This window comes from Clostridium sp. (assembly GCF_050717515.1).
GTDB lineage: Bacteria > Bacillota > Clostridia > Clostridiales > Clostridiaceae > Clostridium_AD.
Window position 1 is genome coordinate 1 of the sequence record NZ_JBOITL010000019.1, and the last position, 57,671, is coordinate 57,671.

Sequence of the window (57,671 nt, forward strand, 5' to 3'; positions counted from 1 at the left end):
GTAAGTTGGTGGCTATGGATATTTGGAATATAGTTGAAGAACATTTTAGATTAAATGAAATTATTGGAGATACTGTCCAAGCTAAGATTACATTATTTGAAACTTTAATTAAGCAAAAGGTACCTGGGATCACAGATTTACAAATAGAAAATTTTAGACAGGCCATTGCTGGGGAAGTTAATAAAGATAAATCTTTAATTATAAAAGCCATAGAGCAACCAATAGAAGTTGTTGCACCTATTATAAAATACTTTGCACAGGATGGAGTTACAGAGCTTACACCAGTAACAAACATAGTAGCACAATAATTTTAAACCTCAGGGAGAAATCCTTGGGGTTATTTGCAGAAAATAAAAGGAAAATGAGGGTTTTTGTGGAACTTATACTTAAACTACTAAATTTTGAAACAGTAGTTTAAGTATAAGTTCAATTTAGGAGGATAATTAATGGAAACTAAAAGAATAAAAATCGCTAATTTTAACTGTACGTTTATTGCAAATAACCATATTAACCCAATGCTTATTTATTTTACAAAGATCATACTGCCAGCACTTACTGACCCGGAATTATTTAGACATGATATTAGAAGTAATACCAAATACTATATAGCGGATTTAAAACTAGTAGTCGATGAAGATGGTGAATTAATTTTAATAGGTAAACATTTTAAAAGGGTAATCCTTGAAATTAAACAAGATTACAATAATGCAGACGGTATCATACCAAAGGGAAATCTTGTTCCATCTGCGCCATTCTCAATGTTCGTAATAAAATTAAGTAATCATAGAATACTACATTTTACTGATCAAAAAGGTAGTCCGGATTTAAGAAGTTTAAGTACTACGATTAGGGTTCTCACAAGTGATTATTTAGGTAAAAAATTGAATCAATATTTAAAAATACTCAATGAAAGTGAATATGCTTATGAAGGTGTAAAGTACAACGATCTTGCAGAATTTAAAGAAAAATATTTTAAAAAAGAATTTCCTGAACCTAATTTAGATGTTGTTCCTATCCCATCGAAAGTTTTAATTGATGAACAGTTTAAGTCTGTATCTAAAATATCTTCTGTTACTTTCAAAATATTTAATTTGAACTCTGAGATTGACTATGAGCCCCATTACGATTCGCTACGAGAATTTATGGAGATTACACAGGGTAAATCAATTGTATCAGTATTGAACTCACCTAAAGATAAAGAAGAAATAAAAAAGGCTTTACATGATTCTAAAGGGAAGACTTATTATAAGGTGAAGGCAAAAGGAATAGAAAATGAGGATATAACCTTTGATTCAGAAACCATTGCTGAACAAATACCAATAAAAGTAAATGAAACTTTAGGAGTTGTAGATAAGGCTATGTACATATATAATAGTATTAAAAATAGAAGTGAAATAAAAGATATATCACCTGAAAATAAAAAAAATATATGATTTAAAATACAAAGAAATAGTCGAATTTGCAAAAGAGATTAAAATATTGAGGAAGTAGATATAATATGGCATTAAGTAATGATGCGTTTGATAAACTCAACAAAGAATTAGAAATAGAATCTAATTTTAACAAGGCTTTCATGAATTCATTTAAATACGATAATGTAAAAGGAAAACAAATAATTATATCTTTAGTAATGTTTTTTACTTTTACTATTATATCGTATCCTATTGCTAAGAGTGAAAATACAAGCCAATTTGTATTAGGAATTATAGATTTGGCGATAAATTTTTCAGTAGGCATTATAGGTTTTTCAATTACAGGGTTTGCATTATATGCAGCTTTGTTAGAAAATAAGAGTAAATATATACTTATACTAACTCAGGCCAAAGGAAAAAAAATTAATATGTATAAAAGTAACTTGTTAATATTTTTCAAATCATTTGGAATATTTATCATGATGCTTACATATGGCATATTTATGAAATATGGTATTATGCTATATAATACATCGCTAATTAATAAATTTTTATATAACTTTGCGTACCAAGATGTTCTAACTTCTATAGTGATCTCAGTAACTATAAATATTGTTTTAATGGGAGTATATACATTAAAAATATTTATATTTAATATATACAGTTCAATGTTAAGCATGGGAAAAGATGAATTGAATTATAAACGCATAGATGTCGATAAATATATTGAATTTTTAGAAAATAAGAAGAAATCAGATAAGGTTTAGCGACGTTGTTTTTTCGGTAATAATAAATATTTAGATGTAGTGTTACAACATAAGAACTAAAGGAAAATGTATTTATAAAATTAAGAATAGCTAGAAGCTCTGAGGAATGTCTTGGAGCTTTATTTTTTACATATTTTCCTACTTTACATTAGAACGTATGTTCTATATAATAACCTTAGAGGTGGTACCATGAAAGTTATAGCAAAGCCTATTGAAATGGTTGCTTGGACTGATACAAAGGGTAATATAAGTCCTGTAAGATTTAAAATTACTAATAAGGATGAAAGTAATTCTGTTGTTAAAATAGATAAAGTTATTTGTGTAGAGAAAGAAAAACTGGCGGGTAATAATATGCTAGTGTATAAGTGCCAGAGTGTAATTAACGGAGCTGATAAGCTATATGAGATAAAATATGAGTTGAATACCTGCAGATGGATGTTATTCAAGATTTAGAAGAAACAATAAAAAAAATTACAAATGGATCAAAATAAAAATACTGCACTCGGGTGAAGGCCCTTTGCAGTATCATAATAAGAGGATGGTATTTAAATTATAGACTATTTTGAAAATTTTATTCACTGTTTTAAGGGAGAAATTTTAACCTTCGGTTAGAGAAATCTAGCTTTAGGTCTTTTTTATTTATGTTAAGTTTTAGAGGAATATGAAAAGTTATGTTGAATTGTATATAATGACTAAAAATAGGGGGGCTTTTACATGAAAAAAGTAATAGGAATTTTAAGTATTGTTTTATTTACAATTATAACATTCCAATCTTGTGCGGTGGGGGTAGGAAACGCAATGCAAAGTAAAACAGAAGCAAGCGGGTCAGCGGGCTTTATGTTGGCTTTAGCATGGCTCATAGCAGGCATAATTTTGTTGTGTTCAAAGAAAAGCAAGGGTATGGTTATCACATCAATAGTGCTTTATGCACTTGCTGGGATTATAGGAATAGCCAATGTAGGTTCATTTAGTGATTTACAAATATGGGCAATAATTTCTTTTATATTTACAGGGTTATTAATATTCCACCTAATCAAAAACAAGCAATTATACGTTAGGCAACCTAAAAACGTTGCAGGATAACAATTAAAATAGATATACTAAAAAGGCACTGGTCAATGGAGTTCATCCACGATCTAGTGCCTTTTACTTATACTTTATTAATTTACTAGGGGCCACTTTCAAGTTCTTACTTATTTTTATCAATAAGCTTATTCTGATATCCCATTTGTTATTTTCTATTTCGCTTAAAAAGCTTCTACTTATTCCTACTTTTTCAGCTAATTCCTTTTGACTTAGATTTCTACAGTTTCTATATGCTTTAATCTTTAGTTTGTAATTATCCATAATTTTATTATATGAGTACGGTCATATCAATGTATACAGGTAAGTTATGGCAGGTGTAGTTACGTAACGAGTCTTGTTTGCACATTATGTTCTTTATATAATTTACTTGAGGTGATACTATGCTAATACATAGAGTTAGGTTTGGCAGCTCTTTAGTTAAGGAATTGGATGAAAAATTAAGAGAGCTATCAAAAGAAACAAGGATACCAATATCACGGTTAGTAGATGAAGCCATTGAAGACCTTTTGATAAAACATTCTGCCGAAAAGTAGGGTGTTTTATTCTTTTTTGTAATAATTTAGTGTGATATTGTCGAAAGTGTCGGGGCGCTCGACACTTTTTGGGGTTAAAATAAATGTATTAGCTAATTAAAAATTGTCTAATAGGCAACGGGGCTGTAACGCGTGGACTATGGTGTGCTTTCCATTTGTGCTTTTAGGATTTATAATAATAAGTGAAACAATTAACAATCATACATATGCGAACGTGTGTTTGCATTTTGTGAAATAACGTGATATTATATACCCATATAAGGCTAGATTTAACAAAGTTAGGCAGATAGACATGGAGGGGGATAAGACATGGAAAACAGGGGGAACAAGACAAGTGATAAAAAAACAAGGGTTATATTGAAAATAAAAATTAAAAATAGGAAACAGGTAGAGCTTCCTATTTTTAAAAGTGCTCAGCATCAATATTAAATGATTCACATATTTTTTTGAAATTTTCGTTGTTAGGCTTAAATCCTATCTCATATTTACATAGACTTGAATATCCTATAGAACATACATTAGCAAATTCACGTTGAGTATACCCATTGAGCATCCTTAGTTTATAAATCTTCTGAGCAGTAGTTTTTTCAGGAAGGCTAGAATAAGCCAATGAACTATCACTTTTAAGCGGTTCAAATATTTTTTTGAATGTTGCATTTTTGTTCACCTTGCACATGCAAAGCTTATGAGTTCGTATTATCCATTAGAAAAGCTAAGAAAAATTAAAGGACTTGAAAACGCAAAATATATAGATCCATATGCAGGGGGAAAGGGAAACTCCATAAGATACCTATCCGTAGCTCCAAGAACGGACAGTATGAAGGTTATAGGACTAGATAATCTGTTTTGCGCAGGTGAGAAGGCTGGATTATTTGTAGGTCATACAGAAGCTATTATAACGGGTGCTTTAGCAGGGCACAATTCAATAAGAAACTATTTAGGCATGCCTCTTTTGATGTTACCAAGGTCACTAGCCGTTGGAGATATAATAGCTTATGCAAATGAAAAAATAAATTCTAAAGAAGGAAGAACAAACAGATATACCTTTGCAGGAGCAGAGTATTTTAATAGAATGCAGGAACTTGGGCTTTATACTTTGGATATAGATAAGATAAAGGGAAAAGTAGAAAAATTAAATTTATCTAATATATTTAGTGAAAAACTTATATAGAGAAAGATTTGGAAAGGTCAGCTTAAAGTGGAGCGGACCTTTTCGCTTTTCTAAACCTTTATAATTGCTAGGTATTTTAAAATAAATAAGTTATGATGCTATGGATCTATTTTTATGTAAAAAGCAATATTTGAGAATAACTCCGCAATACATGGCGAGTAATAAATTTTTTTGTACTGTAAAATATGAAATGTAAACGTTAAATAAAAATTACATAGAGGAACTAGTTTTCTGTAACAGTTAGCTGCAGAAAAGCAGATTCTCAATTATTATATTTTGAAAGGAAGTGAAAACCTGATTTTCCTGTTATAACTATGGTGTAACTTGAAAGTCAGTATATTATGGAGAATACATGTAATGAGAAGAAGTTGAAAGTTGGAATAATAGGTTGCGGTGGTATTGCAAATAACAAACATATGCCGAGCCTCGCTAAAATATCACAGGTGGACATGGTAGCATTTTGTGATATTTCAAGAGAAAAAGCTGAAGATGCTGCAAAAAAATTTGGAAGGTCGGATGCAGTGGTTTATGAAGATTACAAGGAACTTTTGAAAGATAAAAGTATTGATGTTGTTCATGTATGTACACCCAATAGATCACATAGCGCGATTACTGTGGACGTACTAGAAGCTGGAAAGCATGTAATGTGCGAAAAGCCGATGGCTAAAACCGCTGCTGAGGCAAGAAAAATGCTAGAGGCCTGCGTGCGTACAGGGAAAAAGCTTACCATAGGATATCAAAATCGATTTAGAGGTGATTCGAGATATCTTCATGAAATTTGTAAAAATGGTGATTTGGGAGAAATATATTTTGCTAAAGCCCATGCTATAAGAAGACGTGCAGTTCCTACCTGGGGAGTATTTCTTAATGAATTTGAGCAAGGTGGAGGACCACTAATAGATATCGGAACCCATGCTCTTGACTTAACTTTGTGGATGTTAAATAATTATAAACCTAAATATGTAGTTGGGAATGTATATCATAAGCTTAGCAGTAAAGAAAATGCAGCTAATGCTTGGGGACCTTGGGACCCTAAAAAATTCACTGTAGAGGATTCAGCCTTTGGATTTATTACAATGGAAAATGGAGCAACTATAATTTTAGAATCAAGTTGGGCATTAAATAGTCTTGATGTAGGCGAAGCACAAACTACCCTTTGTGGAACAGAAGGCGGAGCAGATATGAAAGATGGTCTTCGGATAAACGGAGAAAATTTAAGTAGATTGTATGAAACCAAAGTAGATTTTAACGCAGGTGGGGTTGATTTTTATGAAGGAAGCTCAGAGGACCCAGCAGATATGGAAGCAAGAGCGTGGATTGATTGTATATTGAATGATAGTGAGCCTGTAGTGAAACCAGAACAAGCCTTAGTGGTTACTGAAATACTTGAAGCAATATATGAGTCTTCTAAAACAGGAAAGCCTGTTTATTTAAATAATTAAGAATATAAGGAGGTTGTTAATATGTATATAGGACTTTTAACAGGATGTCTTGGTGGTATTCCACTTAAAGAAAAAGCAAAGTGGGCAAGCGAGCATGGGTTTAAATCTTTAGAACTTGCTTGTTGGCCAAGAACTAATAGTCGCGATTATTCAGGAAGTGAAATAGATGTAGCTAATTTTACAAAAAAGGAAGCTGAGGAAATCAAAACATATTTTAATGAGTATGGACTTACTATATCTTCAATTGCTTATTATGATAATAATTTAGATAGAGACCTTACTACGAGAGTAAATATAAACAATCATTTTAAAAAATGTGTTGATGCTGCAGTACTTCTAGGGGTCACCGCAGTAGGAACTTTTGTAGGAAGAAATATAGATAAGTCCATTGAGGAGAACTTTGATGAATTTGAAGTAGTCTTCACGGATTTAGTAGGTTATGCAGAAAGTAAAGGTATAAAGGTTATAATTGAAAATTGTCCAATGATTGGTTGGCAGGAAAAAGGAGTCCCTGGAACTATTTCCTTTACTCCGGAGCTTTGGAGAGAGATGTTTAAAAGAGTTCCTAATAAAAACTTTGGATTAAATTATGACCCCTCTCATATGCATGCACTACTTATGGATTATATTACTCCTGTGAAGGAATTTAAGGACAGAATATTCCATGTACATGCAAAGGATACTGAAGTATTTAAGGAAAATTTAAAAATATATGGTGTGTTTAATAAGCAACTAAACATAAATCAGGAGGACTTTGGATATTGGAGATATAGAATGCCAGGACTTGGACAAGTGGACTGGAAAAGTCTTTTAGTGGAGTTAACTAAGGTAGGGTACGAAGGAGTAGTTAGTATTGAACATGAAGACCCCATTTATGAAGGCAGCTCAGAAAAGGTAAAGGAAGGTCTACAAATTGGAATAGATTATCTTCAAAAATTAATATAAAACTATTTAGGAGATGTTGAAATGAAGATATTTAAAGTAGGGATTATTGGATGTGGGAACATATTTCCCATGCATGCTCAATCTATAAATACATTGGATAATGCAAGGGTGGTTTGTGTATGTGACATAAAGGAAGATAGAGCAAAAGTAAAGGCAGAGCAATATGATTGTGCTTACTATACGGATTATAAAGAGATGCTTTTAAAGGCAGAGATAGATGTAGTGCATATATGTCTTCCTCACTATCTTCATGCAGAGGTTGCTATATACGCTGCAAAACATGGAAAACATGTGCTTACTGAAAAGCCTATGTCTATAAATCTCATAGACGCAGAAAATATGATTTTAGCTGCAAAGGATAATAAGGTTTCCCTGGGAGTTATATTTCAAAATAGATATAATCCTGGGTCGCAACTTATAAAAAATACTCTTGATTCTGGCGGACTTGGTAAAATACTATCGGGCAAGCTTGAGGTTACTTGGAACCGTTCAGATGAATATTACAGTCACAGTGATTGGAAAGGTACCTGGGAAAAAGAAGGTGGAGGAGTTATTATAGATCAAGCCATTCATACTATGGATCTAATGAGCTGGTTTGTAAACTGTGACATAGATTATATAGATGCCAGCATTAGTAATAGGGCCCATGAAATAATACAAGTAGAAGACTGCGCTGAAGGAATTATAAAGTATAAGAATGGAGTAGTTACAGCTTTTCACGCCATTAATTATTATACTTATGATGCTCCGGTAGAAATAGAACTTCACTGTGAAAATGGTATTGCAACTATGGTAGGGGATAGAGCTCATATTGTCTTTACGGATGGTAGGGAATTAATCGCAGATAGCAATCCACATGAAACTTTCGACTATGGTAATGGAGCAAAGGGATATTGGGGAATAAGTCATTCAAAACAAATAAAGAATTATTACCATGCTTTAAGGTTAGGTATCGAACCTGATATTAATGGGGAACAAGCAATAAAAACACAAAGAATCATATGTAGCATCTATGAATCTGGTAAAAAAAGAGTTAAAATAAAGCTGTAACAGGCAGAATAATAAATAGGCATACAAGGTTTTAAATTTGTATGTCTATTTTAATATACAAGTGTTGTCTGAATTAATGAAACTTCTGGAGGGTATTATGCAAGTTAGTTTAGAAAAAACAGTATTGGAACAAGATTTTCCGTTTAGATTGTTTTTCAATGATGGTAATACTAGTACACATCATCATTTTCATGAAGATATTGAAATTATATATCTTGTAGAAGGAAATCTTAAAGTAATGGTAAATAAGGATACCTATAACTTGGTATTTGGGGACATACTTATTATAGGTTCAGGAGAGATTCATTGTTTTTTTAAGGAAAAGGAAGCAAGTAGTAGAGCGGTGATACAATTTAGAATGTCAATATACGATAACTTTCTTTCGGGAACAAAGGATAATAGAACTATTAAACCAATGTTTATTCACTCTAAACTATTGTCTCATGGAAGTGAAGTTCATGCTTTAATGGAAAAGCAGATACAAGAGATTATTGAAGAGTACGGAAATAATAAAGAAGGCTATAAACTTATTTTAAAAGCAAGACTATATGACTTGGCAGTTATACTACTTAGGTATATGCCCAAAACAGTGTATTCACCAGAGGATGAGAGTAGACAAATGGAGAGGCTTAAGAAGCTTGATATGGTATTTGCACATGTAGAGAAAAATTATCAAAATCATATAGGTTTAGATGAGATTTCAAAGGTTGCAGGCTTTAGTAAATTTCATTTTACTAGGTTCTTTAAGGAAAATACTGGGATGACATTCTTGGAGTATTTAAACAATTTTAAAATAACTAAATCTGAGTGGTACCTTATGTATGATAGCAATTCTATTATAGAGGTTGCATATAAATCTGGGTTTAATAGCGTTAAAACTTTTAATAGGGTATTTAAAAATTTAAAGGGCTCGGCGCCTATGGAATACAGAAAAACTATAAAATAGCGTTGATATGTTAATATAAACGCTATTTATAAAAATTACTGTCTTAAATTTATGATAATCCTAAACAAACCAAGATAATATATGCTTGTACGAAAAATCCTCACCATAGGTTAGCTTGTTAAGTTTTATTATGGAATCTTTAACTTTAGTTAGGTAAGGTGAATAGTACTGATCAGTTTTATTTAAAGGGTTTTCGCAAAGGACTGACTCGTTAAAAACTAAATATTTTCTGCAGATAAAAGGTCTTACGGAATAAATACTGCAATTGTTATCGCCATCTAAAAAGGCACAAGGAATATTAGCATTTGCATATAATTTATAGTTTTCATTCATAAATCTACCTTTAACATGTACAAGTTGTGATAGCACATCTTTGTTTTGATTGATTTTACCCTTAAACTCAGCCAGTTTATCTGGAGAATAATGCTCATTCATATAATCTTTTATTAATTCATTTTCAAGTTGACTTGATAAAATTGGTAAAAAGCAGCAATGGTTACAGCCCTGTTTGCAAGAAGTAACTTTCGCTATAGGTTTTAAAGCATTATCAAGCTTTTCGTAAAGTCGCCCCAGCTTACGTATAGACTCCTTTGGAGATAATTCAGTATTTATTGGATCGATTCTAGCTTCAATAAATCCATTTAATTTTTGTATCGCCATGATAATTTCAGTTTGATCGTAAATAACTTGTCTTCCAGTATCAGGTAACAATAGCGATTCATAAATATGATTTTTTTTCATACAACAATTAGAAAAATTCACTCCGCTTCCGCATATACATAATTGATCTTTGGGAATTATTACTGCACTAGAATTAATTTGCATTTTAATCCTCTCCCTTTTTATTTACATTTAAATAAATACCTGCATATAATTTGTTCTTTTTTATATATTATTTATATTATATTACAATTTGTGTGGAAAGCCCACTGTTTTTAGGGGTGGGATGGATAACAATATCTTTTATTATAAATCTAATGATATATTTTTATTTTTATACTAATTAATAATTTAGCAGTATATTTTACAAGGTAATACGAACAATACATTTATGTGGAAAAGATTTATTATATATGGACTTTTAGGCCTCTTGGCAGAGGTTTTGTGGAATGGTTTTGGCGCAATGCTTATGGGTGATGTTTTACTCAGGGGCACTACCTGTATTTGGATGTTCCCTATATATGGGCTTGCTGTATTTCTTGAACCTGTGCATTATAGGATAAAACATCTTCCGCTTATAGCTCGGGGAGGTATATACATGGTTCTTATATTTGCAGTAGAATTAGTCTGCGGACTGCTGCTTAGGTCGGTTTTAGGTGTGTGCCCTTGGAACTATGCAAACAAAACATTATCAATAGGCGGAATAATTACATTGGATTATGCACCAGTATGGATTGTGGTTGGGATTATCTTTGAAAAGACCCATGATACTATAATACGCATTGAGAAGAGTATCAATTATGATGCTAAATGAGCAGATATTTAGAAATATAAAAAAATATACAGTGTGTTCGATGTAATAAATACATTAAACATACTGTATATTTTTTATTTGCTATTATAGCTAGGCGTTAAACTGAGCAATAGGGAAGTTATATTTTCCTTCAAAAGTTCTGCACTTTGAAGGGTAAGTCCTGTAGAGCAAAGAATTTTATTTGGGACTTCAATAGCAATTTTTTTGAGTTCAATACCCCTTTCAGTTAATTTAACATATACTTTTCTTTCATCTACAGTATCTCGAGTTCTATTTACTAGATTCATGCACTCTAATTTTTTTAATAGTGGCGTCAAGGTGCCAGAATCAAGATGCAATTTTTCTCCCATCTCTTTTACTGTTATATTATCTTTCTCCCATAATACTAAAAGAGAAATATATTGAGTATAGGTTATACCAAGTTTATCTAATAGGGGTTTATACAATTTTGTTATTTCACGGGAACAAGCATATAGAGCAAAGCATAATTGGTTATCTAATTTAAGTGCTTCATAGTTCACTTGGATCACTTCCTTTATGGTTTTAATTTTACATCGTTAAAATTAAAAAAATATGAACATAAAACATATATTATAACTTGAAAAATATGTTTTACGTCCATACTAGTAAAATTAATTAATGAATTTTATAATAAGTTTTGAATGTTTTCTTCAATATCCATTGGATCAATAGGAGACTCAAATCTTCCTACAACGTTACCTTGTCTATTTACCAAAAACTTAGTGAAATTCCATTTAACTGAATCACCTAACAAATATTCAGGAAATTTTTCTTGTAAAAATGCATGCAACATTTTACCACTTGGGTTATTCATATCAAAGCCCTTAAAGGGAGATTGCTCAGTTAAATATTTAAATAGTGGGTCTGCTTCTTTACCTCTAACTTCTACTTTTTCAGATAGTGGAAAAGTTACTCCAAAATTGATTTCACAAAAATTTTTAACCTCATCATTATTTGCAGGTTCTTGGTCTGCAAACTGATTAGATGGGAAACCTAATATTTCAAAGCCTTTAGCATTATATTTCTCATATAATTTTTGTAAATCTTTATATTGAGGGGTAAATCCGCATTTACTTGCAGTATTTACAATTAATAATACTTTGTCTTTGAATCCATCTAATGCTGCGTCCTCTCCATCGATAGTTTTAAATTTAAAGTCATAAATGTTCATAATTTAATAATCCTCCTTTATATGTTGTTTTCTTATATAAAAATATATATTTGGCTTAATTTAAATATGCAAAATTAAATTGAATGCAATCTTTCTATAAATTGACTATATCATGTTAATCATAAACTGTCAAGGATTTATTTTATGAAATGATAGATTTAAATTTTATATAAAAAAAATACACGGATTATTATAATAATCCGTATATTATTAAAAATCAATAAATAGTTACCATGTACTTAAAATGAGGGCTTTTGAACATTGATTTTATTTATCATAAAGCCTGATACATAATCAAATTCACGCCACTTTTGAACTAGAGCTTTTTCACCTAGGAAGGTTGATTCAATTGGTGAGCTTCTATCCACAAGAAGGCTAGAACTTGAATTGAATAAAAATATTCCATCAGCACCAGCTTTATATACTTCATAAGCTCGTAGCAAGTACTGTTGGACATTTAAATATACTTTATTATGTATATATAAACCTTGCTTTGCTAACTCTTCTTCTGCTTTTGTTATATCATGCCCACTAACATCTGCAGAAATAGCAATATACAATTTTACATTTGTATTTTTAACCATATCCACATAAGGTTTAATGTTGAAATACTCCTCGCTACGAACGCTTGAAGGTATTAATTTATCAATCAAACCTTCTTTAATCCAAGTATTAAGATCATAGCCATATTTAATAGGTTCATTGCAAGGTATTCTTATGGAAATGGTTTTATTCTTTGGTAGTTCGCGCCTTATATCTCGTAAAAATTCATTCATAATGCGTATCTTTTCCTCATTTGAACATTGTTCTCCGAAGATTGTAGGATACCTACAAAAATCTAATGTTATGCCGCCTACATTATTGAAAGAAGCTACTTCCATAAGTATATTTTTTATGTAAGATCTGACCTCTGGGTGGGAATAGTCTAAGTAATAATTCCCAGGTTGAGTATACTTATGATATTCATTATACATAGCACCATTTAAAAACCCGTTTGTTAATGGACTATAAAATGTATCCATTCTTAATGAAGCATTGACCTTCATTCCCTTCTCCTGGCCTCTATCAGCCACGATTTCTAAAGGTGATTTACCAGAACTTAAGATGTTTAATATTTGGGATTTTGCTAATTTATCACCATCTCTAAGTTGATCATCATATATTTCTAGACCTTCAAAAGCGTTGCCTGCATATTTACTATTATAAGTTAACATACCTGTAGTTCCTAAACACCAATTTAATTCTCCTACATTTTTATTAGTAAGGGTATCTACAGTTCTACTTTTAAGAGCTTCAATGTCAGGATATGCTCCATCAAAAAAACCAGAATATCCATCAATATCATATAGAAGTGTCTTTTTATTCTCCGGTTGTTTTTCATATATGGATACCTGTTCCTTAGTTAGACCTACTAGTTTGATATAAGCAATCCTTGCTTTTTGGGATGAGTTTGGGAAAATTTTAATTGAATTACTATTAAAGTTTGATATTATTGTAGATTTTTCATTAATAAACTGATCACCATACAACTCCTTAGATTCAAGAGAAATATCACCGTTTATTTGGAGCATGGAAGATCCATCTGTTTGACCTATTCTAAAGCTTTCAGTACCTGTAACATATCCTACATAAACCCTAAACCAGCCATTTAGTTTTACGGGCATATTTAGGGGAAGAGCATTTTCTACATTTTCAAGTATTGTTCCACTCTTATTGGAGTCATAATCTGTGTAAGTATCAAAGCCCCATCCTGAGTGTTGCGCATCATTTTGGTCGTTTGCCAGCATCTTATCCATTTTATCATATAAATATACTTTTCCTGGCTGGGAACTTATAGTTTGACCTGGCTCTAAATTAACGGTCTTAAGATTCATAGAAATACCTTTTGATATTTCCTCGATTTTCTTATCTCCCGCAATAACTGTAAGTACAAGCTTCATTTCTCCAGATTGGGTTATATTATTAAGTGTAAAACTGATATTTTTATTGTCTAGTGTCTTTGTGTCTTCTGCTACAATTTTATCGTTTTTGTATAAGCAACATTTGATTACATAATCCTTTTCCTTTATAAGCTTTTCATCCTCAATAGTCATAGATATGGAAGCTTTTACAGTTTGATTGTTTTCATCGGCTATTACAGCACAATCTTTTATTGATAAGGATTTAGTTATAGCAAAATTTTCAATATAGATTTTATTTATACCAGTAAGTGCATCAGTCATATCATTATATAAAACAACCATATCATTAAGACCATTACTTGCTAGTTGTGGATCTTTGAAGTTAGCTATATTAGTACCATCTAGTAATACGGAAATAGTGTTATTTCCGTTATTCTTAATAGACCATCTATGAATATTATTATCCTTTGGCAAATAAGCATCAACAGTTTGAAAAGAACCATCTCCTGATGCTTTATTCATCAAGTTTATTTTTATTTTGTTATCTGAGTCTTTGCTATTGAAACTTAAGCGGTATCTTTTATTATTAGCAATTATATCAATTGCTAAGCCTCGCCAGTTTGCATTTTTACTTGGAGTTTGTAAATCGGTCATTTTAGCATCAAATTCTATGTTAAAAGGACCAGCGCCTATTTCTACGTTTTTGCTTAGTTGTAAGATTGAGTTTGGTGAGCTATTATAAAATAAATATTGTTCATATGGAACATGACTATAATATTTATTACTCTCACTAGTATCTGCTATAAATGAGGTCTGTGTATTTTCAAGACTTTTACTCCAACCATTATCCAATAGGTTACTACAGTTATCATTAAAAATAACTTTAAGGTTTTCATTGTTTTCTACAAGTAGGTTTTTATTGGTTTTAAATTTCAGCTGCACCGGCTCCGAAAGTTTCATATTGTCTTTTGAATAAATATCTGCAGCAATTTTCAAGGTATATGTTTCTCCTAGTGTATATCCTTTTACTGGCGGCTTAATTAAAATTGATTTCATATCTTTTCCTAGTTCTAATTTTGTATTTATTAACTTCCCAGCACTATCTATTACAGTAATAGATTTCTGTGTTGCATCATCATATTTAACTTCTTTATTAAACTCAATATTCCAGACTTTATTTGCAGCAACTACTTGATCATTAGTTGATTCAAAGGCATATGAAGTATGTGCAGATAATAATAAAATACAAAATGATAATAAAATAAATGATTTTTTTAATAGTTTTTTCATCTCTTGTAATACCCCCCTAGTTATACTTTCTTTTACGTTCCCAATTATTTTAACACAATTGTTATAATTTTATAACAACATTGGAAAAATTTAATTTTATCTATATTTATTAGTAGGTGCATGATATTTTGTCTACATTAAATTAGTAAAACATAATTGTTGTATTATTTTTGAAAATATGATAAAATAATAAATAAATATTAATTATTAATAAATAACTAATATAAGTTGGCGTTGCAACATCAAAGATGATAATTTAATAGTATATAAAGGAGGAGATATTAGTGAACAATCAAGAGCTAATGATTGTAAAACAAGCAATTATAAACGAGATAGAAGGGTATGAATTTTATAATATGGCAGCGAGCAATACTAATTCTACTGAAGTGAAAAACGCTTTTTTGGAGCTTGCGCAGGAAGAAATGCAACATGTAGTTTGGTTAAAAGATTTGTATAATAAAGTTAAAGATGATAATATGGTGGATTTTCAATTGGCATTAATTCCAGAACCAACATCTCCAGCAATTTTTAAATGGGAGAATATTGATAGAAAGGATGCTAGCATTGCAGTATCTGTTTTTGGTATTGGAATACAAATGGAAAAAGCATCAATAGAGTACTATGTAAAGGCTGCTAAAGAGACGGGGATTAAAGAAGCAAAGGAACTATTTAATATTTTAATTAAATGGGAAAAAATTCATTTAGATAAATTTTCATCGCAGTATCAGGAGCTAAAAGAAGAATGGTGGTCAGAACAAGGTTATGCACCATTTTAACCACATTTAAGCACCACAGGCGATGATTTAATTATGGAAATAAGGTATCTATGTTTAATAATCATAGATACCTTATTTTTTTTATAATAAAATTAAAATTTTTATTTTTTAAATTGTTTTACTAAGCAAGGTTATAGAGTGAAAATCTGCTAAAAATAAATAAATATCATTTCATAACCATAGTAAAGTAATAACATAGCTAAAAAACCAACTAGAACCAAAAGGACTATAAGTTTATAATCGGCTTTTTTAGGCTTTGGAGTGAAAATATTAACAATGTTATTAAGTGGTTCATTAATTTCTTCATGGATTATTTCTTTTAAGTCATCATCCATTTAATACACCTCAATTACTTGTTTATATATATATATATTATCTACAGTCAAATTAATATTCCACAAATAAATAAATATTTTAATATAATGATAAAACCACCAATCTATTTAATAGAGCGGTGGTTTTGTATGGGGGGGATAGAAACAAACAAATAAAGGATTAATGCTATGAAAAGTTTAATTAATATTACTTTAGTATATACTATGGAGAATTTATAAAAAGGTTACTATATTTTATATTATTTACAAAATAAATAAGTGAAATTTTGCCAATACATGTTAAGGCATCACCTGCGCAACTGTTCATCATCTTCGATGCTACAGTATTAACGAAAACTAAATTATAGGTGTGTTTTCTAGGTATAATAATTCTTACAATGAGAGAAAATAATAAAGTGTTTAATAACAAATTTATTAAGGTGAAATATTCAGACTTGGTTTAAAAATAAAACCTAAATTAATTTGAAGGGAGTTTTAAAGATGCCTGATCATCAACATGTTGGAGGGAGCAAAAATAGTAATATTAATGTTAAACGGGACAATATTAGTAAACCTAAAAAAAGTAAAGGAGATAAAAAATCACCACCTTTGTATGAAAATTTCAATGGAAAAACTCTTGAATAGATAGTCAACTGGGAACTACCATAAGGGGATAGTGGTTTTCATCTAAAAATTTATAAGAGTGTAATAGCATTGCAGGGTATTCAAAATTCATTTAAAGGAGGGGAAACAATATGCAAAAGGGCAAAAAAAACGAATTAAATAGTCAAGAAGTTAATATTGGGACTAAAAGAACAGATGCTAGTGATAAGCAGAAAGAGCAGAAGAAGGAAAGAAGAAATTAAAATAAATTTTAACAATTAATATTAAGATGTACATCTGCATATATAAAAGGAGTGTGATTTGATGTCAAACAAAACTGAGCAGTTTATAAATGAAGGTTATAAGATAATGAAGTTTGAACGTGATATCGATAGTGTTAATGGACAAGAGATAGGGAAGATTGAAGTTAAGGCGTTAGATGGTCATAGAGAATATATAACCTTAGATGATAATGGTGCAGATGATATAGAAAGGAATTTATTTGAATATTTAAAAAATAAATAGATAGTATAGTAATACTGACATAATCATTATAATGGCAATGATGTAAATAAGATATGCTTGTAACATCAAGTATATCTTATTTTATTTTATTATCAGATACAAAGTTTTAAAATAAGAGATGTAATTGTTATAAATATATTGTAAAATAGAATATGTTTGTCCGAGAAAAACCCATAAAATATATTATTAATCTTAAGACTAAATATTAGGAGGAATTTTAAATGAAAAAAGTTGCGGTTATATTTAATGGCGGCACAATAGCTATGACGGTTGATCCAAGAATAAAGGCTGCAATTCCGACTCTAAGTGGAGAAGAAATAATGTCTATGGTTACTGGAATTGAAAATTATGCACAAATAGAATCATATACTTTTTCAAGCTTACCAGGCCCTCATGTGACACCCGAACTCATGATGGAACTATCTAAATATATACAAAGTTTTCTGCTTCGAGAGGATATCTGTGGAGTTGTAGTGACCCATGGTACAGATTCACTTGAGGAAACAGCCTATCTATTACACTTAACTATAGATAATCCAAAGCCCGTAATTGTTACAGGTTCAATGAGGAATAGTTCAGAACTTGGGTATGATGGACCAGCAAATTTATCAGCCTCTATTTGTACTGCTATTTCAGAGGAGGCACGCAATAGGGGAGTACTCGTGTGTTTAAATGATGAACTTAATTGTGCGGGTGAAGTCACTAAAGCTCATTCTATGCACCTAAATACTTTTCAGAGTCCAGAATTTGGTCCTATAGGGATTGTCGACAATAATGAAGCAATCTTCTATAGAGATAGTTTGAAAAAAGAACATATATTAACAGAAAAAATAGAAACTAGAGTAGATTTAATAAAAGCTTGTGCTGGAATGGATTCAAAATTAATTGATTTTTGTGTTCAGCAAGGTGCAAGAGGGCTTGTTATTGAAGCTATGGGAAGAGGGAATATTCCACCTAAAATGGCAGAAGGGGTAAAAATAGCTATAAAAAAGGGTGTGGCAGTAGTTATGGTATCTAGATGCTTCAAAGGAAGAGTATTAGATTCTTATGGGTATCCTGGTGGTGGAAAAGAACTTAGAAACGCTGGCGTGATTTTTGGAGATAGCCTTCCAGGGCAAAAGGCTAGAATTAAACTTATGCTTGCACTTGCTAGCACCACAAACTTAGAAGAAATTGAATGTATGTTTGAAAGAGGACGATATAAAAGCCGAATATAACAAGAAGATTAAATTTAAATATTCGTGATGACATTGACGAATATGTCTATTTTTGATATTATGTTTGTGAAAAGAAAATATCCACTACGGTTTTAAAGAAGCCCTAGTGGTTTTATTTTGTATTGCAAAAATAAACTAGATTTTCATACTTAACTAATCCAGCCAAAATTTTAGTGATTTTAAGATTCTTGAATATGGAAAAGTTTTAAGGTATTTATGATAATGTAAGAAAAATGGAGGGATTATTCTATAAACGGAAGATAAAATTGTAATCATTATCCAAGCTATAATGAAATACAGAATAGGGGATAAAAATGAAATCAATAAAAAACAAGGCCAATGATTCTATATTTGAAAAACTTTTCAAACTAAGAGAAAATAATACGTCAGTTAAAACAGAAATACTCGCGGGTATAACTACATTTATTACTATGGCATATATTATATTTGTAAACCCTAACATTCTCAAATTTGCTGGAATGAATCTACCTGGTATAAAGGGGGATGGGGCAGCAGCCTTTAATGCTCTAAATGATCCAGTTGTAGCATCAGTTTTTGCAGCTACATGTCTAGCAGCGGCAGTAGGTACTTTTGTAATGGCATTCTATGCTAATTTGCCATTTGCACAGGCGCCAGGCATGGGACTCAATGCATTTTTTACATATAGCGTATGTTTAACACTGGGATATACATGGCAACAAGCCCTAGCAGCAGTTCTTATATCTGGAATTTTATTTGTAATAATAACGCTTACCTCAATAAGAGAGAAAATAGTGGATGCCTTGCCACAAAATTTAAAACTTGCTATTTCAGGTGGTATTGGTCTGTTTATTGCACTTATAGGTTTTAAAAGTGGTGGTATCATAGTAGGGAGCAAAGAAACCTTAGTAACATTTGGTAACTTTACAACTCCAAGTGCAATAGTAACATTAATAGGTATAACTGTTACGGCAATACTTATGGCTAGAAAAGTAAAGGGTTCTATCCTATTTGGAATCGTCATAAGTGCAATAGTAGGGATTCCTTTTGGAATTACTAAACTCTCAGGAATTCAAGTATTTAGTGCGCCACCATCTCTTGCACCTACATTTATGAAATTTGACTTTGTAGGTCTTTTAGGAGCTGGTTCCGGTAAAGGATTATTTGCAGCGATAATGAGTGTAGTAATGGTTGTAATAACCTTTAGTTTAGTAGATTTGTTTGATACCATAGGAACCCTGGTAGGAACAGCAACAAAAGCTAACATGCTTGACGAAACAGGTAGAGTGAAAAATATGAAAAAGGCATTGATGTCAGATGCAGTAGCTACTACGGCAGGAGCATTCATGGGAACAAGTACTGTGGTAACCTATGTTGAATCCACGGCAGGAGTTGCAGAGGGCGGAAGAACAGGACTTACATCAGCCACAGTGGGAGTATTGTTTTTGTGCTCATTATTCTTTAGTGGACTTGTAGGAATAGTACCAGCTGAGGCTACTGCTCCAGCACTTGTAATAGTTGGGGTGCTTATGATGAGTTCAGTAACTAAAATAGATTTTGAAGATTTTACAGAAGCACTTCCTGCATTCTTTACTATAGCAATAATGCCTTTTAGCTATAGTATAGCAAATGGGATAGCAGCAGGGATTATTTTCTATCCAATAGTAAAAGTAGCAACAGGAAAGCGGAAGGAAGTAAGTCCCATAGTTTATATTTTAGCAGTCTTATTTATTATTAGATTTATCATATTACCTTAAGAGGTAATATATTTATACACTACTTATTGATAGATAAACAATTAAGAAGAGTTTAAAATATACTCTTCTTTTTTTTATAAATAAAAGTACTGTAACAAAGTTAGTGTCACCTGAATAACATAATAAAAAATTGTATAAAGGGTGATATTATGAAAATAAATAATAGACTATCCAATGTTAATGAATATCATTTTAAAAAAATTGAGGAAATGAAAAATGCAGCAATTCTCACCGGGAAAAAAATTATTGACCTCAGTATTGGAGATCCAGATTTAGAAGTTCATTCAAAAATTACCGATGCCCTAATATATGGATTGAAAGATTATAGGTATAATAATTATCCTCCTTATGATGGCATAATTGAACTTAAAAAAGCGGTTATGAAATACTACAAACAGGTTTATGATGTAAGTCTAGATTTGGATGAAGTAATAATTCTTATAGGCTCAAAAGAAGGTATAAGCAATATAATTCCAGCAGTATGTGATGTAGGAGATGGTGTAATAGTGCCAGAACCTGCGTACCCTGTTTATAACATTTGCTCTAAACTATGGGGCTGTATACCTTATACTGTACCTTTAACGCAAAGCAATGGATATATGCTAGATTTTAATACTATCCCTGAAGAGATAATTACTAATTGTAAACTTATTTTTATAAATTATCCCAATAATCCAACTGGTGCCGTAGCCAGTAGTGAGTTCTATAAGCGTATTATAAAGTTTTCTTATGATAATAATATTGTTTTATGCAATGATTCGGCATATAATGAGATAATTAAGGCGGATAAGAAAGCCATTAGTCTTATGCAGTATGATATAAAAAGGCAATGTGTGGAGTTTGGAACACTATCTAAAACATACAATATGACAGGATATAGAATAGGATATGCTGTTGGTAATGCTAAAGTAATAAATGCTCTTTTAAAGGTGAAAAGTAATTGTGATTCTGGGCAATTTATTCCGGTGCAAAAGGCTGCAATTGCTGCTCTTAATTTAGAACGAGATTATGTTTACAATATGAGAAAAGTATATGATGAAAGGCGAGAAGCTGCTAAAAGTGTTTTACTACAAAAAAACATTAATTTTTTCGATGCAGAGGGGACTTTTTATTTGTGGTGCAAAACACCTAAAAATTATACAACTAATGAGTTTTGTGAACAACTACTTACTAATAATGGAATTGTGGTTACGCCAGGGAATGCTTTTGGAAAACTTGGATATGATTATTTCCGTATAGCACTTACAAAAGATAAGTTTATTATAGAAGAAGCTTTAAAATCTCTAAATAAATGTGGTGATTAGTATTATTATTGGTATAATATAAGTTATATAGGAAATATTTTATTATAAGTGTATACTATTTTTAAAATACAATAAATTACAAAATTACAGTATTTTTTTAATAAAAATCCTGATAAAAGTGACAACTTATAATTTTAACTTGATATTGTAGTGATAGTTTATGTATAATTATAAGGGTTCACAATGAACATTGGAAGGATGCGTTGTTATGATTAGGAGTATGACTGGGTTTGGGAGAGGGAACTGCGAAAAAGATGGTAAAGACTTTACCATTGAGATTAAAAGTGTTAATCATAGATATTTCGAAACCAATATAAGAATGCCTAGAGTATTAATATCTTTTGAGGATAAAATCCGAAAAATAATTGGTGAAAAAGTAAAAAGAGGAAAACTTGATGTATTTGTAACTCAAGGCAATTATGATAAGGACGATGCTTTTGCTAATTTGAATGAAAAATTAGCTGAAAGTTATATGGAATGCTTTCGAGTTTTAAAAGATAAATATAATCTAGAAGGCGATATATCTGTTTCTCAAATAGCTAGATTACCTGAGGTAATAACTCTTAAACAAAAGGAAGAAGATATATCAGAAACCTTTGATGTGATTGAGCAATCATTAAAAGAAGCCCTTGAAGCTCTTCTTTTTATGCGAGAAAGAGAAGGAGAAAAATTACTAGAGGATGTTATAATTAAATGTGATTTAATTAATGTGTTAGTCCAAAAGGTTAAGGAAAGATCGCCTTTTGTTTTTGATGAGTATAAAGCAAAACTAACCCAAAGACTAAATGCTCTAAATAAGGAAGTTGAATTTGATGAGAATAGAGTTGCCATGGAAGTTGCAATTTTTGTGGATAAAGCTGGAATTGATGAAGAAATTGTAAGATTAAATAGTCATATACAGCAAATGAGAGAAACGCTAATTTTAGATGAACCAATTGGAAGAAAACTTGACTTTATTATTCAAGAAATGAACAGAGAAACTAATACAATAGCATCAAAAGCTAATGATTTAGAAATTTTAAATACAGTAATTAATATGAAAAGCGAAATAGAAAAAATCAGAGAACAAATACAAAACATAGAATAACAGGAGGCGCGCAATGAGTATAAAATTGATAAACATAGGTTTTGGGAACATTGTATCAGCAAATAGATTGGTAGCCATAGTTAGCCCTGAATCAGCACCAATTAAAAGAATAATTCAAGAAGCAAGAGATAGAGGCATGCTAATTGATGCTACTTATGGAAGAAGAACCAGAGCAGTTATTATCACTGATAGTGATCATGTTATTTTATCAGCTGTTCAACCTGAAACTGTTGCACACCGGTTATCTGTTAAAGATGAGGAACATATAGATGAGGTCGAGGAATAATGATGAGTAAAGGGCAGCTCATTGTTATTTCAGGACCTTCCGGTGCTGGTAAAGGAACTGTATGCAAGGCAATTCTTGAAAAAAACAATTTCTGGGTTTCTGTGTCTGCTACCACAAGAAGTCCAAGAAATGATGAAATAGAAGGCATAAACTACTATTTCACAACCAAAGAAAAATTTCTGCAAAAAATCGAGAAAGATGATTTTCTTGAATATGCAGAAGTTTATGGGAATTATTATGGAACACCTAAATCTGAAGTTTTAAAAGTATTAGATAGCGGTAGAGATGTAATACTTGAAATAGATATTCAAGGTGCTCTTAAGGTAAAAACAGCTTATCCAAATGGTTTATTTATTTTTATTCTTCCTCCATCCATGGAGGAATTAAAAAATAGAATTACAAATAGGGGCAGTGAAACCCCAGAATCTTTAATTACTAGATTTACATCAGCTCATAAAGAAATTAGTTTTGTATCAAAATATGATTATGCAGTTGTAAATGACACTGTAAATAGTGCCTGCGAGAAAATTCAAAGCATTATAATTGCGGAAAGATGTAGAGTAGATAGAATGAATGGAGATTTTCTAAAGGAGGAAATTATTAATGAATAATTCAATGATTAACCCATCAATAGTAAATTTATTAGAAAGAGTTGACAACAGGTATTCTTTAGTTGTAGCAACATCAAAAAGGGCAAGACAAATAATAGAGGGTCAAAGTCCACTTGTACATGTGGATTCAACGAAACCAGTTACTATAGCTATACATGAGATTTATGAAGGAGCTATTGTAGCTATTACAACACAAGAAGGAATAAAATAGTATGGAAAATGCAAAAACAGTAGTTATTGGTGTAACAGGTGGAATAGCAGTATATAAGGCTTTAGATGTTATTAGTAGATTAAGAAAAGAAAATGTTTGCGTACATGTTATCATGACTAAAGCAGCGTTGGAATTTGTAAATCCTATAAGTTTTCAAACACTAAGTCAAAACATGGTGATTCATGATATGTTTGAAGAGCCTAAAGCCTGGGAGATACAACATATATCTCTTGCTAAAAAAGCTGATTTGCTGGTTGTAGTTCCAGCAACTGCCAATATAATTGGTAAAGTTGCAAATGGAATTGCAGACGATATGCTTACTACTACTATTATGGCAACATTGGCGCCAGTAATTTTTGCACCAGCAATGAATGTGAATATGTATAATAATCCCATATTGCAGGACAACATTAAAAAGCTCGAGGACTATGGGTATGATTTTATAATGCCAACCACAGGAAGACTTGCCTGTGGTGATATAGGACAAGGGAAATTGGCGGGAACCGAAGAAATTGTTGAAATAATAATGAGTAATTTGTATCCAATAAAAGATATGCTGGGAACTAGGGTTTTGGTCACAGCAGGGCCTACAATTGCACCTATTGATCCTGTAAGATTTATAACAAATAGATCCACAGGTAAAATGGGATATGCAATTGCCAGGGAAGCTGTAGATAGAGGAGCAAGTGTAACTTTAATATCTGGGCCATCTTATGAAAAAGTACCTTTTGGCGTAAAGGTCATAAGGATAAATACTAATGAAGAGATGAGGGCAGCTGCAATAAGCCATTATGAAGATAGTGATATAGTTATAAGTGCAGCAGCTGTAGCTGACTATAAACCTAAATTTTACAGTAGCAGTAAAATAAAGAAAAGTGAAGATGGATTAAGCATAGAATTTGTACGTGATAATGATATTTTGGAAGAATTAGGATTAAACAAGAAGGAGCAAATATTGGTAGGTTTTGCAGCTGAAAGTAATGATTTACTCCAAAATGCAAAAGCAAAGCTTTTAAAGAAAAATTTAGATTACATAGTTGCCAATGATATATCAGCATCGGATGTTGGGTTTGGAACTGATGATAATAGAGTAGTTATACTAAGTAAAGATAACAGTCCAATAGCATTAGACAAAATGGCAAAAAAACAAGTCGCTAGGGAATTGTTTAGTTTAATAAATAAAAAGCGCTAATGCGCTTTTTTATATTATAGAAAATTATAAATTAAAAGGGTGATTGTGTGTATCAGTATGCTGGAGTTGTGGTGAATAACGATTCTGTTCAAGTAGATAAGGTTTTCACATATAAGATACCTATTAGTTTAATAGGGAAAGTCCTTTTAGGATTTAGGGTAAAAGTACCATTTGGCAGAGGAAATAAAACATTAGATGCTTTTGTTTTAGAACTCTATGAAGACTGTGATAATGTGAATAAAATTAAGGATATAGCTAGCGTTTGTGATGAAATGCCATTGCTTAGATTAACTGACATTGAACTTGTAAAGATTATGAAAAAAAAGTACCTCTGTACATATTTAGAGTGTATAAAGGTTATTATTCCAAGAGGCATAACAAAAGGTATAAAGAAAAAGACTATGCAAGTGTTGATTGTAAGTAAGGAGCTAGAAGGGAAATTTTTAAAGCAGCCTTATAAAAATATTTATGACTTAATACAATTGAATAATATGAAATATAATAAAAATGAATTCAGTAAAAATTTCAATCAGTCACTGTCCTCAATTAATACCATGATTAAATATGGATTCCTAACCACTCAGGAGATTACAATTAATAGATATAGTGAAAAAAACTATTCTAGATACGAAGAAAAAGTATTAAATGACAAACAGCAGCAATCTGTAGATTTTATTATAAATTCTAAAAAGAAAAAATTTTTGATGCATGGAGTTACAGGTAGTGGAAAGACTGAAATATATATGAATTTGGTTAGTTATATGTTAAAAGAGAATAAACAATCTATAATTTTGATACCAGAAATATCACTAACACCTCAAATGGTAGAGCGGTTTAAAGGCCGATTTGGACGTGATATAGCAGTTTTTCATAGTAGGTTATCAGATGGTGAACGATTTGATGAATGGATGAGAGTAAAGTTTGGTAGTGTTAAAATAGCCATTGGTGCAAGATCGGCTATATTTCTTCCCTTTGAAAACTTAGGATTAATTGTTATAGATGAGGAACACGAACTCAGTTATAAATCGGATAGTGACCCCAAATTCGATGCTCGTGAAATAGCCTATATGAAGTGTGAGCTAGAAAATTGTAAGTTATTACTTGGGTCAGCCACTCCCTCTATTGAAAGCTATTACAGGGCTTCCATAAAGGAATTAGAATTGATTACTATTAATGATAGGGCGGATGGTGCGGCCATGCCCAAAGTAGAAATTGTTGATATGCGAGAAGAGCTCATGAATGGCAACCGTTCAATGTTTAGTAGGTTACTACACGAAGGTATTATCGAGGCTCTAAGTAAAAAAGAGCAGGTGATATTATTTTTAAATAGAAGAGGTTTCTCAACCTTTGTGTCTTGTAGAAAATGTGGATACGTTTTTAAATGTAAAAAATGCGATATCTCATTAACTTACCATAATTCAGGGGAGTACTTAACTTGCCATTACTGCGGTGAGAAAGAAAAAATTAGTAAAACTTGCCCTAGTTGTGGAAGTAGTTATGTGAAATATTTTGGAGTTGGGACGGAAAAAATTGAACAAGAAATTAATAGAATTTTTCCAAGTGCAAAAACTCTAAGAATGGATTTTGATACAACACGGAATAAAAATTCTTATGAATATATATATAATACCTTTAAAAACAGAGAGGCAGATATTTTAATTGGAACTCAAATGGTGGCTAAAGGATTAGATTTTGAAAATGTTACTTTGGTAGGGGTAATAGCTGCAGACTTATCCTTAAATTTACCTGATTTCAGGGCGTTTGAGCGAACATTTCAGCTTCTAACTCAAGTTTCCGGAAGATCTGGTAGAGGTAAAAAAGAAGGCAGCGTGGTTATTCAGACATACAGTGCAGATAATACTACTATACAATATGCAGCAGCTAATGATTATGATAGTTTCTATAAAAATGAAATAATGATGAGAAAAGCTATGGATTATCCACCTTTTACAAGAATTCTAGTCATAACTATGAGTTCTGAGAATGAAAATTTGTTAATAAAAAGTATACAAAATGTTGGCATAAATTTAAAATATAAGCTTGAAAATAATGATAAAATTACATTACTTGGACCATGTCCTTGTGGGATTTCTAAAATTAAAAATTTCTACAGGTGGCAGATTATAATTAAAGGAAATATTGAAGAAAACACAGCGCAAAATATAAAGAATTTAGTTTATGAATTAGTTAAAGATGTTTATACTAGTATAAGGGTTAGTATAGATATTAATCCTAGCAGCATGTTTTAATTACAAGGAGGTTTTGGTTATGGCTATAAGAACAATTAGAAACTATGGCGATGAATTATTAAGAAAAAAAAGCAGAGTGGTAGATGAAATTAACCCAAGAATATTATTATTAATTAAAGATATGAAAGAAACTATGTACAATTCTAAAGGTATAGGTCTTGCAGCACCACAGGTTGGAATTTTAAAGAGAGTAATAGTTATTGATGTTGGAAATGGACCTATGGCACTTATTAATCCGGAAATATTAGAAATGCAGGGTTCAAGCATAGCTAATGAAGGATGCCTAAGCATACCAGGGGTACAAAAAAATGTAGAGAGGCCTGAAAAAGTAGCAGTAAAGGCAATAAACGAAAATGGTGAAGAGATAATAATAAACGGAGAAGGTCTTCTTGCAAGAGCTCTCTGTCATGAGATCGATCATTTAGATGGTGTTTTATTTGTAGATAAAGCGATAGATGAAGAGGAGAAATAATATGAAGATAATTTTTATGGGTACACCAGAATTTTCTGCAACCGCCCTTCAAGAACTTATAAATGAGTTCCAGGTTTCAGCAGTTTTTACTCAACCAGATAGACCTAAAGGTAGAGGAAAAAATCTAGCAATGTCCGCGGTTAAAATATTAGCCAGCTCCTATGATATACCCGTATATCAACCTTTAAAACTTAAGAAAAATGAGGAAATGATAGAGCTAATAAAAAACTTAAAACCAGATTTTATTGTAGTAGTAGCTTTTGGTCAAATCCTCCCAAAAGAAATATTAGATATTCCCAGGTACGGATGTATAAATTTGCATGCATCATTATTACCAAAATATAGAGGCGCTGCTCCTATAAATTGGTGTATAATTGATGGTGAGTCTAAAAGTGGAAATACAACTATGCTTATGGACGTTGGTCTTGACACAGGAGATATACTTTTAACAGAGGAAATAGAACTTACAAATACTATTACTGCCGGTGAATTGCATGATATTCTTAGCAGCAGTGGTGGCCAGCTTTTAATTAAAACAATAAATGGTATAGTAAATAATAAAATAGAGCCAGTTAAACAAGAAAATGAGCTTAGCTCCTATGCATCCATGCTAGGCAAGGAAATGGCTGTGATAAACTGGGAGCAAAGTAGCGCAAGTATTCACAATTTCATAAGAGGATTAAATCCATGGCCCATTGCATATACTCATTATGAGGATAAGGTAATGAAAATATATAAATCAAGAGTGATAAACGAGCAGTCAAATAAAAGTAGTGGAAGTATTATAGAGGTTTCAAAAGAGGGATTAAAGGTATCCACGGGTAGTGGTGTTTTACTTATTGAAGAGATACAATTCCCAGGTAAAAAACCCCTAAAAGTTAAAGACTATATAATAGGAAATAAGATAGAGGAAGGTGCGGTTTTAAAATAAAGAGAGGTGAAGTATATGTTCTTTTTTGATAGTACTATGATTATATTACTACCAGCTATAATTATATCGGCCTTAGCACAGTTTAAAATTAAGTCATCTTTTAGTAAATACTCAAAGGTAAATAGTGCAAATGGTTATACGGGAGCACAGGTAGCTAGAATGTTACTAGATGATGGTGGTCTTTTTGACATACCGGTAGAGCTGGTGCGTGGAAAACTTACTGATCATTATGACCCTTCTAAACGAGTTATGAGGCTCTCCCAGGAGGTATATAATGGTACTTCGGTTGCTGCTATAGGAGTTGCTGCTCATGAAACAGGGCATGCGATTCAAGATAAAGAAAATTATGCACCTTTAAAAATAAGGAACGCAATAGTGCCGGTAGTTAATTTTAGCTCTAATGCATCTTGGGTACTATTTTTATTAGGAATAATTTTAAGTGTTCAGCCTTTAATATTTGTTGGTATTATATTATTTTCGGCCGTGGTAGTATTTCAGTTAATTACGCTGCCCGTTGAATTTAATGCATCTAGTAGGGCACTTACAATTTTAGAATCTAAAAGTATACTCTATGGAGATGAAATAAAAGGAGCTAAATCAGTATTAAGTGCAGCAGCTATGACGTACTTATCTGCAGCACTTATGGCAATTTCTCAGCTTATACGTCTTATTTTATTAAGTCGCGATAGATAAAAATCAAATAGAAAATTGAGGTAATAGCATGAATAATAGTAGGTTAGTAGCAATTGTAGTTATAGAAAAAGTAATAAATGAAAGTGCTTATTCTAATATAGTTTTAGGCATGGAACTTAATAAATCAGATTTAAATGATAAAGATAAAGCACTAGTTACAGAGATAGTTTATGGTACTTTAAAATATAAATATACTATAGATAAAATACTCAGTAGATTTATAAAAAAAGGTTTCGAATCCTTAGATAGTTTTGTTTTAAACATACTTAGAATATCGGTTTATCAAATTAGGTTTTTAGATAAAGTCCCAAGCTTTGCTGTGGTTAGTGAGGCTGTAAACTTAACAAAAAAGATGAGTAATGCTGGAGCCGCACAACTTGTTAATGGAGTACTTAGAAACTATCTAAGGGGCGACAACGCAGCCTACTATAATGAAAAAAATGATATTGAAAGATTATGTTTTGAGTATTCCTTCACTAAGGCTTTAGTTAAACTATTTATAAAGCAATATGGTATTGAAACCGCTGAGGAAATTCTAAGTGGTTTAAATCAAAAACCAGATGTTACAGTTAGAGTTAACACTCTGAAATTAACTTATGAAGAAATATGGGAAAAACTTATAGAAAATGGTTATAATATAGAAAAGGGCTACGCGTGTTCTGACGCAATACGAATTATAAAAGGTAAAAATATAGAGAATAACCTTTTATTTAATGAAGGAAGCATAACGGTTCAGGATGAAAGTGCAATGCTCACAGCTCATTCTATGGAACTTTTGCTAAATCTAGAAGTATTAGATCTTTGTAGTGCTCCGGGTGGTAAAACTACACACATTGCAGAAATTATGAGGAATACAGGACATATTTCTGCATTTGATTTACATGAAAATAAGTTGCCATTAATAAAACAAAATTTAAATAGAATAGGAATTGTAAATACAAGTTGTGAGGTTATGGACGCTAGGATTTATGATCCGAGTCTTTTGGAATCCGCAGATAGGGTGCTTATTGATGTACCTTGTTCTGGGCTTGGAATTATTAGAAAAAAACCTGAGATAAAGTGGAGTAAGCATATAAAAAACATAGAGGATATAGTGACTACGCAAAGAAAAATAATGGAGAATGCTTGTAAATACCTAAAAAAAGGTGGAGTGCTTGTATACTCTACATGCACCCTTAATAAGGAAGAAAATGAAGGCAATATTGATTGGTTTATAGAAAATCATCCAGAGTTTAAAATTCAGCCAGTATTTTATGGAGATCTGAAGAATATAAACTATAGTGATAAGGGGTATGTAACTATATTGCCAAATGAGTACATGGATGGGTTTTTTATAGCCAAAATCCTAAAATTATAAAATGGTGGTAGGTGTATAAAATGACAAATATTTTAGATTTAAATTTAGCAGAGCTAAAGCAATGGATGAAATGTAATTCCGAAAGTGAATTTAGAGCTAAACAAGTTTCAGACTGGATTTATAAGGGGATTTGGCAATTTGAAAATATGAATAATATTCCACAAGGTACAAGAGAAAAACTTAAAAGTGATTTTTATATAGGAATACCGGAGCTTGTAGAAGAATATACTTCAAAAATAAACGATACACGAAAATACCTTTTTGCACTAAATGATGGTAATTTAATTGAGTGCGTTGTTATGAAATATAAACATGGAAATTCTATATGCATATCTACTCAAGTTGGATGCAGGATGGGATGTAAATTTTGTGCTTCTACCATTGGGGGACTTATTAGAAACCTAACAACGGGAGAAATGTTATCTCAAATAATGAAATCACAGCAGCTAATTGGCGAGAGAATTTCTAATGTTGTACTAATGGGAAGTGGGGAGCCCTTTGATAATTTTGAAAATGTAATAAAATTTCTAGATATTGTGAATTCAGAAAATGGACTTAATATTGGTCAAAGACATATAACTATTTCTACTTGTGGTATTGTACCAAAAATAAAAGAGTTTGCAGATATTGATATGCAAACAACACTGGCTATTTCACTTCACGCAGCTACAGATGAAATTAGAATAAGGAGCATGCCTATTGCAAATAAATATTCTATTGCAGAAATTATTGATGCATGCAGGTATTATATAAATAAAACTAATAGAAGAATAACTTTTGAATATGCGCTTGTAGCAGATCTTAATGATAGTTTTCTAGATGCGGAAAAATTAAGTATTTTACTAGAGGGTATGTTATGCCATGTTAATTTGATCCCAGTTAATGAGATAAAAGAGAATGAGTTAAAAAGATCTTCAAATGAGGCAGTTTATAAATTTAAGAGTGTACTTGAAGCTAATAATATTCAGACAACAATAAGGCGCGAAATGGGACTGGATATTAATGCAGCATGTGGACAACTTAGGCGAAGCTATATCAAAGGGAATAATGTAAATGAGGGGGTGTAGAAATGCTGGGGGTTTTATCAGATGTTGGAAATGTTAGAAAAACAAATGAAGACTCTGTAGGTTATTTTGAAGGTAGTGATTTTGAAATTTATGCTGTAGCAGATGGTATGGGGGGACACAATGCAGGAGAGGTTGCAAGTGAACTGGCTATTAAGGTTATAATAGAGTATGTAAAGGCCAATCAACATGGCTCCGATCTAAAAGAAGTTCTTTCAGAAGGAATAAAATCTGCAAATAAGAAAATTTATGATGTGGCAAGTGAGAGTGATGCCCTGAGTGGCATGGGTACAACAATAACAATTTGTTTTAAAAAGCAAGATAAGATGGTTGTTGCAAATGTAGGTGATAGTAGTTGTTATGTTATTGATAATAAAAGAAAGTTATCAAAAATTACAAGAGATCATTCACTTGTACAACAACTTTTAGATAATGGTACTATTACTGAAGAAAAAGCTAGAAATCATCCAAATAAAAATATAATTACAAGGGCGCTTGGAACAAATGAGACGGTAGAAGTAGATTTATTTGATGTGGATTTGACTAATGTAATTAAGTGTATCTTATGTACAGATGGTCTTACTAATGATGTGACTTATGATGAAATGTATGATATTATTATGAAAAATGACAATGACTCTAGCTGCAAAATGTTAGTGGATTTAAGCAAATCTAAGGGTGGACGCGATAACATTTCAGTTATCGTATTTGAAGGAGAGTGCAGAGATGATAGGAACCATGTTAGGGAGTAGATACGAACTCCTTGAAAAAATTGGAGAAGGTGGAATGGCGATAGTTTATAAAGCTAAGTGTCATCTGCTTAATCGTTATGTTGCTGTAAAAATACTAAAAGAAGAATTCTCAAATAATATAGATTTTATGGAAAAGTTTAAGAAAGAGGCTGCTTCTGCAGCTAGTCTTTCATCAAATTATATAGTTAATATTTATGATGTTGGTCAAGAGAATGACATTAACTATATTGTAATGGAATATATAAAAGGTAAAACACTAAAGCAAGTTATACTTCAAAATGGTAGCATGAATAATAGCCAGGTAATAGATTATGGTATTCAAATTGCAAAAGCGCTTCAGTGTGCTCATAAAAATAACATTATACATAGGGACATAAAACCGCATAATATATTAGTGACTGAAGATGGAACAGTGAAAGTTACAGATTTTGGTATAGCCAAAGCTTCTAGTTCTGTAACTATAACTAATACTAGTACAGTAATGGGATCAGCTCATTATTTTTCGCCAGAACAAGCTAAAGCAAGTTTTGTAGATTGCAGAACGGATATTTATTCTTTTGGAATAGTGCTTTATGAGATGGTCACAGGGAGAGTGCCTTATGATGCAGAAAGTCCTGTATCCGTAGCCTTAAAGCATATACAAGAGCCGGTTGTGCCACCTAAGGACATAAATGATAATGTTCCTGAAAATTTAAATAAATTAATACTAAAAGCAATAGAGAAGGAACCTATAAAAAGATATCAAACTGCCAATGAAATGCTTTTAGATTTACAAAGGATACAAAAGAATAGTGAGTATACTATAGCAACAAATACCATGGAAAATGAATATACTAGGGTTATGGCACCTGTAAATGTAGATGATTATGAAAAACCAGAGGTATCTAAAAATGAAAACCCCAAAATTAATAAAAAAAATAAAACAAAGATAATAGTATCTGTTGCAGTAATTTTATTAATTGTACTAATAAGTGTTTTCGGCATAGTATATAAAGGTATTCTTTCCGGTAATAAAAAGGGAGGCAAAGTCGCTCAAATATTGGTGCCTAAAATTATCGGGTTAGATAAAGGTGAAGCAAAAACGTTAGTTGAAGAAAAGGGTTTGATTTTTACAGAGATTGGAGAAGAAAATAGTGAAAAACCCAAAGGTACGGTGCTAGATTGTTCTCCAAAGGAAGGAACAGAAATAGAACCTAATAAAGAAGTAAGAGTTAGGGTGAGTAAAGGGCTAGAGAGTATCCCAGTTCCTGATGTTAAAGAGCTAGACAAAATTTCAGCTAAAGCTAATATTGAAGAAAAGGGTTTGGTATTAGGTGAGGTTAAACCTGAATTCAGTGATTCCTATGCTAGTGGAATAGTAATAAGGCAAGATCCAAATGCAGGAAGTTCAGCAAAAAAAGGTGACAAAGTAAATTTAGTAATAAGCAAGGGAGCAGAATTTAAATCAACAATTGTTCCGAATTTATTTGGAAAATCTCTAAATGAGGCACAAGGATTATTGCAAAATTCAAATTTAAAATTAGGTGATAAAAACGAAATAGAAACTAATGATAAAGCACAGGATGGTAAAATTTCCAGTCAAACAATTGCTGCAAATACAAGAGTTGAGCAAGGTACTCCTGTAGGTATTAGTATTTACAAGTATAAAGAACCACCAAAAGAGCAAGTTAAAGTTCCGGACTTTATAGGAAAAACAGTTAAAGATGCAAAAGAGTTAGCTGCAGCAAATGATATAACTTTAAAAGCTCCTGGTAAGGATGAAGATATCATTGATACGCAAGATAAGGATCCAGGGACTAAGGTAAATGTTGGAGATACTATAACACTAACGTCTAAGGCTGTGGCTCCAGTAACGCCGCCAACTGCGCAATAAAAATATAAGTTAAACATATGAAATATATTTAAAAGTACTAAATTAAATATAAACATTGGAGGATATATGCAAGGAGTAATCATAAAAGGTGTAGGCGGATTATATTTTGTAAAAGTAGAAGATAAAGTTATTCAATGTAAGGCAAGAGGAAAGTTCAGGTATGCTGGACTTTCCCCTGTTATTGGTGATAAAGTAGAAATAATGCTGGAGGTAGACGAGAGCAAAGGTGTAATCGAAAAAATTTTTGAAAGAGATAATGAGATGATACGCCCAGTAGTTGCTAATGTTACTCAAGCTTTTGTAGTTTTTGCTTTTAAACAACCGGATTTAAATATGGATTTGCTCAATAAATTCCTAGTGCTTTGTGAATTTTATAAGTTAAAGATAGTTCTTTGTTTAAATAAGCTAGATTTAGTTGAAGAAGTAAATGAGGACCTTATAAAAGAATTAAAGAGTGTGGGATGTGATATAGTATTTTTAAAAGCAAAAGAGGGTGAAGGCCTTGAAGAGCTTAAAACAAAAATAAAAAATAATATTAGTGTTTTTTGTGGACCTTCTGGAGTTGGAAAATCAACTATACTCAATAATATAGTTGGAAGAGAAGCTATGATAACCGGGGATATAAGTAAGAAATCCCAAAAGGGTAAGCACACCACAAGGCACAGTGAACTTATTGAATATGAAGAAGGATTTTTGCTGGATACTCCAGGATTTTCCTCTTTAAGTTTAGATTTCATAGACAAAGAACAATTACAATACTGTTTTCCGGAATTTGAAAAACATAGATGTGAATGTAGGTTTTCTAATTGTATGCATTATAAGGAACCTAACTGCAGAGTTAAAGAAGCTGTAGAGCATAAGGAAATTTACGAGGACAGGTATAAATTTTATGTAAAAACATTAGAAGAAATTATTGCTAGGGGGAATAGAAAATGATTAAAATATCACCATCTATATTGTCAGCGGATTTTTCAAGGCTAGGAGAACATATAAAGCAGCTAGATGCATATGGTGCTGATATGATTCATATTGATGTAATGGATGGTATGTTCGTGCCTAATATTTCTTTTGGTATTCCAATTATTAAGAGTATTAGGAAACTAACAAAATTACCATTTGATGTGCATCTTATGATTGAAGAACCATCTAGATACGTAGAAGATTTTGCAAAGGCCGGAGCTGACATTATAACTGTTCATTATGAAGCAGATAGGCATATTGATAGAACTATTAATTACATAAAAAGTTTTGGGGTTAAAGCAGGAGTTGCATTAAATCCTGCTACACCTGTGGACTCTATTAAACATTTAATAAGTAACCTTGATATGGTACTTATTATGTCTGTAAACCCTGGCTTTGGTGGGCAGAAATATATTAAATATTGTTCAGACAAAATTAAAGAAGTGAGAGCTCTTGCAGATATTTATAATAAAGACCTTATGATTCAAGTGGATGGTGGAATTGATGGGGTTAATATTTCTGAAGTTGCGCGTAGTGGTGCTAATGTAATTGTAGCTGGGTCCGCTATATTTAAGAATGATGAAATTGAGAAAAATATAAAAGAATTAAGAACTGGTATTTAACGACATTTCAGAAGGGAAATCTCTTATAACAATAAGTCGGGACTAATATCTTAGTAAAAATAAAACTTTAGGGTGGTTCTAAACATACTTCTGAAGTCGTTGAAAATACAGCACCGAAGGTGATGATTTAACATGAAGGTCATAATAATATCAGGTGGGAATCCACCGCCTCTGGAATTTATTTTAAAGGAAATTACAGAAGATACATTTTTAATTGGAGCTGATAGTGGGGCTAATTGTCTGTATGATTACAATATAGAGCCTGATTTATTAGTAGGAGATTTTGATTCCATTGATAAAGTGGCATTTGATTATTTTAAAAAAGGCAAATGTATTATAGATATTTATCCTACAGAAAAAGATTTTACTGATACTGAAATTGCAGTTAAAAAAGCTCTCTGCATGAAACCAAATGAAATAGTATTTTTGGGATGTACGGGGAGTAGAATTGATCATTTGCTTGGGAATATTGGAATGCTGAGAATTTGCTTGGAAAATGGGGTTAACGCTTGCGTAAAGGATGGAAACAATGAGGTTAGGTTAGTTAGTGCCTCCACATTATTAAGTGGCTCTGTGGGGCAGATATTCTCTCTGCAACCTTATGGTGATGAAATAATTGGATTAACCATTAAGGGCGCGAAATATCCACTAAATAATTATAATTTGAAAATTGGCCAGAGCATAACTATTTCAAATGAGTTTGTAGCGCCTCAGGTTGAACTTAAATTTAAATCTGGGACCCTAATGATAATATTATCATCAGATTAATATCTTTATAAAAACTATTTTTTTATTGATAATCTCAATAAAAAAATAGTTTTTTTTATTTTTGCAACATTAATGACAGTAAATCATATAATAATATTGGAATACTTTGGGAGGGTAATAACTTATGAAAAAGTATTATAAGTGTTTTGGAAATCAGCTTGGAGTGATCCTTGCATGCGTAGGCATAGGGATTATATCAGTAGTAATAGTTCCATTTTGGTGGTGGCTAATTGCTGCGGGAGGAGGAATTGTTTATTGTGGCTTTACTATAATGAATCACAACAATCATTGTTAATGATATGAAGATAGATGGGTGCTCTATAGTTCATGTTTGGGGGGGAAGAAAGATGAAAATTATGGCTATTAAATTACCTAGGTTTATGTCTCGAATAATAAAATTTTTTTTTAGAAAATAACATAGAAAAGCTCATAATGAGAGTAATATTAATGTAATTAATATAAAAAATGCAGCTTTTCAGCTGCATTTTTTATTTCCTAATTATATAGCACGTTGTACTTTTCCTGAACGAAGACATCTAGTACATACATGTATAGATTTAGGCGTTCCGCTAACTATAGCTTTAACTTTTTGGATATTTGGAGCCCATTTTCTCTTTGATTGACGGTGTGAGTGACTATATTGAACACCAGAAATAACACCTTTATCGCATATTTCGCATTTTCTTGACAATGAAAACACCTCCTTAAGACTAATAAGAAAAAAAAATTTCTCAATTGAAACACGCATTATTGTAACATAGATACTACTACTCTTGCAAGTGGAATACAGAATTATTAGTAAGTAAAGTAATTTAATAATTAATTTTCTTGAATAAATTAGCTTTATAATATAAAATAATCTATATAGCGTTATAAGGAGGAATTACAATGAAAGGTAACATTACGAGCGAGAATGGTATTATATATTATTCAGAGGAATCGTTAGCTAATATAGTTGGCATTTCTACAATGGAGTGTTATGGAGTTGTGGGAATGGCATTAAAAGATGCTAAGGATGGATTTTGGCAATTGCTTAAAAGTGACGGTTTAAATAAAGGAGTTAAAATTCATTCTAAGGAAAATCAACTATATATTGAACTCTATATAATAGTTGAATATGGCACAAAAATCTCTGTAATTGCAAATAATATAATTCAAAAAATAAGATATAATGTTGAAAATTATACAGGACTAAAAGTGGCAGCAATAACAGTAAACGTACAAGGTGTAAGGGTTTAAGGGGGTAACGACATTGGAATACTTAAAAATTAATGGACAACATTTCCGTAATATGGTAATTAATGCATCTAATAGGTTAGAAGATCAAAAAGAATACGTAAACGCGCTTAATGTATTTCCAGTTCCAGATGGAGATACAGGTACTAATATGTCAATGACATTTAAGGCTGCAGTGTGTGAAATTGAAAATATGTCAACTACATCTATTAGTGAAATATCGCAAAAGATAGCTAGAGGCGCACTGATGGGTGCAAGAGGTAATTCAGGCGTTATACTATCACAAATATTTAGAGGCATAGGAAAAGGCCTAGAAGGTAAAGATGAGGTTACTTCTGAAGAGTTTGCTAAAAGTATTTTAGAAGGTGCCACTTTTGCATATAAGGCTGTTATGAGACCTACTGAAGGAACTATTTTAACAATAATTAAAGCTGCTGGTGAAAGTGCGGTTAATAGTGAAGCAACTGATGTAGTTACACTTATGGAGGAAGTTTGCAAGGATAGTGAAATTATGCTAGATAAAACTCCAGATATGCTGCAAGCATTAAAAGAGGCAAAAGTTGTTGATGCAGGTGGTATGGGACTTTTAATAATATTTAAGGGAATGCATGAAGCTTTAAAAAATAATATGCAAGCTACCATTAATAAATCAGATAAGCAAAGTAGTAAATCAGATAGCATAATACCACCTACAACTACAGATATGCCTGTAGACATAAAGTATGGGTACTGTACTGAATTATTAGTTATTGCTGAAAATGTGGATACTAATGAATTAAAGACTTACTTAGAAAAACATGGAGACTCCATGGTTGTGGTGACGCAAGATGAATTTCTTAAAATTCATATACACACAAATGATCCAGGTCTAGTGCTTTCAAAAGCAGTAAAACTAGGTGAGCTTTCTAAGATAAAAATTGAAAATATGAGAGAGCAACATAGAAATTTATTAGGAATTCAAGAGGAAGTAGCTGAGCAATCCGCTGAAGAGAATACCATTGAAAATAAAAAATATGGATTTGTGTCTGTTGCACTTGGTGAAGGCATTAAAAATATTTTTCAGGATTTAGGTGTGGATGTTGTAATAGAGGGCGGCCAAACTATGAATCCAAGTACACAAGATATATTAGATAGTATTAATAAAATTAATGCGGATAATATATTTGTATTACCTAATAATAAAAATATACTTATGGCAGCATTGCAAGCGGTGGAACTGTCAGATAAAAATGTAATAGTTATTCCATCTAAAACTATTCCTCAAGGAATAACTGCCGTAACAATGTTTAATGCAGAAGTTAGTGTAGAAGAAAATGAACATACACTAAAAGAAGCAATTAAAAATGTTGTAACCGCTTCTGTGACCTATGCAGTTAAAGACACTGAATCTGATGGTAAAATAATAAAACAAGGTAATATACTAGGTTTAGTTGAGAACAAAATTAAAGAAGTTGGAACAGATATTTACAAAGTTTGCACCGATGTTATAGATAGTATGATTACTGAAGATAGCGAACTTGTTACGATTTTCTATGGTGAAGATTGTATAATAAGTGAAGTGGAATCATTTATTTCCGAGTTAGAGAATAAATATCCAAATATAGACGTTCAACATTACAATGGAAAACAGCCACTATATTATTTTATTGCTTCAGTTGAATAAAAGCCCTAGGGCTTTTTTTCTTAGGTACATTAATTAAAATCTTATTTTTGGAGTGGTATTTGTGGATATTTATAGTGAGATAAAATATATAAAGGGTGTTGGGCCTAAAATGGCAGAAACACTGAATAAATGCGGAATTTTTAACGTATTAGATCTTTTATTATATTTTCCAAGAGATTATGAAAATGTAGCTGCTGTGAAAAACATTCAAGGTTGCGAGGAGAATGAAAAAATTATTGTAGAGTGTACTGTTTTAAATATATTAAAAGATCTTAGGTTAAAAAATAATAAAACTCTTTCTACGGTAGTCTTTTGCCAAGGTGAAAATAAATTCAAAGGTAAATGGTTTAATCAAACTTATGCAAAAAATAGCTTTAAAATTTCAAATAATTACATTATCACTGGCAAAGTGAATAATTTTAAGGGTGAAATCACAATGATGAATCCAAAAATAGTGAAAAATACGTCAATGGATACAAATAAAATTATTGCAACATATCCACTTAAAAACAATGTTACAAATAATTTTTTCAATAAAATCATATCTGACGTGCTCTGCAATATTGAGATAACAGAGAACTTGCCTAAATGGATTCTAGACAAATATGGATTTTGTTCTTTAGATGAGGCTATTCGAAGTATTCATAGCCCTAAAACTTTGGAATTACTTAATGCATCAAAGAAAAGACTAAAATTTCAAGAGCTATTTACATATTCATTGAAAATATTAATGTTAAAAGAGTTTATAAAAACTAACAATGATGGTATTAAGTTCAAAATAGCTCCAGAACTTACAACATTAAAGGAGCGACTTCCTTTTAACCTTACGAAAGCACAAAGTAAAGTTGTAAGGGAGATTCTAATAGATCAAAAGAAAGATATAGGCATGAATAGGTTACTACAGGGCGACGTTGGAAGCGGTAAAACAATAGTTGCTATAATAACCATGTTTAATGTGGTGAAAAATGGTTATCAAACAGCTATGATGGCACCAACTGAAATTCTAGCAAATCAACATTACGAGGAAATTCAAAATGTATTAAAAGATTTTCCACTTACAATAAAGTTATTAACTGGAAGTACATCGCCTAAAAACAAAGAATTGATAAAACAAGAACTAAAGAATGGATCCATTGATATTATTATTGGAACCCATGCACTTATTGAAGACAATGTAGAATTTGAAAACTTAGGGATGATTGTTACTGACGAGCAGCATCGATTTGGAGTGTCGCAAAGAAATAGGTTTTCCAATAAAGGTAAAAATATAGATATTCTTGTAATGACAGCTACTCCTATCCCCAGAACATTATCTTTATATTTATATGGTGATTTAGACGTATCTATAATAGATGAATTGCCCCCAGGTAGGCAGAATATTGATACCTCCTATGAAAGTATGACATCTAGTAGACATGTATATGAGTTTGCATTAAGTGAAATTAATAAGGGAAGACAAGTCTACATAGTCTGTCCATTAGTAGAAGAAAATGAAGAAATGAAATTAAGTTCAGTTCAGGTGATTTATGAAAAATTAAAAGAGGAATATTTTAACTCTATAGAAATAGCAATGATATATGGTAAAATGCCTAGTAAGCAAAAAAATGAAATCATGGATAAATTTAAAACCGGAGAAATTAAAGCATTGATTTGTACCACAGTAATTGAAGTAGGGGTGAATGTACCCAATGCTACTGTTATGATAATTGAGAACTCAGAAAGGTTTGGACTTGCACAACTCCACCAACTCAGAGGACGCGTAGGAAGAGGAGTACATAAGTCCTATTGTATTCTACTTGCTAATATTACAAACAAAATAGTAAGAAAAAGATTAGAAATAATGGTCAAAAGTAATGACGGCTTTTTTATTGCTGAAGAGGATTTGAAAACTCGTGGCGCAGGAGAATTATTTGGGTTTAAACAGCATGGTGAATCAGGTTTGATTTTAGCCGATGTAATTGAGGATATTAATATATTAAAGCTAGCAAATAGTGAAGCAAAAGAGTTAATACAAAGTAATAATATTGAAGACATAAAGGTAAAGAATGAAATAATAGAAAAAATCCAGCAAAGTTCTAATTATATTTGTTTTAATTAGGGAAAAATATCTTTGTATATATTACATAAATATGTTAAAATATTATCGAAACTGGCTAGATGGAGGAATAAACATATGAGAATAATTTCTGGAAGTGCAAGAGGAAGAAAGTTGTTGTCCCCTGTTGGGATGGGAACGCGGCCCACATTAGATAGGATAAAAGAAGCTATATTTAATATAATCCAAGACAGAACAAGAAATGCGGTAGTGGTAGATATGTTTTCAGGTACCGGTAGCTTAGGTCTCGAAGCAGCAAGCAGGGGAGCTGAAAAATGCTATTTAATTGACATGGGTGATACCACATTTGAGATGCTAGAGAAGAATGTAGATAATTTAAAGTTTAATGATAAATGCATCTGCTTAAAAGGTGACACCTATAAATATATGCAACAATTTGCGCAGGAAAAAATTGTGTTTGATTTAATATTTATAGATCCACCCTACGCTAAAGATATGATTCCACCCGCTATTGAGATTATTGCAGCAAATAAACTTTTAAGTGTGGATGGATTGATTGTTTGCAAAATAGATACCTCGGAAGAAGTATATGAGGGAAACTCTATTATTCATCTTTCTGATTTGAGAAAATATGGAAATACAACTGTATTGTTCTATGAATACAAATAAGTTAATAATTCTTAAGTATTAGTATACCAAAGGAAAACATGGAGGAATAACATGAAAAAAGCAATTTGCCCTGGAAGTTTTGATCCAATAACTAACGGACATTTAGATATTATTGAGAGGGCGGCTAGAGTTTTTGATGAATTAATTGTAGGAGTACTTGTTAACCCTGAGAAAAAAAATCTCTTTTCTGTAGACGAGCGAGTAGATCAAATAAAAAGCTTAGTGAAGGATTTGCCTAATGTACGGGTTAAGAAGTTTAGTGGCTTACTTGTTGATCTGATGAATAAAGAGCAAGCGGGAGTTATTGTGAAAGGCCTTAGAGCTTTTTCGGATTTTGAATATGAGTTTCAAATGGCATCCATGAATAATAAATTGGATCCAACTAAGGAAACTATGTTTATGATGACAAAGGCAGAGTATTGCTATCTAAGTTCTTCCTCGGTTAAACAGGTTGCAATGTTTGGAGGATGTATTAAGGGATTAGTACCTGATCAGATTATTCCAGATATTATGAGGAAAATTAATTCTAAATAGGGGGAAAAATATGGATGTTATAAAACTTTTAGAATATCTTCAAGAAATTATTGAGAGTTCGTCTAAAATACCTGTTACAGGTAAGTCAGTAATAAATAAAAAAGAAATATTGGATATAATTGATCAAATTGTAAATCACTTGCCAGATGAATTTAAGAAGTCTCAGTGGATCTGTGATGAAAAAGAACGAATTCTTGTTGATGCAAAAAAACAAGCTAAAATTTTCGAGGAAGAGACCATTGACAAAATAAGAAGAAGAGTTGAAAAGCAAGACCTAGTTAAAGAAGCACAAACAAGGGCTGAAGAAATAATAGCTGCAGCCCAAAGAGATGCTAAAATTATGAGGCTAGGGGCTAAGGACTATGCGGATGAAATATTATCTCAATTAGATAAAGAAATTGAGTTAAAAGGTCAACAAATGCTTCATAAAATTAAATCGGATGTTCAAACATTCTTAATATCTATGCAAGAAGAAGTTACGGATACCACAACTTCAATAAGAGAAAACGTTAAAGAATTAAGAACTATGAAATAGTCTAATTATTTTTATGAGCAGTAGTGGGATAAACAAAATTAAGAGTATTAAAAAGTATAAATTACTACTGTTATATAAATTCATATTATTAAAGGTAAAAATAGATGAGGCCCAAGGAAAAATATAATATAAAATTATTGTTAAAATTGAAGAAATTATGCCTTGAATGAATTTTCGAAGGATGTATTTTTTTATTGACACATCGTGTTTATAAGTATAACTATAAACTTGAGAAATTATAGATAAACCACTAAAAGCAATTAAAAAACTCAAAATTGGAAGTTTTACATATAAACTTGAATTACTAGAAGCTATTAAATAGCATCCATTAGTTACCTCGAGTAACCCTAATATTAATCCTTCTATAAAATCCTCAGAAAGACCAATAATTAAAGAAATCTTATTAAGGACAATGTGGAATAGCACATTGTCTTTTATTATTCCAGTTATTACAGAGAATACTATGATAAAACCGCCTATATTTAAAGTATTCTTTAGGGCATCCTCAATACTGTTTTTAAATATTATACCAATATTTGTAGAGGAGGCAGTGTTTTTAGAAAAATTACTATTTTTATTCTTGATTTTATAAAGAGAATTTTTTGATGGAATAATAAATCCCATAAATATGCAGGATAGAAGATTAGAAAGTAATAATATATAACCAATTTTAGCACTTAGCATCATAGAAGCACCTACTGAACCTATAATAAATAGAGGGCTGGAGTTGGAAGCTATATTTAGCAATCTTTCACAGGTATTTAAATCAATTAGATTTTTTTCATACAAATCACAAGTATACCTTGCGCCTAAGGGGTACCCGCATAATACACTAATTAACAGTGCAAAGTTACATTCTTTAGTTAGTTTTAAGGGTTTACAAATTATATTGCCTAATAATTTAGAATAAATATGAATACCGTCATAGCCTATTATAATGTTTATTACAACTAAAAATGGAAAAAGAGAAGGGAAAACAGCGTTGAAAAACAATTTTGCACCAGATATGGTATACTTTATACAAATATTTGGTGCTAATATTATTTGTAGAATAGCAAGGGAACTAATTATTGTTATTAAAATATTTATATTTAAAGTTTTAAATAGTTTAAATAATAAGAATATTATGAGAAGCAATATTATAACTAATAGTAACTTCAATTTTAAACCCCTTTTAAAGTATTTCTTTATTAAATATATTTGAAATTTAATAAACTTATGTATTGAAGTGGTTAATATAAAAGAAAACTTCAGTGGGGAGATAACAATTGAGAATTGTTATCTCCCCAGAGGTCTACAAGGGGGTAAATGTCCTTTTGGAGTTGTTAATATTAAATCTGCGAAGAAGATGGTTAACAGCTACGAAGAAGATGATTAATCTACAATTATTGGGGATATCAAATAATCGCTATTAGGGTTTATACTGCTATTTATTATGCTATAAGCTCTTGTAGACTGAATGTCCAGCTTTAAGGTATCATTGTGTTCTTTAGGGAGTTTAGTATAAAGTGGAATGCTACTGTTTGATTTTATGGATTTTAGAATTGACTTTCCCTTTGAATTAAATCCTAAAACACGGGCATAAGGACAAGACAATGCTCTTAATTCTTTTGAATCAAAGCCATCAAATCCTATAAAATATTGGCATAATATCCTGCTAATCCGGGTATAGGTGTACCGTTTGCTTTTTATATCTTCTAGGGTACTGTTGTAGCTTAAATTATTTTGTAAGGATTTAATAATCTTATTATCAAGACCCTCCGACACATCTGGTAAGTTTACTAATGAGTTTTTTGATGTAGCAGATTTATGTTTTATGTATGGAAACATGGAATCTTCAAAGGTGAATTTGTAATTTTTCGAGTATAAATTTAGGATTTCGGCTAATACTGAATTTGGAACATGACCTTTGAGATCCTCTAGTGTACCATTTTCTTTAATGAATTTTCTTATAGCCGTGGCACTTGAAAATTCATTATGTAGCATGTTATTGTTATAGGAGGCACCTTCTCTTTTTAAGGTATAGGGTGTAATTGAACTATTTAACTTTATTAAGCTTTTACAATACTCAATACCTAGTATATTATTAGGCGAACTTAGGAAATTATCTGATAATAATTTTGATATCTCATTTTTGGAACTTACTAAATAATCATAAAGTGCATTAGCTCTGGCTTTTGGGTAAACAATACCTTTAGATAAATAAGTTTTTAATAATGATTTAAATTCAATAGGCTCCTTAAGTAGTATATTTGAAATATCGTAGATGTCCCTTATATTACCCTGCTCGCTACCAAAACAAATATTATCCACTATGCCTAAGCTATTTAGGAGACTCACAGAGCCGTAGGAAAAAAATTCTGCTGAAGAAAGACTGTAAATCGCGGGTAACTCTATTACTAAATCTACTCCGTTGTTTAGTGCCATTTTAGTTTTTGTCCATTTATCTATACTAGATGGAATTCCACGTTGAGCAAAATTGCCACTCATAACACAAATTAGTGCATCACAATTTGTGAGTTCTTTGGTTTTATTAATATGATACACGTGACCATTATGCAATGGATTATATTCAACAATTATACCTGAAATATTCATTTAATCACCTCATGAAAGCTCATATAAATATAATTAGATAAATTACAACTATATTAATTATAAGCTAAAAATTTATGTGTAAATATAAGCCGAAGAAAACAGTACAATATTTTTTTGGAGGGCGGTGAAAACTTTTATTATTTAAACATATTATATAATACAAATTAATAAAAGCATATATATTCAAGGATAAAATAAAAAGAGCGAAAATTACGAATAAATAAAATACAATATATGTAGTGGAATTTTATATTTTAGGTTGAAATGTATACCGGAAAAGTAGTATATTATTAGTGTATATAAGTTGATAAAAACTGAGAGGAGAAATAAGAATGGCATTTATAGAGAAAATATGTAAAATGGCAAAATCAGATGTGAAAATAATAGCACTTCCAGAAGGTGAGGAAGAAAGAACTATAAGAGCTAGTGAAATCATCAAAAATAATTCAATAGCTAAGGTAATACTAATAGGTAATTTAACTGCAATAAAAACAAAGGCAACTAAGCTTTGCGTTAACATTGAGGGTATAGAAATTGTAGATCCAAAAACTTCTGAAAAAACTGATGGCTATGCAAAAGCATTTTATGAATTAAGAAAAAACAAAGGAATGACACTGGAAAAAGCCGCAGAGACATTAAAGGATCCATTGTATTTTGGAACCATGATGGTTAAAATGGGAGACGCCGATGGATTAGTATCAGGAGCAGTACATACTACAGGAGATTTACTTAGACCTGGAATGCAAATTATTAAAACTGCACCAGGAATTAAGGTTGTTTCAAGTTTCTTTATAATGGAATTACCTACTAATGAATATGGTGAAGATGGTCTGCTTTTATTTGCAGATTGTGCTGTTAATCCAAGTCCTAATGCAGAGGAATTAGCATCCATAGCTATAAGTACTGCAGATAATGCAAAATGTTTATGTAATTTTGAACCTAAGGTTGCGATGTTATCTTTTTCAACTATGGGAAGTGCAAAGCATGAATTAGTTGATAAAGTTGCAAAAGCTACTGAAATTGCAAAAAATGCTAGACCAGATTTACAAATTGATGGAGAACTTCAACTAGATGCAGCTATAGATATTAGTGTAGCAAAACAAAAAGCACCAAATAGTACTGTAGCTGGAAATGCAAATGTATTAGTCTTCCCAGATTTACAATCTGGAAATATTGGGTACAAATTAGTACAAAGATTTGCAAAAGCTGAAGCTATTGGACCAGTTTGTCAAGGGTTTGCGAAGCCAATAAATGATTTATCAAGAGGGTGCAGTGTGCAAGATATAGTTAATGTTGTTGCCGTAACTGCAGTTCAAGCTCAAATTCAAAAATAGTTTTATATATAATAAATATTCAAAAACACATATGGCTTGGGAGGCGAATTTAATGAAAATATTAGTTATAAACTGTGGAAGTTCATCATTAAAGTATCAATTAATAAACATGGAAAATGAAGAGTGCTTAGCGCTTGGCCTGGTAGAAAGAATAGGAATAGAAGGATCAATATTAACTCAAAAGGCCAGTGGCCAGAAATATATTATTGAAGAGTCAATGAAAGATCATACAGATGCAATTAGGTTAGTGCTTGGAGCGCTTGTAGATCCGAAGCATGGTGTTATTAAAGAACTATCAGAAATTGGCGCTGTGGGACATAGAATTGTTCATGGTGGAGAAAAATATGCTTCATCAGTTATAGTTAATGATGAAGTGATGAAAAACCTTGAGGAATGTTCAAAACTTGCACCACTTCACAATCCAGCTAATATAATTGGAATCAATGCTTGCAAAGCATTAATGCCAGATACACCTATGGTAACCGTATTTGATACTGCATTCCATCAAACAATGCCAGAGGTTGCATATGTATACCCACTACCATATGAGCTTTATACCAACAATGGTGTTAGAAAATATGGCTTCCATGGTACATCTCATAAATATGTTTCAGAAAAAGCTGCAGAAATGATGGGTAAAGACATAAAAGATTTAAAATTAATAACTTGCCACTTAGGAAATGGAGCAAGTGTTTCTGCTATAAAAAATGGTAAATCTGTAGAAACAAGTATGGGATTTACTCCACTTGAAGGAATAGCTATGGGAACTAGATGTGGAAGTATAGACCCAGCTATAATAATATATATAATGCAAGAGCTAAATTTAACAATTGACGAAGTAAATGATTTAATGAACAAAAAATCAGGAGTTCTGGGGATATCTGGAGTGAGTAGTGATTTTAGAGATATAGAAAAAGCTGCATGGGAAGATGGAAATCATAGAGCTCAATTGGCACTTGATATATTCTCATACAAAGTTAAGAAATTCATAGGATCTTATGCTGCAGTAATGGGCGGCGTAGATGCAATTATATTCACAGCTGGACTTGGCGAAAACTCTCCAGAAACAAGAGAAGACGTATGTAATGGCTTAGAATTTTTGGGAGCAGTTTTAGACAAATCTAAGAATAAGGTTCGTGGAAAAGCTGTGGAATTAAATACAGTGGATTCTAAAACTAAAATATTTGTTATACCAACAAATGAAGAATTAGTAATTGCAAGAGACACGCAGGCTTTAATAAAATAAAGTCTTTAATAAAGATATTGTTAATTTCTATGATAAATAAATCTTGACTTTTTATCGTATTGTTTATATAATAGTCTGTGTTTGATGTAAGCAAAAAACTATTTAGTTAGGAGGGACGCAGAAGCTTTGCTCGAGCTGTATATTTTTTATACAAGGTATAAAGATTTTCTTTATATGAGAAAAAACTAAATGTTATTTAGTTTTTCAGAGTGGATAATATGGTAATAGATATTTCAGAATTGTTTAGTAATAAAAACACAAGAAAAAAAATTCATTTAGATTTAGAAAAAGATAAGTTTTTTTATGAAAATGAATTTATACAATTTTCTAAACCAGTTAAGTTAGATTTGATTTTAAAACCGAATGGCGATGAAATAGATTTATCTGGAAAGATAGAGACAGAACTATTACTTGCTTGTTCTAGGTGTCTTGAGACTTTTTCATATTCAATAAATATTGAATTAAATGAGAGATTGTCGAAAACTCTAAAGAGTGAAGATGAGGATATTATTTTTATTAATAATGATAGATTAGATTTAGATGAAATTGTGGAAAATAATATCATTTCTATGTTGCCTATAAAAAGACTTTGTAGTAAAGAGTGTAAAGGCTTATGCCATCATTGCGGAATTAATTTAAATCATAGTACATGTAAATGTGCTATTGACGATGTTGATCCAAGGTTGGCAAAATTAAAAGAACTGTTTTTAACTGATTAAGGAGGTGTTACAATGGGAAATCCAGCTAGAAAATTTTCTAAAGGTAGAAGAGATTCTCGAAGAGCGCAAACATTTAAACTTGGTTTACCAGGAATAGTTGAGTGTCCTCAATGCCACGATATGAAACTTTCTCACAGAGTATGTAAAAACTGTGGTTATTACAAAAATAGAGAAGTTATTGTTATGGAACCAAAATAAAAAGAAAGTCGAAAGACTTTTTTTTTATTATTTAAATATAGTTATGGTAAATAAAATATAATTATATTTCATTCTAGTATTAATAATACTAGAAATATTTGCACTGTTTAGTATATAATATATATAAATATAATTTATATATATTATATTTATTTATAAGGCAAATTCAAAGTGAGGGTTTAAAATGGTAGTTGTTGTAGATGGAATGGGTGGAGATTTTTCTCCAAGTGCTGTGGTTGAAGGTTGCGTTGCGGCTGTAAAAGAGTATGATATAGATATATTAATAACTGGCTCTGAGGAATTAATTCGTGGTGAGCTATTGAAATATACCTATGATTGTAATAGAATAAAAATTGTTGATGCAAAAGAGGTTATTAGTACAAGTGAACATCCAGTAATGGCTATTAAGCGTAAAAAAGATTCCAGCCTTGTAAAAGCATTGAATCTTGTAAAAAGTGGGGATGCAGATGCTATAATTTCAGCAGGAAGTACCGGTGCTTTTTTAGCTGGCTGTACACTTATAGTCGGAAGAATAAAAGGCATAGATAGACCGGCACTTGCACCTATAATGCCAGGTAAAAGTGGCCCTTTTATGATAATTGACTGTGGAGCTAATGCAGAATGTAAGCCTCATTACTTAGTACAATTTGGACTTATGGGTAAAACATATTTTGAAAATATTCTAAAAATATCAAATCCATCTGTAGGACTTGTAAATATAGGGACTGAGGAAGAAAAGGGTAACGAACTTTCTAAATCAGCTCATAAACTACTTAAACAAGCAAATTTAAATTTTGTAGGTAATGTGGAAGCTAGAGAGATACCTACTGGAGAAACTAATATTCTGGTATGTGATGGGTTTGTGGGAAATGTAATTTTAAAACTATACGAAGGCGCAGTTGCTAATATATTTGATATATTAAAAACGGGTATAATGAGTTCTTTTAGAACCAAGCTTGGAGGAATGTTATTAAAACCAGTCTTTAAAAAGTTTAAAAAAGATTTTGACTATAAAGAATATGGTGGTGCTGCTTTTCTAGGAGTAAATGGGATTTGTATAAAAGCCCATGGAAGTTCAGATGCCAAAGCTTTTAAAAATGCCATTAAACAAGCTATAATATTTAATGAAAATAATGTTGTAGAAAAATTGAAATTGGAAATCGAAAAATTATCTCAGCAAGAAAAGAATATAAGTAGTGATTTGTAATAAATATATTTTAGAGAAAGTTAAGGAGGTGAAAATATTATGTTTGAAAAAATTAGAGCTACTATAGCATCACAGTTAAGTATTGATGAAGAAGAAATAAAAATGGAATCATCTTTTATGAATAATCTAGGCGCTGATTCTCTTGATATTGTTGAATTAATTATGGCCCTAGAAGAAGAGTACGATATAGAAATTCCTGATGAAGATGTTGAGAAAATTGCTACTGTAGGCGATGTAGTAGAATATATTAAAGCCCACACCGAAGAATAATATAAGGCTCCGCAGTATTGCGGGCCTTTAGCTTTTTCAAACTTATTTTTGAATTTATTATAAAAATCAAATCTAGTTATTTTAACGACAGTTCAGAAGGAAAACGTCAGTGGGAATTTAAATCTTCTTATGAAGTCGTTAATGGCAGCTCCGCAGGAGATGATTTATTAGGTTTGGGGGAGTAAATTGAATAATAAACTTGATAAAAATGGCTAAGGTCATAAAAAATATTTAAATAAACTTCCTAAAAGGAGCAATGATTTATGAAGAACAATATAAAATTACAGGACCTTGAGAATGAGCTAGGATTAAATTTTAGTGATAAGGAATTATTAAAAACCGCAATAACCCATAGTTCCTTTGCAAATCAGAAAAAAAAAGTTGAATTTAATGAAAGGCTTGAGTTCCTCGGCGATTCAGTGTTACAACTTATTATATCCGAATACTTATATACTAATTTCTCAGAAAAGTATGAGGGCTATCTAACTAAAATTAGATCTCTAATTGTTTGCGAAAATTCACTGTGTGATATTGCAAGTGGATGGAACCTTGGAATGTATATGAACATGAGTAAAGGTGAGGAAATTACTGGTGGTAGAAATAGAGTTTCAATATTGGCTGATTGTGTTGAAGCAGTAATAGCTGCTGTATATTTAGACTCCGGAATAGAATATTCAAAGGCATTTATACTTAATAACTTTAAAGCAACTATTGATAAAGCAATTAGTAATGAGATAGTTTTGGATTACAAGACTAAGCTTCAGGAAATATTACAGCAAAATGGAGAGGTTCATATTTGCTACGAACTTGTAAAATTTGAGGGACCACCACATAAAAGGAAATTTTTTGTTGATGTATTAATAAATGGTTCTATAAGTGGATCAGGTCAGGGGCTTAGTAAAAAAGAAGCAGAGCAAAATGCAGCCAAAGAAGTTATGATAAGTCGGGAGGATATGCATGAGTAATTTGCATTACATTATTCCAATTTTTGTTCCACATGAAGGCTGTCCGCATGATTGTGTGTTTTGCAATCAAAATAGCATAACAGGAACAAAATCAAAAGTTGACGCAGCCTATGTGGAGAAAACAGTAAATGAATATTTAAAAACAATAAACAATGATGAAGCTATTATTGAGGTATCATTTTTTGGAGGAACTTTTACAGCTATAAAAACAGAAAAGCAGGTAGAACTTCTAACTGTTGCGAAGAAGTTTAAAGATAGTAATAAAATAAAATTCATTAGGTTATCTACAAGACCAGATTATATCGACGATAGTGTACTCCGTATTCTTAAAAAATACACTGTAGATATTATAGAACTAGGAGTACAGTCCATGGACGAGGAGGTACTATTAAAATCAGGTAGAGGGCATACTGCGCGTGATGTAGAACGTGCTTCAAAACTTATAAAGCAATATGGTTTTATCTTAGGGCATCAAATTATGATAGGCCTACCAGGAGATAATATAAAAAGAGATATAGATACGGCTAAAGGTGTTATTGCTCTTAAACCGGATATTTGTAGAATATATCCGGCACTTGTAATTAAAGATACGCCTATGGAAAAAATGTATGAAAATAAAACATTCAGACCTTATTCATTAAGTGAAGCAGTAAATATAAGTAAGCTAATTTACCTAATGATGATGGCAAACAAAATAAACGTTATCAGAATAGGATTACAGCCTACTGAGGAAATTTCAGAGGGTAATGATTTAGTTGCAGGACCATTTCATCCTGCATTTAGAGAGCTGGTTGAAGGTAGTATATATAATGATATGCTATATGATGCCATAATGGATAATATTAAAAATGATATTATTGTTAATTCAGTTTTAGTAAAAATAAATCCAAAAGATATATCAAAACTTTATGCTAATGGAAAAAGCTTTTTTTATGATATAAAGAAACAAATAGCTACAAATTTAATAGAAGTATTTCAAGATATCACTATAGAACGTGGAAGTATTAGCGTATGCATAGAAGAAAAATGTATTAATATGAGCATATATGAGTATGCTCATAAAAAATATAAAGAAGGATTTTAATTTATTGTATAGAATATATTGTCTATAGTATCTGTAACAAGGAATTTAGTAGGGGGTAATAGATGATGGAAGTATTAAAAGTATCAGCAAATTCACAACCTAAATCAGTGGCAGGAGCATTAGCGGCAGCACTTAGGGAGAATTCAATTGCGCAGTTACAAGCTGTAGGTGCTGGAGCCGTAAATCAAGCTGTAAAAGCTATTGCCATTACTAGAGGGTTTGTTGCACCAAATGGTATGGACCTAGTAGTAATTCCCGCTTTTGTGGAAATAACCATAGATGGAGAAAGAAAAACAGCTATAAAATTCATAGTTGAACCAAGGTAAAAAAACCGTGCATGCACGGTTTTCTTAATTTATTGTTAGTCTAGTAATTGATATTTTCATGTAAATGCTATAAACTATATAATAGAATAATTTTAAATTAAACAGATAAGTTCTAGCGGTTAGCACATTAAATAAAGGATATATTGCACTTGCTAAATTTGTAGTAATATATACTTTTATTTTCTATATTAAGGATATTACAAAATAAAAATATGAGGTGAATTATGAATAAGAAAAAAAGAGATAAATATACAAAGGTAATGGTTTATGGGGTGGTTATAATTTTTACATTGAGTATTGTATTGCCCATGTTATTTAGGTAAAATAGGAGAGTGTTATCATGTTTTTAAAATCTATTGAAATAAGAGGATTTAAATCCTTTGCAGATAAAACAGAATTAACATTTAAAAAGGGCATTACAGCGGTAGTTGGACCTAATGGAAGTGGTAAAAGTAATATTTCTGATGCTGTTAGATGGGTTCTTGGAGAACAAAGTGTAAGAAATCTAAGAGGAGATAAGATGGAGGATGTTATATTCGCAGGTACACAGTTTAGGAAACCTGTTAGCCTTGCACAGGTTGCCTTGACACTAGATAATAGTGACTGCGAACTGGATATTGATTATTCTAATGTCACAATCTCAAGAAGATTATATAGGTCAGGAGAAAGTGAGTATTTAATAAACAATACATCTTGTAGATTAAAAGATGTTCAACAGCTTTTTATGGATACAGGCATAGGAAAAGAAGGATATTCAATTATTGGTCAAGGCAAAATTGATGCTATATTAAGTGGAAAAACAGAAGAAAGAAGAAAGCTGTTTGAAGAGGCTGCAGGAATTGTGAAGTTTAAGAGCAGAAAAGAAGAAGCGGAAAAGAGATTGGACATCACCCAGCAGAATCTTATTAGAATAGAAGACATATTGAGTACTTATGAAGAAAGATTAGAACCATTAATGAATGAAAGTGAAAAGGCAAAGAAATTTTTAAAATTTTTTGAACAATTAAAAAGTAAAGAAGTTAGCATAATTATTGATGCTATAAATAAAGTTGAAAAAAAAATTAAAATAACGCAAGAGGAATGCTCTAGATTAAAGCTAGAAGTTATAAAAATTACAGCGGAAAAAACGCAGTTAAAGCTGGATGTTGAAAATTGGAATACTGAATTTGAAAAATTTGACAATAAGAATCAAGAAGAAAAGCAATTATATTATAACAATAAGTTAATTTACCAAAATAGTATTTCGGAAATAAATATTTTAAATGAAAGAATAGAAAATTTAGTGAAACTCATCCATAAAACATCAAAAGACAGTGATGCAATTAATGAAAAACTGTCAGATTTCAAACTTAATCTACATGGAATAGAGAATTCTTTAAGCAATATAAAAAACACTCAAATAGAAATAGAAGAAAAAATTCAGTCAGAGGAAATAAAAATTAAGACTATTGAAGAAAACATAGCAGTTGAAAATACTGAAGCTAAATTCCTTAAGGAAGAAGAACAAAAAAGCATTGAGAAAACTGTTTCACTTACCAATAGATTATTAATTTTAAATAATAATCTAGATAGTGCTAAAAAAAGAATAGCTTTTTTGAAAAATAATATTGAAGAATTTAATAATTTAATAGAAGTTAATGCCACTACAAAAATAATGTTTCAAAGCCAAATGGAAGAATTTAAAGAGAAAATACTTCATTATGAAAATCTACTCCTGGAAAATAAGCAGAAAATTAGTAAACTTCAAAAGGATTTAAATAATGACGAGATAACCATGAAAAATTATAATTTTAAAATAAATAAAAATGAAGCTAATTTTAATGTGCTAAATGCTTTAGAAAAGAAGCATGAAGGTTATAATAAATCAGTTAAAAATTTAATGCAGCATATTAATGAAGGCAAAGTAGGCAATATTAATGAATGCTTTGTACTTGGAGAAGTTATAAAAGTTGAAAAAAGCTTAGAAGTAGCTATAGAAATTGCTTTAGGCGGTACCATATCACACATGATAACTAAAGATGAAACTGTGGCAAAATTATTAATTACTTATTTAAAGGCAAATAATCTTGGACGTGCAACATTTTTACCTTTGAACATTATTAAAGGTAAAAAGCTAACAATTGACAGTGAAACTAAAAATGATCCTGGTTTTGTTGGAATTGCCAGTGAACTAATAGGCTATGATGAGAAGTTTAGTGAAGTCATTTCTTTTATACTTGGCAGAACAATTATATGTAAAGATATGGACTCAGCCTTGCATATATCTAAAAAAAATAATTTTAGATATAAGATTGTTACATTATCAGGAGAGGTTATAAACCTTGGTGGGTCATTAACTGGCGGAAGCATATATTCAAAAACCTCAAGTATAATTGGCCGAAAAAGAGAAATACAAGAATTGGCTAAAGATTTAAACATCTTAAAAAGTGAATCCCTTATTTATTTAGAAAAAATAAAACAAAATAAATCTGAAACTTTAAGATTAGAGGGAGAAAACATAAACTTAAAGGATAAGGTCCATTTAGAAAATATTGAAAAAACAAAAATGGAAGCTAAATTAAATACAATAGAAGATGAAACAAATAGGCTGAAAAATAATATGAGAAACTTGAATATTGAAAAATTGTCAGAAGAGAGCAAACTAAAAAATGACAATAGTGAAGTAGAAGAAAAGAATATGTCTGTTTGTAAATTGACATGTTCAAAAGATGAAATACGACAAAAATTAAGTGTGGTTTTTTTAAAATTAAAAGATAGATTGCAAGAAATTGAGAATATAAAAGCATCTATTATTGATGCTAAGATAAAAAAAGCTGGAGTTGACGAAACAATACGTAATAAGGTTTCTGAAATTCAAAGGTTAAATGAAGAAATGCTAGTATATAATAATAGAATAATAGTATGTTCTAAAGAAATACAAGAAGCGATGCAAAATAAGAACATAAGTGAAGATGAAATACAAAGTGGTGAGCAAAAAGCCAGTGAAATAAAAGACACATTAGAAGAGATGGAAAAAAACTTTGAAGAGAGTGAAATTCAAAGGATTAAAATTAAAGAAAAAATAAAAATAAGTGTGGAACAGTTAGAGAGTGTTTCGCAAGTCCTAGAAAAAAGTGAGAAAGATTCCTATAAAAGTGAGCTTACTCTTGAAAAAATAGGCGCGGAAAAGGATAATTATTACCAAAAACTGAATGAAGATTTTGAATTAACCTATGCAGAAGCGCTAGAATTTAAAAATGAAATTGATGACATTGATAAGCTTAAAAAAGAGATTTTAACACTAAAAGGAAATATATCCATGCTGGGGAAAGTTAATGTAGGCGCTATTGAAGAATATAAAGAAGTAAAAGAAAAATTTACTTTTATGGATGTGCAAAAAAAAGACTTAGTGTTATCTAAAGATGAATTATTAACTGTAATATGTGAAATGACTAAAAAAATGAAGGAAATATTTGCAGAAAATTTTGACATATTAAGACAAAATTTTCATGAAACCTTTGTAGAATTGTTTAAAGGTGGAAGTGCGGATTTAATACTTACAGAAGGCGATGAACTTACAGCTAAAATTGATATTAACGTACAACCACCAGGTAAAAAACTCCAAAACATAAGTTTAATGTCTGGTGGGGAGAAAGTGCTATCCGCCATTGCATTATTATTTGCTATTTTAAAGATGAAACCAACACCCTTTTGTATTTTAGATGAAATTGAGGCAGCTCTCGACGACGCAAACGTAGTTAGATATGCAGAATTTTTAACCAAATTCTCTGATAATGTCCAGTTCATTATAATAACTCACAGAAAAGGAACCATGGAAGCTAGCGATGTAATGTATGGTGTTACCATGGAGGAAAAGGGAGTATCAAAAATAGTATCTGTAGATTTTAATAAGTAAAAAGAAAAAGTGTATACTAACAGCGAGACTTAAAAGGAGGACTATAAATGTTCGGAGGATTTTTTGACAAACTAAAAGATGGTCTAACTAAAACTAGAAATAGCATAACGGAAAAAGTTAGTGAAGTGCTAAACTTAGCTATTACAATTGATGATGAATTATACGAGGAACTAGAAGAAATATTAATAACATCAGATATAGGTGTAGAGACTTCTATATATGTCATAGAAAAGCTTAAAAAAAAGGTGAAGGAAAATAAAGTAAAAGATCCAGCAGAAATTAGACCTTGTTTAAAAGAAGTTTTAATTGAATTATTAGGTGAA

The 57,671-nt window shown here is 31.2% G+C and carries 60 protein-coding genes and 2 pseudogenes (1 of these 62 running past the window's edge); 52 read left to right on the top strand and 10 right to left on the bottom strand.

What is annotated here, in order from left to right:
* From ACREV6_RS05005 to ACREV6_RS05025, 5 genes and pseudogenes are all read left to right on the top strand, one after another.
* Positions 1–308, top strand: a pseudogene (locus tag ACREV6_RS05005) (hypothetical protein); the annotation flags it as partial.
* Positions 309–446: 138 nt separating this feature from the next.
* Entirely contained in the window at positions 447–1,433 is a 987-nt protein-coding gene (locus tag ACREV6_RS05010) for a hypothetical protein (RefSeq protein ID WP_431576917.1), read from the top strand.
* A gap of 65 nt (positions 1,434–1,498) precedes the next feature.
* Entirely contained in the window at positions 1,499–2,179 is a 681-nt protein-coding gene (locus ACREV6_RS05015; protein WP_431576918.1) for a hypothetical protein, read from the top strand.
* A gap of 189 nt (positions 2,180–2,368) precedes the next feature.
* Positions 2,369–2,632, top strand: a complete 264-nt coding sequence (locus ACREV6_RS05020; protein WP_431576919.1) for a hypothetical protein — start codon at positions 2,369–2,371, stop codon at positions 2,630–2,632.
* A gap of 261 nt (positions 2,633–2,893) precedes the next feature.
* Positions 2,894–3,262 (top strand): hypothetical protein, encoded by a 369-nt coding sequence (locus tag ACREV6_RS05025; RefSeq protein ID WP_431576920.1) that lies wholly within the window; start codon positions 2,894–2,896, stop codon positions 3,260–3,262.
* A gap of 63 nt (positions 3,263–3,325) precedes the next feature.
* Here the strand turns inward: ACREV6_RS05025 and ACREV6_RS05030 are convergent, their stop codons facing one another.
* Positions 3,326–3,526, bottom strand: a complete 201-nt coding sequence (locus tag ACREV6_RS05030; RefSeq protein WP_431576921.1) for a helix-turn-helix domain-containing protein — start codon at positions 3,524–3,526, stop codon at positions 3,326–3,328.
* 119 nt (positions 3,527–3,645) lie between these two features.
* On the opposite strand from ACREV6_RS05030, the gene ACREV6_RS05035 reads away from it, so the two are divergent.
* Positions 3,646–3,798, top strand: coding sequence for a ribbon-helix-helix domain-containing protein (locus ACREV6_RS05035; protein WP_431576922.1), 153 nt, complete (start codon positions 3,646–3,648; stop codon positions 3,796–3,798).
* A 403-nt stretch (positions 3,799–4,201) separates the two neighbouring features.
* Here ACREV6_RS05035 and ACREV6_RS05040 read toward each other — a convergent pair whose 3' ends face one another.
* On the bottom strand, positions 4,202–4,474 hold the full coding sequence (locus ACREV6_RS05040; RefSeq protein WP_431576923.1) for a helix-turn-helix domain-containing protein: 273 nt from the start codon (positions 4,472–4,474) through the stop codon (positions 4,202–4,204).
* Here ACREV6_RS05040 and ACREV6_RS05045 point away from each other — a divergent pair.
* The 5 genes and pseudogenes from ACREV6_RS05045 to ACREV6_RS05065 form a co-directional block, all read left to right on the top strand.
* Positions 4,433–4,969: pseudogene (locus ACREV6_RS05045) on the top strand (FAD-dependent oxidoreductase); the annotation flags it as partial. The gene ACREV6_RS05040 and the pseudogene ACREV6_RS05045 overlap by 42 nt on opposite strands.
* A gap of 341 nt (positions 4,970–5,310) precedes the next feature.
* Positions 5,311–6,411, top strand: a complete 1,101-nt coding sequence (locus ACREV6_RS05050) for a Gfo/Idh/MocA family protein (protein WP_431576924.1) — start codon at positions 5,311–5,313, stop codon at positions 6,409–6,411.
* A 21-nt stretch (positions 6,412–6,432) separates the two neighbouring features.
* Positions 6,433–7,356 (top strand): sugar phosphate isomerase/epimerase family protein, encoded by a 924-nt coding sequence (locus ACREV6_RS05055; RefSeq protein WP_431576925.1) that lies wholly within the window; start codon positions 6,433–6,435, stop codon positions 7,354–7,356.
* A gap of 21 nt (positions 7,357–7,377) precedes the next feature.
* Positions 7,378–8,406, top strand: coding sequence for a Gfo/Idh/MocA family protein (locus ACREV6_RS05060; protein WP_431576926.1), 1,029 nt, complete (start codon positions 7,378–7,380; stop codon positions 8,404–8,406).
* 97 nt (positions 8,407–8,503) lie between these two features.
* Positions 8,504–9,352 (top strand): AraC family transcriptional regulator, encoded by an 849-nt coding sequence (locus ACREV6_RS05065; RefSeq protein WP_431576927.1) that lies wholly within the window; start codon positions 8,504–8,506, stop codon positions 9,350–9,352.
* A gap of 60 nt (positions 9,353–9,412) precedes the next feature.
* On the opposite strand, the gene ACREV6_RS05070 is transcribed toward ACREV6_RS05065, so the two are convergent.
* Positions 9,413–10,177 carry a YkgJ family cysteine cluster protein gene (locus tag ACREV6_RS05070; protein ID WP_431576928.1) on the bottom strand — a complete coding sequence of 255 codons (765 nt, stop codon included), beginning with the start codon at positions 10,175–10,177 and terminating at the stop codon, positions 9,413–9,415.
* Between the two features lie 226 nt (positions 10,178–10,403).
* On the opposite strand from ACREV6_RS05070, the gene ACREV6_RS05075 reads away from it, so the two are divergent.
* The gene (locus ACREV6_RS05075; RefSeq protein WP_431576929.1) at positions 10,404–10,826 is read left to right on the top strand and encodes a putative ABC transporter permease; all 423 of its coding nucleotides are present in this window, start codon (positions 10,404–10,406) and stop codon (positions 10,824–10,826) included.
* Between the two features lie 74 nt (positions 10,827–10,900).
* Here the strand turns inward: ACREV6_RS05075 and ACREV6_RS05080 are convergent, their stop codons facing one another.
* The 3 genes from ACREV6_RS05080 to ACREV6_RS05090 form a co-directional block, all read right to left on the bottom strand.
* Positions 10,901–11,347, bottom strand: a complete 447-nt coding sequence (locus ACREV6_RS05080) for a MarR family winged helix-turn-helix transcriptional regulator (RefSeq protein ID WP_431576930.1) — start codon at positions 11,345–11,347, stop codon at positions 10,901–10,903.
* A gap of 125 nt (positions 11,348–11,472) precedes the next feature.
* Complete coding sequence (locus tag ACREV6_RS05085) at positions 11,473–12,018, bottom strand: glutathione peroxidase (RefSeq protein ID WP_431576931.1); 546 nt, start codon at positions 12,016–12,018, stop codon at positions 11,473–11,475.
* 239 nt (positions 12,019–12,257) lie between these two features.
* A complete protein-coding gene (locus ACREV6_RS05090; protein WP_431576932.1) occupies positions 12,258–15,209 on the bottom strand; it encodes an Ig-like domain-containing protein in 2,952 nt (983 codons plus the stop codon).
* Between the two features lie 284 nt (positions 15,210–15,493).
* Here ACREV6_RS05090 and ACREV6_RS05095 point away from each other — a divergent pair, with 284 nt between their 5' ends.
* Positions 15,494–15,985 carry a ferritin family protein gene (locus tag ACREV6_RS05095; RefSeq protein ID WP_431576933.1) on the top strand — a complete coding sequence of 164 codons (492 nt, stop codon included), beginning with the start codon at positions 15,494–15,496 and terminating at the stop codon, positions 15,983–15,985.
* Between the two features lie 149 nt (positions 15,986–16,134).
* Here the strand turns inward: ACREV6_RS05095 and ACREV6_RS05100 are convergent, their stop codons facing one another.
* Positions 16,135–16,320 (bottom strand): hypothetical protein, encoded by a 186-nt coding sequence (locus ACREV6_RS05100; RefSeq protein WP_431576934.1) that lies wholly within the window; start codon positions 16,318–16,320, stop codon positions 16,135–16,137.
* A 480-nt stretch (positions 16,321–16,800) separates the two neighbouring features.
* Here ACREV6_RS05100 and ACREV6_RS05105 point away from each other — a divergent pair, with 480 nt between their 5' ends.
* The 22 genes from ACREV6_RS05105 to ACREV6_RS05210 all read left to right on the top strand — a co-directional run bounded on the left by ACREV6_RS05105 (position 16,801) and on the right by ACREV6_RS05210 (position 37,108).
* A complete protein-coding gene (locus ACREV6_RS05105) occupies positions 16,801–16,944 on the top strand; it encodes a hypothetical protein (protein WP_431576935.1) in 144 nt (47 codons plus the stop codon).
* A gap of 282 nt (positions 16,945–17,226) precedes the next feature.
* A complete protein-coding gene (locus ACREV6_RS05110) occupies positions 17,227–17,427 on the top strand; it encodes a hypothetical protein (RefSeq protein WP_431576936.1) in 201 nt (66 codons plus the stop codon).
* A gap of 221 nt (positions 17,428–17,648) precedes the next feature.
* Positions 17,649–18,644, top strand: a complete 996-nt coding sequence (locus ACREV6_RS05115; protein ID WP_431576937.1) for an asparaginase — start codon at positions 17,649–17,651, stop codon at positions 18,642–18,644.
* Positions 18,645–18,958: 314 nt separating this feature from the next.
* Entirely contained in the window at positions 18,959–20,380 is a 1,422-nt protein-coding gene (locus tag ACREV6_RS05120) for an NCS2 family permease (RefSeq protein WP_431576938.1), read from the top strand.
* 149 nt (positions 20,381–20,529) lie between these two features.
* Complete coding sequence (locus tag ACREV6_RS05125; protein WP_431576939.1) at positions 20,530–21,684, top strand: aminotransferase class I/II-fold pyridoxal phosphate-dependent enzyme; 1,155 nt, start codon at positions 20,530–20,532, stop codon at positions 21,682–21,684.
* A gap of 208 nt (positions 21,685–21,892) precedes the next feature.
* On the top strand, positions 21,893–22,771 hold the full coding sequence (locus ACREV6_RS05130) for a YicC/YloC family endoribonuclease (RefSeq protein WP_431576940.1): 879 nt from the start codon (positions 21,893–21,895) through the stop codon (positions 22,769–22,771).
* A 13-nt stretch (positions 22,772–22,784) separates the two neighbouring features.
* A complete protein-coding gene (remA, locus tag ACREV6_RS05135; RefSeq protein WP_124998964.1) occupies positions 22,785–23,057 on the top strand; it encodes an extracellular matrix/biofilm regulator RemA in 273 nt (90 codons plus the stop codon).
* Positions 23,057–23,668 carry a guanylate kinase gene (gene gmk, locus ACREV6_RS05140; protein ID WP_431576941.1) on the top strand — a complete coding sequence of 204 codons (612 nt, stop codon included), beginning with the start codon at positions 23,057–23,059 and terminating at the stop codon, positions 23,666–23,668. The genes remA and gmk overlap by 1 nt, the downstream gene beginning before the upstream one ends.
* Entirely contained in the window at positions 23,661–23,879 is a 219-nt protein-coding gene (rpoZ, locus tag ACREV6_RS05145) for a DNA-directed RNA polymerase subunit omega (protein ID WP_431576942.1), read from the top strand. The genes gmk and rpoZ overlap by 8 nt, the downstream gene beginning before the upstream one ends.
* A gap of 1 nt (position 23,880) precedes the next feature.
* Positions 23,881–25,071 carry a bifunctional phosphopantothenoylcysteine decarboxylase/phosphopantothenate--cysteine ligase CoaBC gene (gene coaBC, locus ACREV6_RS05150; protein ID WP_431576943.1) on the top strand — a complete coding sequence of 397 codons (1,191 nt, stop codon included), beginning with the start codon at positions 23,881–23,883 and terminating at the stop codon, positions 25,069–25,071.
* 47 nt (positions 25,072–25,118) lie between these two features.
* Positions 25,119–27,320 (top strand): primosomal protein N', encoded by a 2,202-nt coding sequence (priA, locus tag ACREV6_RS05155; RefSeq protein ID WP_431576944.1) that lies wholly within the window; start codon positions 25,119–25,121, stop codon positions 27,318–27,320.
* Positions 27,321–27,339: 19 nt separating this feature from the next.
* On the top strand, positions 27,340–27,792 hold the full coding sequence (gene def / locus ACREV6_RS05160) for a peptide deformylase (RefSeq protein WP_431576945.1): 453 nt from the start codon (positions 27,340–27,342) through the stop codon (positions 27,790–27,792).
* 1 nt (position 27,793) lies between these two features.
* Positions 27,794–28,723 (top strand): methionyl-tRNA formyltransferase, encoded by a 930-nt coding sequence (gene fmt, locus ACREV6_RS05165; RefSeq protein ID WP_431576946.1) that lies wholly within the window; start codon positions 27,794–27,796, stop codon positions 28,721–28,723.
* A gap of 15 nt (positions 28,724–28,738) precedes the next feature.
* Positions 28,739–29,416, top strand: coding sequence for a zinc metallopeptidase (locus ACREV6_RS05170; protein ID WP_431576947.1), 678 nt, complete (start codon positions 28,739–28,741; stop codon positions 29,414–29,416).
* Between the two features lie 28 nt (positions 29,417–29,444).
* Positions 29,445–30,773: a 16S rRNA (cytosine(967)-C(5))-methyltransferase RsmB gene (rsmB, locus tag ACREV6_RS05175; RefSeq protein WP_431576948.1), complete on the top strand. Its 1,329-nt coding sequence runs from the start codon at positions 29,445–29,447 to the stop codon at positions 30,771–30,773.
* 20 nt (positions 30,774–30,793) lie between these two features.
* Positions 30,794–31,840, top strand: coding sequence for a dual-specificity RNA methyltransferase RlmN (gene rlmN, locus ACREV6_RS05180; protein ID WP_431576949.1), 1,047 nt, complete (start codon positions 30,794–30,796; stop codon positions 31,838–31,840).
* A gap of 2 nt (positions 31,841–31,842) precedes the next feature.
* Positions 31,843–32,589: a Stp1/IreP family PP2C-type Ser/Thr phosphatase gene (locus ACREV6_RS05185; protein ID WP_431576950.1), complete on the top strand. Its 747-nt coding sequence runs from the start codon at positions 31,843–31,845 to the stop codon at positions 32,587–32,589.
* Positions 32,564–34,462, top strand: coding sequence for a Stk1 family PASTA domain-containing Ser/Thr kinase (pknB, locus tag ACREV6_RS05190; protein WP_431576951.1), 1,899 nt, complete (start codon positions 32,564–32,566; stop codon positions 34,460–34,462). The genes ACREV6_RS05185 and pknB overlap by 26 nt, the downstream gene beginning before the upstream one ends.
* A 66-nt stretch (positions 34,463–34,528) precedes the next feature.
* Complete coding sequence (gene rsgA / locus ACREV6_RS05195) at positions 34,529–35,398, top strand: ribosome small subunit-dependent GTPase A (protein WP_431576952.1); 870 nt, start codon at positions 34,529–34,531, stop codon at positions 35,396–35,398.
* Positions 35,395–36,045, top strand: coding sequence for a ribulose-phosphate 3-epimerase (gene rpe / locus ACREV6_RS05200; protein WP_431576953.1), 651 nt, complete (start codon positions 35,395–35,397; stop codon positions 36,043–36,045). The genes rsgA and rpe overlap by 4 nt, the downstream gene beginning before the upstream one ends.
* Positions 36,046–36,177: 132 nt before the next feature.
* Positions 36,178–36,813 carry a thiamine diphosphokinase gene (locus ACREV6_RS05205; protein WP_431576954.1) on the top strand — a complete coding sequence of 212 codons (636 nt, stop codon included), beginning with the start codon at positions 36,178–36,180 and terminating at the stop codon, positions 36,811–36,813.
* Between the two features lie 124 nt (positions 36,814–36,937).
* Complete coding sequence (locus tag ACREV6_RS05210) at positions 36,938–37,108, top strand: hypothetical protein (RefSeq protein ID WP_431576955.1); 171 nt, start codon at positions 36,938–36,940, stop codon at positions 37,106–37,108.
* A 204-nt stretch (positions 37,109–37,312) separates the two neighbouring features.
* Here ACREV6_RS05210 and rpmB read toward each other — a convergent pair whose 3' ends face one another.
* Positions 37,313–37,504 carry a 50S ribosomal protein L28 gene (gene rpmB, locus ACREV6_RS05215; RefSeq protein WP_164955744.1) on the bottom strand — a complete coding sequence of 64 codons (192 nt, stop codon included), beginning with the start codon at positions 37,502–37,504 and terminating at the stop codon, positions 37,313–37,315.
* A gap of 197 nt (positions 37,505–37,701) precedes the next feature.
* Between rpmB and ACREV6_RS05220 the strand changes: the two genes are divergently transcribed.
* The 6 genes from ACREV6_RS05220 (at position 37,702) to ACREV6_RS05245 (ending at position 43,506) form a co-directional block, all read left to right on the top strand.
* Positions 37,702–38,052 (top strand): Asp23/Gls24 family envelope stress response protein, encoded by a 351-nt coding sequence (locus ACREV6_RS05220; RefSeq protein WP_431576956.1) that lies wholly within the window; start codon positions 37,702–37,704, stop codon positions 38,050–38,052.
* 13 nt (positions 38,053–38,065) lie between these two features.
* Complete coding sequence (locus ACREV6_RS05225; protein WP_431576957.1) at positions 38,066–39,712, top strand: DAK2 domain-containing protein; 1,647 nt, start codon at positions 38,066–38,068, stop codon at positions 39,710–39,712.
* Positions 39,713–39,773: 61 nt separating this feature from the next.
* On the top strand, positions 39,774–41,810 hold the full coding sequence (gene recG, locus ACREV6_RS05230) for an ATP-dependent DNA helicase RecG (protein ID WP_431576958.1): 2,037 nt from the start codon (positions 39,774–39,776) through the stop codon (positions 41,808–41,810).
* A gap of 75 nt (positions 41,811–41,885) precedes the next feature.
* A complete protein-coding gene (rsmD, locus tag ACREV6_RS05235; RefSeq protein ID WP_431576959.1) occupies positions 41,886–42,437 on the top strand; it encodes a 16S rRNA (guanine(966)-N(2))-methyltransferase RsmD in 552 nt (183 codons plus the stop codon).
* 51 nt (positions 42,438–42,488) lie between these two features.
* Complete coding sequence (gene coaD / locus ACREV6_RS05240; protein ID WP_431576960.1) at positions 42,489–42,971, top strand: pantetheine-phosphate adenylyltransferase; 483 nt, start codon at positions 42,489–42,491, stop codon at positions 42,969–42,971.
* A gap of 10 nt (positions 42,972–42,981) precedes the next feature.
* The gene (locus ACREV6_RS05245) at positions 42,982–43,506 is read left to right on the top strand and encodes an ATPase (protein ID WP_431576961.1); all 525 of its coding nucleotides are present in this window, start codon (positions 42,982–42,984) and stop codon (positions 43,504–43,506) included.
* Here ACREV6_RS05245 and spoVV read toward each other — a convergent pair.
* Together spoVV and ACREV6_RS05255 are read right to left on the bottom strand one after the other, a co-directional pair.
* A complete protein-coding gene (gene spoVV, locus ACREV6_RS05250) occupies positions 43,489–44,667 on the bottom strand; it encodes a dipicolinic acid transporter SpoVV (RefSeq protein ID WP_431576962.1) in 1,179 nt (392 codons plus the stop codon). The two genes, ACREV6_RS05245 and spoVV, sit on opposite strands and share 18 nt — an antisense overlap.
* A 213-nt stretch (positions 44,668–44,880) precedes the next feature.
* Complete coding sequence (locus tag ACREV6_RS05255; protein WP_431576963.1) at positions 44,881–46,104, bottom strand: nucleotidyltransferase; 1,224 nt, start codon at positions 46,102–46,104, stop codon at positions 44,881–44,883.
* Positions 46,105–46,436: 332 nt separating this feature from the next.
* Between ACREV6_RS05255 and pta the strand changes: the two genes are divergently transcribed.
* The 11 genes from pta to ftsY form a co-directional block, all read left to right on the top strand.
* Positions 46,437–47,438: a phosphate acetyltransferase gene (gene pta, locus ACREV6_RS05260; RefSeq protein WP_431576964.1), complete on the top strand. Its 1,002-nt coding sequence runs from the start codon at positions 46,437–46,439 to the stop codon at positions 47,436–47,438.
* Between the two features lie 52 nt (positions 47,439–47,490).
* On the top strand, positions 47,491–48,684 hold the full coding sequence (locus ACREV6_RS05265) for an acetate/propionate family kinase (RefSeq protein WP_431576965.1): 1,194 nt from the start codon (positions 47,491–47,493) through the stop codon (positions 48,682–48,684).
* Between the two features lie 218 nt (positions 48,685–48,902).
* A complete protein-coding gene (locus ACREV6_RS05270) occupies positions 48,903–49,403 on the top strand; it encodes a YceD family protein (RefSeq protein ID WP_431577080.1) in 501 nt (166 codons plus the stop codon).
* Between the two features lie 12 nt (positions 49,404–49,415).
* The gene (rpmF, locus tag ACREV6_RS05275; protein WP_124999019.1) at positions 49,416–49,601 is read left to right on the top strand and encodes a 50S ribosomal protein L32; all 186 of its coding nucleotides are present in this window, start codon (positions 49,416–49,418) and stop codon (positions 49,599–49,601) included.
* 184 nt (positions 49,602–49,785) lie between these two features.
* Positions 49,786–50,808, top strand: a complete 1,023-nt coding sequence (gene plsX / locus ACREV6_RS05280; protein ID WP_431576966.1) for a phosphate acyltransferase PlsX — start codon at positions 49,786–49,788, stop codon at positions 50,806–50,808.
* 36 nt (positions 50,809–50,844) lie between these two features.
* A complete protein-coding gene (acpP, locus tag ACREV6_RS05285; protein WP_318010983.1) occupies positions 50,845–51,078 on the top strand; it encodes an acyl carrier protein in 234 nt (77 codons plus the stop codon).
* A 263-nt stretch (positions 51,079–51,341) separates the two neighbouring features.
* The gene (rnc, locus tag ACREV6_RS05290) at positions 51,342–52,043 is read left to right on the top strand and encodes a ribonuclease III (RefSeq protein ID WP_431576967.1); all 702 of its coding nucleotides are present in this window, start codon (positions 51,342–51,344) and stop codon (positions 52,041–52,043) included.
* The gene (locus ACREV6_RS05295; protein WP_431576968.1) at positions 52,036–53,127 is read left to right on the top strand and encodes an elongator complex protein 3; all 1,092 of its coding nucleotides are present in this window, start codon (positions 52,036–52,038) and stop codon (positions 53,125–53,127) included. Before rnc ends, ACREV6_RS05295 begins: the two co-directional genes overlap by 8 nt.
* Positions 53,128–53,192: 65 nt before the next feature.
* The gene (locus ACREV6_RS05300; RefSeq protein WP_431577081.1) at positions 53,193–53,453 is read left to right on the top strand and encodes a stage V sporulation protein S; all 261 of its coding nucleotides are present in this window, start codon (positions 53,193–53,195) and stop codon (positions 53,451–53,453) included.
* A gap of 340 nt (positions 53,454–53,793) precedes the next feature.
* Positions 53,794–57,348, top strand: a complete 3,555-nt coding sequence (smc, locus tag ACREV6_RS05305; RefSeq protein ID WP_431576969.1) for a chromosome segregation protein SMC — start codon at positions 53,794–53,796, stop codon at positions 57,346–57,348.
* A 47-nt stretch (positions 57,349–57,395) separates the two neighbouring features.
* Positions 57,396–57,671: the beginning of a signal recognition particle-docking protein FtsY gene (gene ftsY / locus ACREV6_RS05310; RefSeq protein ID WP_431576970.1), read on the top strand. 636 nt of this gene lie beyond the right edge of the window; 276 of the gene's 912 nt are visible here — the first part of the coding sequence; it begins with the start codon at positions 57,396–57,398; the stop codon falls past the right edge of the window.

What these genes read in the sequence shown, in the direction of transcription:
- ACREV6_RS05010 (WP_431576917.1), top strand. Translation starts at nt 447, where the DNA reads ATGGAAACTAAAAGAATAAAAATCGCTAATTTTAACTGTACGTTTATT.
- ACREV6_RS05015 (WP_431576918.1), top strand. Translation starts at nt 1,499, where the DNA reads ATGGCATTAAGTAATGATGCGTTTGATAAACTCAACAAAGAATTAGAA.
- ACREV6_RS05020 (WP_431576919.1), top strand. Translation starts at nt 2,369, where the DNA reads ATGAAAGTTATAGCAAAGCCTATTGAAATGGTTGCTTGGACTGATACA.
- ACREV6_RS05025 (WP_431576920.1), top strand. Translation starts at nt 2,894, where the DNA reads ATGAAAAAAGTAATAGGAATTTTAAGTATTGTTTTATTTACAATTATA.
- ACREV6_RS05030 (WP_431576921.1), bottom strand. Translation starts at nt 3,526, where the DNA reads ATGGATAATTACAAACTAAAGATTAAAGCATATAGAAACTGTAGAAAT.
- ACREV6_RS05035 (WP_431576922.1), top strand. Translation starts at nt 3,646, where the DNA reads ATGCTAATACATAGAGTTAGGTTTGGCAGCTCTTTAGTTAAGGAATTG.
- ACREV6_RS05040 (WP_431576923.1), bottom strand. Translation starts at nt 4,474, where the DNA reads ATGTGCAAGGTGAACAAAAATGCAACATTCAAAAAAATATTTGAACCG.
- ACREV6_RS05050 (WP_431576924.1), top strand. Translation starts at nt 5,311, where the DNA reads ATGGAGAATACATGTAATGAGAAGAAGTTGAAAGTTGGAATAATAGGT.
- ACREV6_RS05055 (WP_431576925.1), top strand. Translation starts at nt 6,433, where the DNA reads ATGTATATAGGACTTTTAACAGGATGTCTTGGTGGTATTCCACTTAAA.
- ACREV6_RS05060 (WP_431576926.1), top strand. Translation starts at nt 7,378, where the DNA reads ATGAAGATATTTAAAGTAGGGATTATTGGATGTGGGAACATATTTCCC.
- ACREV6_RS05065 (WP_431576927.1), top strand. Translation starts at nt 8,504, where the DNA reads ATGCAAGTTAGTTTAGAAAAAACAGTATTGGAACAAGATTTTCCGTTT.
- ACREV6_RS05070 (WP_431576928.1), bottom strand. Translation starts at nt 10,177, where the DNA reads ATGCAAATTAATTCTAGTGCAGTAATAATTCCCAAAGATCAATTATGT.
- ACREV6_RS05075 (WP_431576929.1), top strand. Translation starts at nt 10,404, where the DNA reads ATGTGGAAAAGATTTATTATATATGGACTTTTAGGCCTCTTGGCAGAG.
- ACREV6_RS05085 (WP_431576931.1), bottom strand. Translation starts at nt 12,018, where the DNA reads ATGAACATTTATGACTTTAAATTTAAAACTATCGATGGAGAGGACGCA.
- ACREV6_RS05090 (WP_431576932.1), bottom strand. Translation starts at nt 15,209, where the DNA reads ATGAAAAAACTATTAAAAAAATCATTTATTTTATTATCATTTTGTATT.
- ACREV6_RS05100 (WP_431576934.1), bottom strand. Translation starts at nt 16,320, where the DNA reads ATGGATGATGACTTAAAAGAAATAATCCATGAAGAAATTAATGAACCA.
- ACREV6_RS05105 (WP_431576935.1), top strand. Translation starts at nt 16,801, where the DNA reads ATGCCTGATCATCAACATGTTGGAGGGAGCAAAAATAGTAATATTAAT.
- ACREV6_RS05110 (WP_431576936.1), top strand. Translation starts at nt 17,227, where the DNA reads ATGTCAAACAAAACTGAGCAGTTTATAAATGAAGGTTATAAGATAATG.
- ACREV6_RS05115 (WP_431576937.1), top strand. Translation starts at nt 17,649, where the DNA reads ATGAAAAAAGTTGCGGTTATATTTAATGGCGGCACAATAGCTATGACG.
- ACREV6_RS05120 (WP_431576938.1), top strand. Translation starts at nt 18,959, where the DNA reads ATGAAATCAATAAAAAACAAGGCCAATGATTCTATATTTGAAAAACTT.
- ACREV6_RS05125 (WP_431576939.1), top strand. Translation starts at nt 20,530, where the DNA reads ATGAAAATAAATAATAGACTATCCAATGTTAATGAATATCATTTTAAA.
- ACREV6_RS05130 (WP_431576940.1), top strand. Translation starts at nt 21,893, where the DNA reads ATGATTAGGAGTATGACTGGGTTTGGGAGAGGGAACTGCGAAAAAGAT.
- remA (WP_124998964.1), top strand. Translation starts at nt 22,785, where the DNA reads ATGAGTATAAAATTGATAAACATAGGTTTTGGGAACATTGTATCAGCA.
- gmk (WP_431576941.1), top strand. Translation starts at nt 23,057, where the DNA reads ATGATGAGTAAAGGGCAGCTCATTGTTATTTCAGGACCTTCCGGTGCT.
- rpoZ (WP_431576942.1), top strand. Translation starts at nt 23,661, where the DNA reads ATGAATAATTCAATGATTAACCCATCAATAGTAAATTTATTAGAAAGA.
- coaBC (WP_431576943.1), top strand. Translation starts at nt 23,881, where the DNA reads ATGGAAAATGCAAAAACAGTAGTTATTGGTGTAACAGGTGGAATAGCA.
- def (WP_431576945.1), top strand. Translation starts at nt 27,340, where the DNA reads ATGGCTATAAGAACAATTAGAAACTATGGCGATGAATTATTAAGAAAA.
- fmt (WP_431576946.1), top strand. Translation starts at nt 27,794, where the DNA reads ATGAAGATAATTTTTATGGGTACACCAGAATTTTCTGCAACCGCCCTT.
- ACREV6_RS05170 (WP_431576947.1), top strand. Translation starts at nt 28,739, where the DNA reads ATGTTCTTTTTTGATAGTACTATGATTATATTACTACCAGCTATAATT.
- rsmB (WP_431576948.1), top strand. Translation starts at nt 29,445, where the DNA reads ATGAATAATAGTAGGTTAGTAGCAATTGTAGTTATAGAAAAAGTAATA.
- rlmN (WP_431576949.1), top strand. Translation starts at nt 30,794, where the DNA reads ATGACAAATATTTTAGATTTAAATTTAGCAGAGCTAAAGCAATGGATG.
- ACREV6_RS05185 (WP_431576950.1), top strand. Translation starts at nt 31,843, where the DNA reads ATGCTGGGGGTTTTATCAGATGTTGGAAATGTTAGAAAAACAAATGAA.
- pknB (WP_431576951.1), top strand. Translation starts at nt 32,564, where the DNA reads ATGATAGGAACCATGTTAGGGAGTAGATACGAACTCCTTGAAAAAATT.
- rsgA (WP_431576952.1), top strand. Translation starts at nt 34,529, where the DNA reads ATGCAAGGAGTAATCATAAAAGGTGTAGGCGGATTATATTTTGTAAAA.
- rpe (WP_431576953.1), top strand. Translation starts at nt 35,395, where the DNA reads ATGATTAAAATATCACCATCTATATTGTCAGCGGATTTTTCAAGGCTA.
- ACREV6_RS05205 (WP_431576954.1), top strand. Translation starts at nt 36,178, where the DNA reads ATGAAGGTCATAATAATATCAGGTGGGAATCCACCGCCTCTGGAATTT.
- ACREV6_RS05210 (WP_431576955.1), top strand. Translation starts at nt 36,938, where the DNA reads ATGAAAAAGTATTATAAGTGTTTTGGAAATCAGCTTGGAGTGATCCTT.
- ACREV6_RS05220 (WP_431576956.1), top strand. Translation starts at nt 37,702, where the DNA reads ATGAAAGGTAACATTACGAGCGAGAATGGTATTATATATTATTCAGAG.
- rsmD (WP_431576959.1), top strand. Translation starts at nt 41,886, where the DNA reads ATGAGAATAATTTCTGGAAGTGCAAGAGGAAGAAAGTTGTTGTCCCCT.
- coaD (WP_431576960.1), top strand. Translation starts at nt 42,489, where the DNA reads ATGAAAAAAGCAATTTGCCCTGGAAGTTTTGATCCAATAACTAACGGA.
- ACREV6_RS05245 (WP_431576961.1), top strand. Translation starts at nt 42,982, where the DNA reads ATGGATGTTATAAAACTTTTAGAATATCTTCAAGAAATTATTGAGAGT.
- ACREV6_RS05255 (WP_431576963.1), bottom strand. Translation starts at nt 46,104, where the DNA reads ATGAATATTTCAGGTATAATTGTTGAATATAATCCATTGCATAATGGT.
- pta (WP_431576964.1), top strand. Translation starts at nt 46,437, where the DNA reads ATGGCATTTATAGAGAAAATATGTAAAATGGCAAAATCAGATGTGAAA.
- ACREV6_RS05265 (WP_431576965.1), top strand. Translation starts at nt 47,491, where the DNA reads ATGAAAATATTAGTTATAAACTGTGGAAGTTCATCATTAAAGTATCAA.
- ACREV6_RS05270 (WP_431577080.1), top strand. Translation starts at nt 48,903, where the DNA reads ATGGTAATAGATATTTCAGAATTGTTTAGTAATAAAAACACAAGAAAA.
- rpmF (WP_124999019.1), top strand. Translation starts at nt 49,416, where the DNA reads ATGGGAAATCCAGCTAGAAAATTTTCTAAAGGTAGAAGAGATTCTCGA.
- plsX (WP_431576966.1), top strand. Translation starts at nt 49,786, where the DNA reads ATGGTAGTTGTTGTAGATGGAATGGGTGGAGATTTTTCTCCAAGTGCT.
- rnc (WP_431576967.1), top strand. Translation starts at nt 51,342, where the DNA reads ATGAAGAACAATATAAAATTACAGGACCTTGAGAATGAGCTAGGATTA.
- ACREV6_RS05295 (WP_431576968.1), top strand. Translation starts at nt 52,036, where the DNA reads ATGAGTAATTTGCATTACATTATTCCAATTTTTGTTCCACATGAAGGC.
- ACREV6_RS05300 (WP_431577081.1), top strand. Translation starts at nt 53,193, where the DNA reads ATGGAAGTATTAAAAGTATCAGCAAATTCACAACCTAAATCAGTGGCA.
- smc (WP_431576969.1), top strand. Translation starts at nt 53,794, where the DNA reads ATGTTTTTAAAATCTATTGAAATAAGAGGATTTAAATCCTTTGCAGAT.